This window comes from Streptomyces sp. NPDC090045, from assembly GCF_044747975.1.
In the GTDB taxonomy this organism is placed as follows: domain Bacteria; phylum Actinomycetota; class Actinomycetes; order Streptomycetales; family Streptomycetaceae; genus Streptomyces.
Map to the genome: position 1 here is coordinate 400,632 of NZ_JBIVFA010000002.1, position 55,620 is coordinate 456,251.

Consider the following 55,620-nt stretch of genomic DNA (forward strand, 5'->3'; position numbering starts at 1 on the left):
CCCGCCCCCGCTCCGGGGGCGCCCCCGAGCTGCCCCCCCCACCCCCCCCCCCCCCCCCCCCGCCCCCGGGGGGGGGCGGGGGGGGGCCGGGGGGGGCCCCCCCCCCGGGGGGGGGGGGGGCCCACGCCCGTTCTCATTCGCTCTTCGGGGCGATCCTGGCCGGCCCGGCCTCCGGGTCGGCGCGCAGTTTGTCGTGGAGCTGCCGGCTCCGCACGGTGAGCTGCTGGGGGCCGCTCAGCGGCGGCACCCCGGAGACGCTCTGGCCGGGTGCCTGCGGGGGCTCGTAGTGGTCGGCCGCGGTCACCGCGGTGTAGCCGGTCGCGGTGGCGATCACCGCGGTCAGCCCGAGGGCCCCGCGGCTCCACAGCCGTACGCGCCGCTCGCCGCCGCCCCGTACGGCCGCCGCCGGGCGCGGGTCGAGCGGCGCGGCCGGCCGCAGCGCGGTGAACAGGTCGCGCAGCAGCGCGGACTGCTTCTCGGGCGGTACTTCGGCCAGCTCGGGGATCCGGTCGGCGAGGTCGGCGTGCGCGTGCACGAGGCGGAGGCCGGCGGTGGGGGTGCTGGCCTCGGTCTCGGCGGCGGTGTCGGGCAGGTCGAGGCCGACGCCGTCGTAGAGCATGACGGTCCGGCGGTGGCGCGTGGGCAGCGCGAGCACGGCGTCGAGCAGGATGCGGTCGGCGGGATCGGCGGGGCGCGCGTCATGCCGGCGGTGGGCGCGCCGGAACCGGTGCCAGGGGGAGAGGGCGTAGTCGTACGCGACCGCGCGCACCCAGCCCACCGGATCCGGGTCGGTCGCCACCTCGGGCCACCGGGCCCAGGCGCGGGTGAACGCGCGCTCCACGGCCTTCAGGGCGAGGGTCCGGCGGCCGGTGAGCAGGTAGGTCTGCCGGGCGAGGGCGGGGGCGGCGTGGTCGTAGAGGGCGTCGAAGTCCGCGGCCGGGCCCCTTGCCGGCTCTTCTGCCGGGACCTCCGGGGAGTCCTCGGCGGGTGTGGCGGGCGCGTCCGCTGTCGCCGTGTGCGCCGTCTGCGCCGTCTGCGCCGTTTGGGGCGTCCCGGCCTCGGATGCCGTACCGGCGGGCCCGTCTGACGCGGTGTCGGCCTGCTCCGGGGCCGCCGCCGGCGCCGCCAGGGCGGTCAGGAACGCCGCGTACGCCTCGCGGTTGCGGCCGCGCGGGTCGGTGCGGCCCGTTTCCCAGGAGCGGACCGTCGTCGCGGTGACGCCCACCGCCTCCGCGACCTGCTCGTGCGTCAGATCCGCCGCTTCGCGCAGCCTGCGCCGCTCCTCGGGGGCGGGCAGGCTCCGCTCCGAGCCCGATGAGGAGGCCGTCTCGACGCTTCGTGTCATGCCACACTCCCCGCGACCCGACCGCTCTGGGCGAAAAAGTACATAAACGTATATTGAGCGACACCACGGACATTCGCCTGTTACCCGCCCATAGCGCGTGTCGTTGGCACCATGGCGGGGTGACCCAAGTGACCGAACGCGGGACCTCGTTGCCGGCGGCCCCGCGAGCCGGCGTGCGGCGCCGTTCGCCCGCCGCCGCAGCATGCGTGGCGGGCGGCGCCGTGGCGGCCGGACTCGGGCTCGGCTTCCTCGCCGTGCTCGTCATCGTGCTGTGGATCAGCTCCCCCTACCCCGACAGCGGCCCCGGCGGGGCCCTGCACCTCGCCGCCGGGCTGTGGCTGCTCGCCCACGGGACGGAACTGGTGCGGTACGAGACCCTGTCCGGCGTGCCCGCGCCCGTCGGCCTGACGCCGCTGCTCCTCGTCGCGCTGCCCGTGCTGCTCATGCGGCGGGCCGCCCGGCTGGGGAGCGCGTCCGAGGAGGAGGACGAGGAGGTGCTGCCGGCCGGCGCCGTGTTCTCGGCCGTGCTCTGCGGATACCTCTCCGTCGGGGCCCTCGCCACGGTCTACGCCGCCGGCGGCCCGATGCCGGCCGACCCGATCAGCGCGGCCTGGCACGTCCCGCTGGTCGCCGTGCTCGCCGCCCTGGGCGGGGTGTGGGGGGCCAGGGGGCGTCCGCTCGGACCGCTGCCGTCCTGGCTGCCAGGGGGCGTACGGAGAGCCGTCGTGCGCCCCCGGTACGCGCTGGCGCTGCGGGCCGGAGCGGGCGGGGCGCTGGTCCTGCTGGGCGGCGGCGCGCTGCTCGTCGGTGCCTCGCTCGCCTGGCACGGCGCCGAGGTCCAGGCCTCGTTCCTGTCGCTGACCGGGGTCTGGTCGGGCCGGTTCGCGGTCCTGCTGCTCGCCCTCGCGCTGATGCCGAACGCCACCGTCTGGGGCGCGGCCTACGCCCTCGGGCCCGGCTTCGCCCTCGGCGCCGACGCCACCGCCACGCCGCTCGGCTTCGCGGGCCAGCCCGGGCTGCCGCGGTTCCCGCTGCTGGCCGCGCTCCCGCCCGAGGGGCCCGGGACCCCGCTGACCTGGGCGGTCGCCGGAGTGCCGGTGGTTGCCGGGCTGGCGGTGGGCTGGTTCGCGGTCCGCCGGGCGCGCGAGGTCTCGTACGGGGAGACCGCGCTCACGGCGGCGCTGGGGGCGGTGGTCTGCGGGCTGGTGATGACCGGGCTCGCGGCGGCCTCGGCGGGGTCGCTGGGCTCGCGGCGGCTGTCCGACTTCGGGCCGGTGTGGTGGGCCACGGGGGCGGCGGCCTGCGCGTGGACGCTGGCGCTGGCGGTGCCGGTTGCGGTGGCGGTGCATGCGTGGCGGAACCGGCCGGCCAGGGGCTTGGCCGCGCTCGATGCGCTGTCCGCGCTGGACGTGGACGAGGTGGTGGACGACCGGTGGCACGACAGTGGCGTACGGGAGGTTCGCTGGGCCGCGATGCGGAAGGCGGCGGGCGTGCTGATTCCGGAGATCGGGGCGGTGGCGGCGGCGCCGGAGCCTCCCTTGCCTGCCGTTGCCGCTGCCGCTGAGGCTCCTGTGGCTAGGGCGCCTCGGGCGGTGACCGTGGTGTCGGGGCGCGGGCTGGATCTGACGCCGATCCTGATCGCGGCGAGACCGGTCGAGTTGCCGGTGGATCCGGCACCGCCGTTGGCTCCGCCGGTGGTGGGGGCGCGTGTCCTGGCCCGCCGCAAGCCGCCCGCCTAGCCCCGGCCCCTGGGGGCTCCGCCCCCGAACCCCCGCGCCTCAAACGCCGGCGAGGCTGGATTGTGCGGCCGGGTCGAAGCATCGGGGCTCCGCCCCGGACCCCGCGCCTCAAACGCCGGCGAGGCTGGAGTGTGCGGCGGGGCTGGATTGTGCGGCGGGGTCCGGCCCGACCCCGCGCTTCGACAGTGCCGGCGAGGCTACTGGCGGACCTTCAGGACGTCGCCCACCACGTTGTTCGGGAGGAGGGTGTTGCACTGGAGTTCCGCCGCGCTCGTGAGGGCGTCGTCGCGGCAGACGTAGAAGTCCTTGTACGCGAGCTGCAGCCCGTACGAGCTCATCGCCAGCAGGATCGCCAGTGAGGCCGTGACCAGGCCGCTGACCGCCGCCGTGCGCTGGGGGCGGGCCGCCGGGCCCAGGGCGTCCAGGCCGGTGGGGGCGCCGGGGGCGGCCGCCGCCGCGGGCTTGCCGCGGAGGGCGCTGATTCCCCAGTACAGGGCGAGCGCGCCCAGCAGCAGGCCCACCGACGGGATGCCGAAGATCCCGAAGAAGAAGCCCCACATGCCGGCCAGCAGCGCATAGCGGGCGCGGCGCTGGATCGGGTCGGTCGGGTCCCAGCGCGCCGGGCCCCGGCGGCCGTCGGAATCCCCCGGGCCCTCCCCGTTCCCGCCGTCACCACCGCTGCGCGGCTGCCAGGGCTGGTCGGGCCGGCCTTCCGGCGGAGCCGCGAAGGGGTTGTCGTCGGTGGGGGAGTCGGGCTGACGGCGGTCCGGCATCGGGTGTGTTTCTTCCCCTGTGTCATGGACGTCGTGGCGACGTCGTGGCGAGGTGAGGCCAGTTTGCGGCTTGTACGCCAGACGCTACCGCCCGGCCGTCCCCCCGTCCCTCGGGGGCCGTCCGGTGTGCCGGTATCGTTGCAGGCGGTCGGTGGCTTCGTATGGTTCCCCGTATATCGGTACCCCGAAGTTTTGTATGACCACACAAAGACGAACACCGCAATTCCCGCGAGAAAGGGCCTCCCATGGCCGCCTCCCGCCTGGTCGTGCTGGTCTCCGGCTCCGGCACCAACCTCCAGGCCCTGCTCGACGCCATCGACGCCCACCCCGGCGGATCCGAGGGCTTCGGTGCCGAAGTCGTCGCCGTGGGGGCCGACCGCAAGGGCATCGCCGGCCTGGAGCGGGCGGAGAAGGCCGGGATCCCCACCTTCGTGTGCCCGGTGAAGGACTACGCGAGCCGCGATGAGTGGGACGTCGCCCTGACGGAGGCGACCGACGCCCACGCGCCGGACCTCGTCGTGTCGGCCGGGTTCATGAAGATCGTGGGCAAGGAGTTCATCGACCGTTTCGGCGGCCGGTTCATCAACACCCACCCCGCCCTCCTCCCCGCCTTCCCCGGTGCGCACGGCGTACGGGACGCGCTCGCCTACGGCGCGAAGGTCACCGGCTGCACGGTCCACTTCGTGGACAGTGGCGTGGACACGGGTCCGATCATCGCCCAGGGTGTGGTCGAGGTCCGGGACGAGGACGACGAAGCCGCTCTCCATGAGCGCATCAAGGAAGTCGAGCGCCAGCTGCTCGTCGATGTCGTGGGGCGCCTGGCCCGGCACGGCTACCGCATTGAGGGACGAAAGGTAACAATCCAGTGACCGCCGCAGACATCGCAGCGAGCAACGACCCGACCACGAACCAGCGGCCGATCCGGCGTGCGCTCATCAGCGTCTACGACAAGACGGGACTGGAAGAGCTGGCCCGCGGGCTGCACGAGGCGGGCGTCGCGCTCGTCTCCACCGGCTCCACCGCCTCGAAGATCGCCGCCGCCGGGGTGCCCGTCACCAAGGTCGAGGAGCTGACCGGCTTCCCCGAGTGCCTGGACGGCCGCGTCAAGACCCTGCACCCGCGCGTGCACGCCGGGATCCTCGCCGACCTGCGCCTGGAGGACCACCGCAACCAGCTCGCCGAGCTGGGTGTGGAGCCCTTCGACCTCGTGGTCGTCAACCTGTACCCGTTCCTGGCCACCGTCCAGTCGGGTGCCACTCCCGACGAGTGCGTCGAGCAGATCGACATCGGCGGCCCGTCGATGGTCCGCGCCGCCGCCAAGAACCACCCGTCGGTCGCCGTCGTCACCAGCCCCGCCCGGTACGCCGACGTCATCGCCGCGGCCCAGGGCGGCGGCTTCGACCTCACCGCCCGCAAGCGGCTGGCGGCCGAGGCCTTCCAGCACACCGCCGCCTACGACGTGGCCGTGGCCTCCTGGTTCACGAACGCGTACGCGCCGGAGCCGGAGGCGGTCCTGCCGGAGTTCCTCGCGGGCGCCTGGGAGCGCAAGTCGACCCTGCGCTACGGCGAGAACCCGCACCAGGCCGCCGCGCTCTACACCGACGGGCAGCCGGGCGGGCTCGCCAACGCCGAGCAGCTGCACGGCAAGGAGATGTCCTTCAACAACTACGTGGACACCGAGGCCGCGCGCCGCGCCGCCTACGACCACGACGAGCCCTGCGTCGCGATCATCAAGCACGCCAACCCGTGCGGCATCGCGGTCGGCGCGGACGTCGCCGCCGCCCACCGCAAGGCCCACGCCTGCGACCCGCTGTCGGCCTTCGGCGGTGTCATCGCCGTCAACCGCCCGGTGACCGTCGAGCTCGCCGAGCAGGTCGCCGAGATCTTCACCGAGGTCATCGCCGCCCCCGGCTACGAGGACGGCGCGGTCGAGATCCTCGCCAAGAAGAAGAACATCCGCGTCCTGAAGGTGGACGGCACCCCGCACCAGCCGGGCGACCTCAAGCCGATCTCGGGCGGCACGCTGCTCCAGCAGTCGGACGTCTTCCAGGCCGAGGGCGACGACCCGGCCAACTGGACCCTGGCCACCGGCGACGCCCTCTCCGAGGCCGAGCTCGCCGAGCTGGCCTTCGCGTGGAAGGCCTGCCGGGCCGTCAAGTCCAACGCGATCCTGCTCGCCAAGGACGGCGCCTCGGTCGGCGTCGGCATGGGCCAGGTCAACCGCGTCGACTCGGCGAAGCTCGCCGTCGAGCGGGCGGGCGCCGAGCGCGCGCAGGGCTCGTACGCCGCGTCCGACGCCTTCTTCCCCTTCCCGGACGGGCTGGAGATCCTGACGGCCGCGGGCATCAAGGCCGTGGTCCAGCCGGGCGGTTCGGTCCGTGACGAGCTGGTCGTCGAGGCCGCGCGGAAGGCCGGCGTGACCATGTACTTCACCGGGACCCGGCACTTCTTCCACTGATCACCGACGCCCGACCGACGGCGAAGGCCGCGTCCCGCACTGCGGGACGCGGCCTTCGCCGTTGTCGGCAGGGGTCAGTAGCGGGGGCGCTTGAAGTAGGCGCTCGCGTTGCTCTTGGCCAGGCCCACGAGGATCCCGAGGCCGAGGCCCAGCGGAATGGCGGCCATCACCAGGGAGAGCACGACCACGCCGGCCGGGGTGTGCTCGCTCGTGGATGCGGCGGCGACGGCGACCACGTTGCTGACCAGGCTCAGGACGCCGACCAGCGTGACCAGGGAGCCGTAGATGATGCCGGAGGCCCGGACCCCGCCGCGGCCCTTGCCCAGCTTGGCGCCCGTCAGGATGGCCCACAGCGCGAACGCCACGGAGAGGAGAGCGCCGAGGACGACGAAGATCCCGGCGACGGCGAGCTCGTCCTCCGTGGTCGAGCTGTTCGTCTCGGACGAGAAGATCGCGGCGAACAGCACGCCACCGACGAGCCAGATCACGGCGCCCAGGGTCTGCAGGCCGCCCAGGACGAAGAGGATGACGCGGGCGGCCTTCACGCCGCCGGGCATCTCGACGGCCGGACCGCCCGGGTATCCGACGGGACCGCCCGGGTACGCCTGCGGTGCCTGCTGCGGGTAGGCGTAGCCGCCCTGCGGCGGGATGCCCTGCGGGGCCTGCTGCGGGTAGCCGTAGCCGGGCTGACCCTGTGGCGGCTGCTGTCCGTACGGATTGTGCGGGTCGCCGAAGCTCATCTTGGGATGTTCCTCCGTGGAAGTGCGGGGACGCACGGCAATGAGCGCGGAGGAATCCTGCACGGTGCGGTCCGCCCCCCGGCACTGCCCGCGGCACTCAGTCGTTTCATCGTCGTCCCGCGGCCAGGGCTTGTCCAGTTCGTTACGGTGCGGCCGGGTGACTTGTTGTGCAAGTGCAATGAACGCTGCACACCTGTGAGCACCTTGACTGGAACCGAGCCCACCTCATCCGGGAGGATGGGGGCATGACCGCCCAGATTCTCGATGGCAAGGCCACCGCCGCCGCGATCAAGTCCGAACTGACCGCCCGCGTGGCGGCCCTGAAGGCCCGGGGCATCACCCCCGGCCTCGGCACCCTCCTGGTCGGTGACGATCCGGGCAGCCGCTGGTACGTCAACGGCAAGCACAAGGACTGCGCCGAGGTCGGCATCGCCTCCATCCAGCGCGAACTGCCCGCGACGGCCTCCCAGGAGGACATCGAGGCGGTCGTGCGGGAGCTCAACGCCAACCCGGAGTGCACGGGCTACATCGTCCAACTCCCGCTCCCCAAGGGCATCGACACCAACCGGGTCCTGGAGCTGATGGATCCGCTCAAGGATGCCGACGGCCTGCACCCCATGTCGCTCGGCCGCCTCGTGCTGAACGAGCCGGGCCCGCTGCCCTGCACCCCGTACGGGATCGTCGAACTGCTGCGCCACCACGGCGTCGGCATCAACGGCGCGCACGTCGTCGTCCTCGGCCGCGGGATCACCGTGGGCCGCTCCATCGGCCTGCTGCTCACCCGCAAGTCCGAGAACGCCACCGTGACGCTCTGCCACACCGGTACGCGCGACCTCTCCGGGCTGCTGCGCCAGGCGGACGTCATCGTCGCCGCGGCCGGTGTCCCGCACCTGGTCAAGCCGGAGGACGTGAAGCCGGGCGCGGCCGTGCTCGACGTGGGCGTCAGCCGCGACCAGGACGGGAAGATCGTCGGCGACGTGCACCCCGGCGTGGCCGAGGTGGCCGCGTGGATCTCCCCGAACCCGGGCGGAGTCGGCCCGATGACCCGGGCCCAGCTGCTCGTCAACGTGGTCGAGGCGGCGGAACGGACCACCAGTGCAGGCTGAACGGGAAGGCGAGCACGCCGGGCGCGCGGCCGGTGGCGGAGGCACGGCCGCGGCGAACGGCACGCCCGTCACCGCCGGTGCGCCCGGCGCGCCCGTCACCCCGGGCGCGGCCGGCACGGTCGCCGCGCCCGCGGACGAGGCGCGCCGGTCCCGCCGCTTCCCGTCCGTCACCCGGGACACCGCCCGCCCCGAGGGCAGCGGCCGCGCCGTCCCGGGGGCCGTGTCCACCCCCGCCCGTCAGTGGCCGATGCTCAGCGTGCTCGCCGCGACCGCGGCCGGGCTGCTGGCCACCGCGCTGGGGCACCCGAAGCTCGGCTGCCTGGCGATCGGCGTGGCCCTGATCGCCGCCTCGGTGCTGCGCCGCGTGCTGCCCTCGGTGGGGATGCTCGCGGTGCGCTCCCGCTTCACGGACATGATCACGTACGGGCTGCTGGGCGTGGCGATCACCCTGCTCGCGCTGGTGATCGAGCCCAAGCCGCTGCTGGAGATCCCGTTCCTGGAGAGCGCGGTCCGCTTCACCGTGCGGTGAGTCCGGTGAGCGCGGCCAGGGCGGCCGCGACGGCCGGCTGGGTCTCCGTGCCCGCCCGGACCTGCGCGTCCAGCGTCCGCCCCGGCCCCGGCAGCTCCCGTACGGCGGCGCCGGGCGGCGGGGCGTCGCACAGCAGCCTCGGCAGGATCGACACCGCCCGTCCGGTGGCCACGAGCCACAGCCCGGCCCGCAGGTCCCCGCACTCGTGCGCGATGCGCGGGGTGAACCCGGCGTTCCGGCAGGCGTGGAGCAGCATCTCGCGGCAGCTGCTCGGGGCCGGGGCCGAGACCCAGTCGGCCTCCCGCAGCGCGGCGAGCCCGTCCCGCTCGTAGGCGGGGACCAGGGCCTGCGGCAGCGCCAGGCACAGCGGGTCCGCGAACAGCGGCACCACCGTGGTCCCGGGCGCGGGCGGGGCGCCGAGCAGCGGGTACGCGTAGGTCACCGCCAGGTCCAGGCGGCGCGCGCGGAGCTGCGGCACGGCCTCCTCCGGGTCGGCCTGCACGATGCGCGGCCGCAGCCGGGGGTGGCGTACGGCGAGTTCGGCCAGGAGCGGCGCGGCCACCGTGGCCAGCGCGCTCGGGGCGCAGCCGACGGCCAGCTCGCCGCACGGCTCCGTGTCGAGGGCCCGTACGGCTCCTTCGGCCCGTTCCAGGGCGGCCAGCACCGGCTCGCAGGCTGCCGCCAGGGTCGCGCCGGCCGGGGTGAGCCGCAGGCCGCGCCCGTCCCGTTCGACGAGGACGGCCCCGGCCTCGGCCTCCAGCGCGCGCAGCTGCTGGGAGACAGCGGACGGGGTCACCGCGTGCAGGTCGGCGACGGCGGTCACCTTCCCGTGGGCCGCCAGGTCTCGGAGGATGATCATCCGCTTCACGTCAAGCATGAGTTCATCTTAATGATCGGTGTAGGAAAGGTAGCTGGACTTCATCATTCGGTGGGGTGATGCTCGTGTCCATGAACGCGAAGCAGAAGGTCCTCCTGGTCGGAGCCAACGGCACCCTCGGCAGGGCGGTCCACGCGGCCCTGCGCGAGCGCGGCCACCAGGTCGTCACCGCCTCCCGCAAGGGCGCCGACGTCACCGTGGACATCACCGACCCGGAGTCCGTCCGGGCCATGTACGCGCAGGTGGCCGAACGGGTGGGCGAGGTCGACGCGGTGGCGTGCGCGGCCGGCAGCGTGCCGTGGCGGCCGCTGGGCGAACTGGGCACGGACGACGTCCGCAGCGGCCTCGAAGGCAAGGTCGTCAGCCAGATCGAGCTGGTCCGCCAGGGCCTCGCACACCTGCCCGCGCACGCCTCGTACACGCTGATCACCGGCGTCCTGGCCCGCGAACCCCTGCTCACCGGCGCGGTGGCCGCCCTCGCCAACGGCGCCGTCGAGGCCTTCGTACGCGCCGCGGCCATCGAACTGCCCGGCCGGCAGCGCATCAACGCCGTCAGCCCCACCGTCTTCGAGGAGTCCCTCGACGCGTACGGGGACACCTTCGCGGGATTCGACCCGGTGCCCGTCTCCCGCGCGGCGAACGCCTACGTCAAGTCGATCGAGGGCCACCAGACGGGGCGGATCTTCCTGGTCGAGTAGGCGAAACGGGGGCCGAACGAGGGTCCTGGGACCGGCTCCGCCTTCGAAACGGCGGGGTCCGTGTGCCATGCACCACAGGGACCCGGGGGTTAGCCCGCTGCCGGGTCGGATAGCCTGACCGCGGATGTCTCTTCACGTCAAGATTTACAGGGGAGCGGCGTCCTCCAGCACATGGGGCAGGGACGCCCCACCGCCAGCTGTCTAACGGAGAAGGCCATGACCCGCACTCCTGTGAATGTCACCGTCACCGGCGCCGCCGGCCAGATCGGCTACGCGCTGCTCTTCCGCATCGCTTCCGGTCACCTGCTCGGCGCGGACGTGCCGGTCAAGCTCCGTCTTCTGGAGATCCCCCAGGGCATGAAGGCCGCCGAGGGCACCGCCATGGAGCTCGACGACTGCGCCTTCCCGCTGCTCAAGGGCATCGACATCTTCGACGACCCGAACCAGGGCTTCGACGGCGCCAACGTCGCGCTGCTCGTGGGCGCCCGCCCGCGCACCAAGGGCATGGAGCGCGGTGACCTGCTCTCCGCCAACGGCGGCATCTTCAAGCCGCAGGGCGCCGCGATCAACGCGAACGCCGCGGACGACATCAAGGTCCTGGTCGTGGGCAACCCGGCCAACACCAACGCGCTCATCGCGCAGGCCGCCGCTCCGGACGTACCGGCCGAGCGCTTCACCGCGATGACCCGCCTGGACCACAACCGCGCGATCTCGCAGCTCGCCAAGAAGACCGGCGCCGACGTCACCGACATCAAGCGCCTCACCATCTGGGGCAACCACTCGGCGACCCAGTACCCGGACATCTTCCACGCGGAGATCGCCGGCAAGAACGCCGCCGAGGTCGTCAACGACGAGGTGTGGCTCGACACGACCTTCATCCCGACCGTCGCCAAGCGCGGCGCCGCGATCATCGAGGCCCGTGGCGCGTCCTCGGCCGCCTCGGCCGCCAACGCCGCCATCGACCACGTGCACACGTGGGTCAACGGCACCGCCGAGGGCGACTGGACCTCGATGGGCATCCCGTCGGACGGCTCCTACGGCGTCCCGGCCGGTCTGATCTCCTCCTTCCCCGTCACCTGCAAGGACGGCAAGTACGAGATCGTCCAGGGCCTGGACATCAACGCGTTCTCCCGCTCCCGCATCGACGCCTCCGTCCAGGAGCTGGCGGAGGAGCGCGACGCGGTCCGCGAGCTCGGCCTGATCTGATCCGTCCTTCCCGCCGAGGAGCACGATCACCTCGGCGGGGAGCGCGGACCCGAGCGCCCCGGCCCCACCGGCCGGGGCGCTTTGGCGTGTTTACGCCTGTCGCATGATGTAGGGGAAATCTAAGGTCGGTCGGTGACCGAGAGCCCGATTCCCCGTCAGTTCGCAGACGATCCGCACGATGACCTCCGCAACGGTCGTCCCCCCGTCGAACCGGCGCTCAGCGAGGCCGGCCGCTACCTGTGCGCGGGCACCTACATCGACGCCGGGTACCGCGATCGGGTGATCGAGGAGCTGTACGTCCACGAGGAGCGGATCGTCGCGCCCTCGTACGGGTTCGACGCCTCGCGCGTCCTCGCCCACGCCCTCCGCGCCCGCCGCGCCGAACTCGGCTGGGCGCTCGGCGTACTCGGCGCCTGGTTCGTGGGTTCCGTGCTCACCGGCGGCGCCCTCGTCCTGCTGCTCGTCCCGTTCCTGCTGCTGAGCCTCGCCGACTGGCTCCGGGCCCGGTCCGGCCTGCTGGCGCGCCTGCTGTCCCTCGTGGTGCGGATCTACGCCTGGTGGAACCTGGCCGTCATCGTGGTCCTGACCATCGGGATCTGGCTGGCCCTGCTCGGCGCCTTCGACGACACGGGCAGCTCGATCGGCCTCGGCGCACTGTTCTTCTCGCAGGGCATCGGAGGCGTGGGGACCGGATTCGTCATCGGCTGGGTGCCGGCGGTCTTCGCCGCGGTCGTCACCGTCGTGGGACTCCAGCGCGGGTACGTCGCCCGGACCATCGCCAACGACCTCAACCGGGACCGGTACGCCGACCGGCCGGCCGATCCCGCCGAGGCCGACGCCGGCGTACGGTTCGCCCGCGTGCGGCGGCGCATCATCGACGAACAGCACTCGCCGCTGATCATGTACGACATCAACGACCCGTTCGCCGGGGCCGGTCAGGCGTACCGCCCCTGGCAGGACTCCTTCGAACTGCGCCCCCGCGAGGACCTGCCCGAAGGCACCACACCGCAGCCCCTCACCAACGCCCGCATCCTGGAGGGGGTCGTGCCCCTGGTGGAGCGGCTGCGGGCGCCCTCGCCGCACGGGTCCCCGGAGGCGCAGGCCGCCGTACTGGACCGGATGCGCGAACTGGTCGTCGACCAGTGCGTGTTCCTGCCGGGCGGCGGGCTGGGGCACCGCGACGAAGGACCGCACGTGCGGGCGGACTTCGAGTCGCACCGGGCCCAGGCCATCGAGGAGGGCGGCGAACGCCGCCGGCACTTCCTGCGCATCCGCGTCGGCGGCTGGGACGAGAACATGGTCGTCACCCTGTTCGTACGGGTCCACACCCAGGGCGGAATGATGATGGTGGAGCTGGCACCGCACGTGCTGCTGCCCGTCCACGTCGCCTTCCACAACGCGGACGCGGACGCCCACCGTTACCTGAACAACAACCGGTTCGGGAAGGTGGCCTGGGCCCTGCGGCACACCCCCGGGTCCTTCACGGCCTCCCTCGTCACCCTGAGCCGCGGCGTCGCGAGCCGGGTGAGGATCGCGGCCGGCGGTCACGGTGGCGCCCGGCCGGAGGGGCCGCGGCTGTCGGTGCGCGTACTCGCGGCGCAGGACAACGGCTCGCTGTTCCATCTCATGGACCTCGACCGGTACTTGAAGACCATTCAGGACCGGGTCATCGCCGGTATTACCTTGGTCCTGCACGAAGCCGGCTGGCACACCGAGGCGTTCGCGCGGCGCGCCGGCATCCACATCGAGAACTACGTGGGTGCGGCGCACGACAGCGCGATCAGCTTCGGCGGCAGCGGCAATCACAACAGCACACACAGGGGGAGCCATGGCGACAGGTAGCGGAAGCGGGAGCGGGCCGGAGCCCGGGGTGTGGATCGGCGGTGGCGTCCACGGCAGCGCGGTCAGTTTCGGCGGCTCGAACAACACCAACACCGTCCACCACGGAGGTGCGGGAACGGAGGCGCCCACCGCGGCGCAGCTGCTGGACGCGGTGCTCACCCTGCGCGAGGCGCTCGTACGGGAGGCCCCCCGGGGCGACGACAGAACCGCGTTCGACGCCGAACTGGACGGGATCGCCGAGCAGCTGGAGGGCACCGAGACGATCCGGCCCGGCCTGCCCGCCCGGCTGCGCGCAGCGCTGGAGCGGTGGGCTCCGCTGGTCGAGTCGGTGAGCGCGGCCGCTGCCCTGGGCAGCCTGCTCGGCGCCCTGGGAGGCTGAGCCGTGGCTCCGGCACAGCCGCCGTCCGGCCCGCGCCGCTGGGACGCGCAGGCTCAGCGCTGGGTGGTGGACCAGGCCCCGGCGGCACCGCCGACGGGGCCGCCTGCGGGCATGCCGCCGGTTCCGCCGCAGCCGCCGGGCGCGGCGCCGGTGTACGACCCGCCCGGGCAGGGGGCTCCGCCGCCGCCCCCGCCGCCGTACGGGTCGCCGACCGCGCCACAGCCCCCGTACGGGGCGCCGACCGCGCCCCAGCCGCCGTACGCCGCCGACTCCACGTACCTGCCGCCCGTACCGCCCCCACCCGGCTACACGTCGCCCTCCGGCGGGCCGGGCGGCCGGTGGCGGACTCCGGTGACGGCCGGCATCGCGGTCGCCTCCGTCGTGATCGGCGCCGGGGCGGTGTGGTTCCTGGCCCGGGACACGGACGACGCGGACCGCGCGGGGGAGAAGAACGGGACGGTGGCCTCGGGCACGCCGTCGTGGTCAGGCGGCGGACCGTCCGCGACGGCGTCGCCCACCGCCTCCGGCTCCCCGACGGCCGGCACCGGCCCGAGCCAGGCCCCGGGCCCGAGCGCGTCGGCCACCGGGCCGGGAGCAGGGGGCCACGAGACCAAGCAGGACCCGTCCGGCTTCACCATCGCCGTACCGGCCGGCTGGGTGCGGGAGGAGCTCAAGGAGGGGGTCTTCTACCGCTCGGCAGACCGGACCGCGCTGATCCAGATCTTCCGGGTGTCGGAGCCGGATCTCAGCCCGCTCGACGCGGTCACCCAGGCCTCCGGCTACCTGCGGGCCGGCACCCGGGGGTACCAGGAGATCAGCGTGGGTCCGGTCCAGGGCGCATCCGGGGCGGCGGAGCTCGTGTACCAGTACGACAGCGAGGAGTCGCGCGGGGTGCGGCGCGGTGTCGAACGGGTCTTCTTCGCGGGGGACGGCGGCAAGTGGGCGGTGCTGACCGCCGGACCGGCCGCCGCCTGGCAGGTCACGCAGGACCACCACGCGGCGGCGCTGGCCGCGTTCCGGCCGGGCGGCTGAACCGGGCGGTCGGGCTCGCTCGCTCGGGCCGGCCCGGTCAGGACTGGTACATGCCGGGCTTGTAGTGGCCCGGCACCAGGCGGGTGGTGACGCCGATGCGGTTCCAGACGTTGATCGTCGCGATGACGGCGATCAGCTGGGCCAGTTCGCGCTCCTCGAAGTGCTTCGCGGCCTTCGCGTACACCTCGTCCGGCACGAAACCGTCCGTCAGGACCGTGACGGCCTCGGTGAACTCGATCGCCGCGAGCTCCTTCTCGGTGTAGAAGTGCCGCGACTCCTCCCAGGCGGCCAGCTGAACGATCCGGTCGACGCTCTCACCGTGCGCGATCGCGTCCTTGGTGTGCATGTCGAGGCAGAAGGCGCAGTGGTTGACCTGCGAGGCGCGGATCTTGACGAGCTCGACCAGGGCCGGGTCCAGGCCCTTGCGGGAGGCGATCTCCAGGGCCAGGACGGCCTTGTAGACCTCGGGGGCGAGCTTCGCCATCTGCATGCGCGGGGTGTGCTCGGGAGCGTGCTCGTGCGTGGGGGCGGGGGTCTGCTGGTGCTGCGTCGTGTTCGTCATGTGATCCACCCTAGGAGCGAGGCGGCCCAGGGATATGGTCCATATTCATGACGAGATCATGGGCCACTTTCGGCGCCGACCTGCATCTGGACCTCTCCGCCGGGCGCGGTCTGCGGGCCGGTCTCACGGAGGCGCTGCGCGAGGCCGCACGCAGTGGGAGGCTGGCGGCCGGGACCCGGCTGCCGTCCTCCCGCACCCTCGCCGCCGACCTGGGCATCGCGCGCAACACGGTGGCGGAGGCGTACGCCGAACTGGTGGCCGAGGGGTGGCTGACCGCCCGCCAGGGTTCCGGCACCCGGATCGCGGAACGGGCCCGTCCGCGCCGGGCCGCGGCGGCTGCCCCCGTACGGCGCCCCGCGCGCAAGGGGCCCTCGTACAGCCTGGTGCCCGGCTTCCCGGACCTGGGCGCCTTCCCGCGCGCGGCCTGGCTGTCGGCGGCCCGGCGGGCGCTGACCGACGCGCCGAACGAGGCCTTCGGGTACGGGTTCGACGGGCGCGGCCGCGTCGAGCTGCGGCGGGCGCTGGCCGGCTACCTGGCACGGGCCCGCGGGGTGTACGCGGACCCGGAGCGGATCGTGCTGTGCGCGGGCTTCCTGCACGGGCTGACCCTGCTGGCGGGGGTGCTGCGGGCGCGGCGGGTGCGGGAGGTGGCGGTGGAGGGGTACGGCCTGGACTTCCACCGGAACCTGCTGGTGCGGGCGGGGCTGCGGACGCGGCCGCTGGGGGTGGACGGGGACGGGGCCCGCACGGGGGAGCTGACCGCCGGGGCGGGCGCGGTGCTGCTGACCCCGGCGCACCAGTTCCCGACGGGCGCGGCCCTGACCCCGGCCCGCCGGGCGGCGGCGGTCGACTGGGCGCGGACCACGGGCGGGCTGATCCTGGAGGACGACTACGACGGGGAGTTCCGCTACGACCGCCAGCCGGTCGGCGCCCTCCAGGGGCTGGACCCGGACCGGGTGGTGTACCTCGGCACGGCCAGCAAGTCACTGGCGCCGGGGCTGCGGATGGGCTGGATGGTGGTCCCGCCGGAGCTGCTGGACGAGGTGCTGGCGGCCAAGGGCCCCACGGACTGGGCCTCCAGCACGCTGGAGCAGCTCACGCTGGCGGAGTTCATCACCTCGGGGGCGTACGACCGCCACGTGCGCGGGATGCGGCTGCGGTACCGGCGGCGGCGGGACGAGCTGGTGGCGGCGGTGGCGGGGCGGGTGGGCGTGTCGGGGATCGCGGCGGGGCTGCACGCCGTGCTGGACCTCCCGGCGGGGACGGAGCGGTCGGTCCTGCAGTCAGCCGCCTGGCAGGACCTGGCCCTGCACGGCCTGTCCGCGTTCCGGCACCCGGGGGCGGGGGGCGCGCCGCGGGACGCGCTGGTCGTCGGCTACGGGACTCCGTCGGACAGCGCCTGGTCCCCCACCCTGGCCGCCCTCCTCGCCACCCTCCCCTGACAGCCCGCACCACCTGCAACCGCCGAGCCCTGCCCGCCCCACGCCTCAATCGCCGGCGAGGCCGAAGTTTGCGGGCTCGGCCCCCAGAGCCGGCCCTTGATCGGCGGCCGGCTGAAGGACCGGGACTCCGCCCCAGACCCCGCGCCTCAAACGCAGGCGGGGCTGAAAGAGCGCCTCAAACGCCGGCGGGGCTGAAAGAGCGCCTCAAACGCCGGCGGGGCTGAAAGAGCGCCTCAAGCGCCGGCGGGGCTGAAAGAGCGCCTCAAGCGCCGGCGAGGCTGGAGGTTGCGGGCTCGGCCCCCAGGGTCGGCACTTTGATCGGCGGCCGGCTGAAGGACCGGGGCTCCGCCCCAGACCCCGCGCCTCAAGCGCTGGCGAGGCTGGAGGTTGCGGGGCTCGGGCCCTAGGGCCGGTACCTCGATCGGCGGCCGGCTGAAAGAGCGGGGCTCCGCCCCAGACCCGCGCCTCAATGGGGCCGGTGGCAGTGGGCTTGGTGAAGGCAGGTTGGAGGTGTGGGGCCGGTAGCGCCGCGGATCCCGCGCTTTCGGACGAGGCCTGGCAAATTCAGCCCCGCCGGCGTTTGAGGCGCGGGGTTCGGGGCGGAGCCCCGACGCGACGGGGCGCGGGGGCGGACGGGCCGGTACCACCGCCTGGGGTTCGGGGCGGAGCCCCGGGGTGGCGGGCCGGTATCACCGCGCGGGGTTCGGGGTGGAGCCCCGGAAGTGGGGGTTGGGTGGGGCCGCGGCAGCGGGAGCGGGGGCGGCTCGGGCCTGGTTACCTGGCCGGGGGCGGTGGAGGGGCGGGTTCGCCGAAGCGGGCCAGGGCCAGGGAGCCGGCCACCGCTACGGCGAAGCCGGTCACGGCCAGCCAGGTCAGGCCCTCGCGGGTGCGGTCGCCGAGCCAGACCACGCCCACCACCGCCGGGCCGACCGTCTCGCCGAGCACGAGCCCCGCCGTGGCCGCCGTCACCGAGCCGCGCGCCAGCGCCGAGGTGAGCAGCAGGAAGGCCGCCCCGCCGCCCAGCAGGAGTGCGTAGAAGGCGGGGTTGCGCAGGTCCCAGGGCGAGTCGATGAGCCGCACCGCGACCTCGACCACCCCGAAGCCCGTCCCCGCGGCCAGACCCAGGACCAGTGCCCGGGGTCCGTCCGGGAGCCGCCCCGCCACCGCCCCGACCACCAGCACCAGCCCCGCCACCACCAGCAGCCCCAGCTCCAGCGCGAGCGACCCGGTCCCCGAGCCCTCCTCCCCGGCGGCGAGCCCGAGCATCAGCAGCCCCGCGCACACCACCCACACCGCGCCCCACTCCGTCCGCGACAGCCGCATCCGCAGCAGCCGCGCCGCGACCACCGCCGTCACCGCCAGACTGGCGGCCAGCGCGGCCCCCACCGCGTAGATCGGGACATGGCGCAGCGCGATGATCTGCAGGACGAAACCGACCGCGTCGAGGCCGAGGCCGAGCAGGTACCGCCACTGCCGTACGGCGCGCAGGAACAGCGCCGCGTCCACCCCGGACCCCGATCCCGGCTCCGCGGCCCGTGCCGCGACCGCCTGGAGAACGGACGCCGTGCCGAAGCAGACCGCCGCACCGAGGGCGCAAATCATCCCAATGAGCACGAACTGACTCTAGGTCACGGATCTCACGGCGGCCGGATTCCATCGGCCGGGGCCACCGCTCTACTCTGTCGGCAGTACGCCAGGCCCCAGGGGGAGCAGCAGACATGGACAGCAGCAGCACCAACCAGCGCCGTATGCGCTCCGGCGCGGTCGCCCTCGGCGGCATGGGCCTGCTCGCGGCCACCCTCGTGGCCTGCGGCAGCAGCAACGAGCCCGACAAGCGTTGCGCGTCCCGCTCCACGCTGGAGCACCTGAACATGAAGGACTGCAAGAGCGGCGGCCGCGGCGCGTACTACTACGGCGGCTACGTCAGCAGCGGCAAGGTCTCCGGCGGCAGCTTCGACAAGTCCGCCGTCACCCGCGGCGGCATCGGCGGCCACAGCAGCTCCGGCTCCAGCGGCGGCTGAGGAAACCGGAACCCATGCAGCGGCACACCATCGAGCCCCGCCCGGGCTGGCAGAAGACCGTCGAGGAGCAGGGGCTCATCTATCCCCTCACCCGCTACCCCGACGACTCCCTGCGCCCCTACTGGGACGAGAGCGCGTACTACTCCTTCTCCCTCCCCGAGGTCGAGGCACTGGAGAACGTCGTGGAGGAGCTGCACGCCATGTGCCTGGCGGCCGCCGCGCACATCGTCGAGCACGACCGCTTCGCCGACCTCGGCATCACCGATCCCGCGCTCGCCGCACTGATCGCCGAGTCCTGGCGCCGCCGTGCCGAACAGCCCTCCCTCTACGGCCGTTTCGACCTGCGCTACGACGGCACCGGCAGCCCGGCCAAGATGCTGGAGTACAACGCCGACACGCCCACCTCCCTCGTGGAGGCGGCCAGCCCGCAGTGGTTCTGGATGGAGGAACGGTTCCCCGGAGCCGACCAGTGGAACTCCCTCCACGAGCGCCTGGTCGACGCCTGGCGCCGCCAGGCCGAGCTGCTGCCGCCCGGCCCGCTGCACTTCGCGCACTCCGAGACCGACGAGCTCGGCGAGGACCTGATGACGGTCGCCTACCTGCAGGAGACCGCCGAGCAGGCCGGCCTGGACACCCACGCCCTCTCCGTCGAGCAGATCGGCTGGGACAGCCTGTCCGGCCGGTTCGTGGACGAGAAGCTCCGCTTCATCCGCAGCTGCTTCAAGCTCTACCCGTGGGAGTGGCTGGCCACGGACGAGTTCGGCCCGCAGGTCCTCGGCACCTACGACCACGGCGGCGGCACCGGCACCACCTGCTGGATCGAGCCCCTGTGGAAGATGCTGCTCTCCAACAAGGCGCTGCTGGCGATCCTGTGGGAGCTCTTCCCGGAGCACCCGAACCTGCTGCCCGCCTACCTCGACGGCCCGCGCGAACTGGCCGGGGCCGGGTCCGCCGGCTACGTGGCCAAGCCGCTCCTCGGCCGCGAGGGCGCGGGGGTCACCCTGCACGAGGCGGGCGAGGACGGCGAGCCCTTCGTGCCGGAGGACGGCGAGCGGTACTGCTTCCAGGGCCTGGCCCCGCTGCCCGACTTCGACGGCAACCGGGTGGTGCTCGGCGCGTGGGTCGTCGAGGACGAGGCGGCGGGGCTCGGCATCCGCGAATCGGCGGGGCCGGTCACGGACGAGTACGCCCGATTCCTGCCCCACGTGATCCTCTAGCCCCTTTCCGGGCCCCGGGGGCTCAGGCCAGCACCGCCCGGAGCTGGTCCAGCCCCCAGTCCAGGTCCTCCTTGCTGATCACCAGCGGCGGGGCGAGCCGGATCGTCGATCCGTGGGTGTCCTTCACCAGCACCCGACGGTCCATCAGCCGCTCGGACACCTCCCGGCCCGTCCCGTGGCCCGGGGCGATGTCCACGCCCGCCCACAGCCCGCGGCCCCGTACGGCGGTCACCGCGCCCCCGCCGACCAGCAGGCCCAGCTCGTGGTGCAGGTGGTCGCCCAGCTCGGTGGCCCGCTGCTGGTACTCGCCGCTGCGGAGCATCGCGACGACCTCCAGGGCGACGGCGCACGCGAGGGGGTTCCCGCCGAAGGTGGACCCGTGCTGCCCGGGCCGGAACACCCCGAGCACGTCCCGGTCGGCGACGACGGCCGACACCGGCACCACGCCGCCGCCGAGCGCCTTGCCGAGGATGTAGACGTCGGGGACGACCCCCTCGTGCTCGCAGGCGAAGGTCTTTCCGGTCCGCCCCAGCCCCGACTGGATCTCGTCCGCCATGAAGAGCACGTTCCGCTCGCGGGTCAGCTCCCGTACGCCGCTCAGGTACCCGGCGGGCGGCACCAGCACCCCCGCCTCGCCCTGGATCGGCTCCAGCAGCACGGCCACGGTGTTCTCGGTGACCGCGTGGGACAGCGCGGTGAGGTCCCCGTACGGGACGATCTCGAAGCCGGGCGTGTACGGACCGAAGTGGTCGCGGGCGTCGTGGTCCGTCGAGAAGGAGACGACGGTCGTGGTCCGGCCGTGGAAGTTGTCGGCGGCGACCACGATCTTGGCGTGCCCGTCCGGAACGCCCTTGACCTCGTAGCCCCACTTGCGGGCGGTCTTCACCGCCGTCTCCACGGCCTCCGCGCCCGTGTTCATCGGCAGCACCATCTCCTTGCCGCACAGCGCGGCGAGCTCGGTACAGAAGTCGGCGAACCGGTCGTGGTGGAAGGCGCGCGAGGTGAGCGTGACCCGCTCCAGCTGGGCCCGGGCCGCGTCGATCAGACGCCGGTTGCCGTGCCCGAAGTTGAGGGCGGAGTACCCGGCGAGCATGTCGAGGTATCTGCGGCCCTCCACATCGGTCATCCACGCGCCTTCCGCGGACGCGACGACGACGGGCAGCGGGTGGTAGGTGTGCGCGCTGTGCGCGTCGGCGGAGCGGATGGCATCAGCAGTTGTCGACACGGGGTCTCCGATCGTCCGTCTTGCCCGGTGCTGCGGTGACGAGGGTGGCGTCACCCTTCTTATCGTCGCTTTCTTATCGCCGCTTTGATTCCGGAAGCAGAAACCTTCCGCGCGGCGCGCCCGCTAGGGTGGGGGGTACGCACGGCGACTGGCGCACGGAGAACGAACTCCGGGGGAGTCGTGCGCGTTCGACCGCATTCAGGGCCGCTCGCCTGGGCCTCGCGGGGTACCGATCACATCGACCCCGGAGGAGCCCGCCATGTCCGCGAGCCGCCATCCCGCCCTTTCCGCGACCGATCCCGAACTGGCGTCGTTCGTCGCGGCGGAAGAAGTGCTCCAGGCGCAGACCCTGCGCCTGATCCCCAGCGAGAACTACGTGTCCGCGGCCGTCCTGGAGGCCTCCGGCACCGTGCTGCAGAACAAGTACAGCGAGGGCTACCCCGGCCGCCGCTACTACGAGGGCCAGCAGAACATCGACCGCGTCGAGGCCCTGGCGGTCGAGCGGGCGAAGGGCCTGTTCGGCGTGGACCACGCGAACGTGCAGCCGTACTCCGGCTCGCCGGCCAACCTGGCCGTGTACCTGGCCTTCGCGAAGCCCGGCGACACCGTGATGGGCATGGCCCTGCCGATGGGCGGGCACCTCACGCACGGCTGGGGCGTCTCGGCGACGGGCTCGTGGTTCCGGGGCGTGCAGTACGGGGTCCAGGCCGACACCGGGCTCATCGACTACGACGCCGTGCGCGAGCTGGCCCTCGCCGAGCGGCCCAAGCTGATCTTCTGCGGCGGCACCGCCCTGCCGCGCACGATCGACTTCGCGGCCTTCGCGTCCATCGCCGAGGAGGCGGGCTCGATCCTGGTCGCGGACGTGGCCCACATCGCGGGCCTGATCGCGGGCGGCGCGCACCCGTCCCCGGCGGGTCACGTGGACGTCATCTCCACCACGACGCACAAGACCCTGCGCGGTCCGCGGGGCGCGATGCTGATGTGCCGCGAGGAGCACGCGAAGGCCATCGACAAGGCGGTCTTCCCGGGCCTCCAAGGCGGCCCGCACAACCAGACGACGGCCGGCATCGCGGTGGCCCTGCACGAGGCGGCCCAGCCGTCCTTCACCGCCTACGCGCACGCGGTCGTCGCCAACGCGAAGGCGCTGGCGGCGGCGCTGCTGGAGCGGGGCTTCGACCTGGTGTCGGGCGGTACGGACAACCACCTGATCCTGATCGACCTCACGGGCAAGGACGTGCCGGGCAAGGTCGCGGCGAAGGCCCTGGACCGGGCGGGGATCGTGGTGAACTACAACACGGTGCCGTTCGACCCGCGCAAGCCGTTCGATCCCTCGGGGGTGCGGATCGGTACGCCGTCGCTGACGTCGCGGGGGCTGTCGGCGGAGCACATGCCGGTGGTCGCCGACTGGATCGCCCGGTCCGTGGACGCCGCGGCCAAGGGTGACGAGCCGGCCCTGGCCGCGGTCCGCGCCGAGGTCGCCGACCTCATGGCCGCCTTCCCGGCCCCCGGCCTCCCGCTGTCCTGACCTGCGGCGCCGCTGCGGGGGCGCTGCCCCCGGACCCCCGCTCCTCAAACGCCGGAGGGGCTGGAAGTACCGGGGCTCCGCCCCGGACCCCGCTCCTCAAACGCCGGAGGGGCTGGATTTCCAGCCCGCCCGGCGTTTGAGGGCGTCCCGGGCCGGAGCCACAGGCGGCGCCCGCGGAGCCCCGCGCAGCGGTGACGGCCTGTCCCGGCCCGGGGGAAACCGGTCGCTCGGTCGGGGCTGGATCCGGACGGGCCGCTACCGCCCGGTACCCCGGCGCCGTACGGATCCGGTCGGCGCGACCCGGAAGGATCCGGCCGGCGGCGGGCCCGAGCCCGCCCCCGCACCTGAGAGAATGAAGCCATGGCTTCTGATCGTCCTCGCGCGCTCTCCGGCATCCAGCCCACCTCCGGTTCGTTCCACCTCGGGAACTACCTCGGAGCCATTCGCCAGTACGTCGCCCTGCAGGAGACGCACGACGCGTTCTACATGGTCGTCGACCTGCACGCGATCACCATGCCGCAGGATCCGAAGGACCTCCGCGCGAACACCCGTCTCTCCGCCGCGCAGCTGCTCGCCGCCGGCCTGGACCCCGAGCGCTGCACGCTCTTCATCCAGAGCCACGTGCCCGAGCACGCCCAGCTCGGCTGGGTCATGAACTGCATCACCGGTTTCGGCGAGGCCAGCCGGATGACCCAGTTCAAGGACAAGTCCGCGAAGGGCGGCGTCAACAGCGCCAGCGTCGGCCTGTTCACGTACCCGATCCTCCAGGTCGCCGACATCCTGCTCTACCAGGCGAACGCCGTCCCCGTCGGCGAGGACCAGCGCCAGCACATCGAGCTGACCCGCGACCTCGCCGAGCGTTTCAACACGCGCTACGGCCAGACCTTCACCCTGCCCGCCGCGCACATCGTCAAGGAGGTCGCGAAGATCTACGACCTCCAGGACCCGGCGATCAAGATGTCGAAGTCCGCGTCGTCCCCCAAGGGCCTGATCAACCTCCTCGACGAGCCCAAGGTCACCGAGAAGAAGATCAAGAGCGCGGTCACCGACACCGAGGCGGAGGTCCGCTTCGACACCGAGAAGAAGCCCGGCGTCAGCAACCTGCTCACGATCTACTCCACCCTCACGGGCGAGACGATCGCCGAGCTGGAGGCGAAGTACGAGGGCAAGGGCTACGGCGCGCTGAAGACCGACCTGGCCGGTGTGATGGCCGAATTCGTCACACCGTTCAAGCAGCGCACCCAGGAATACCTGGACGACCCGGAGACGCTGGACTCCATCCTGGCCAAGGGCGCGGAGAAGGCCCGTGCGGTCGCCGCCGAGACCCTCGCGCAGGCGTACGACCGGCTCGGTCTGGTGCCCGCCAAGCACTGACGAACGCAACTACGGACAGAGGGCCCTGGCAAGAACGGGGGTGCTGCCGCCACACTGGGGCGGCAGCAGTCCACAGCGACAAGCGGAGGAGAGATACGTGGGGACCGTAACGCTCGGCGTTTCGATCGCGGTCCCGGAGCCGTACGGCAGCCAGCTCCAGCAGCGGCGCGCCGGCTTCGGGGACGCTGCCGCGCACGGCATCCCCACGCACGTCACCCTCGTACCGCCGACCGAGGTGGAGGCGGAGCGGCTCCCGGCGATCCGGGCCCACCTCGCCGGGGTCGCGGCAGCCTCCCGCGCCTTCCGGATGCGGCTGGGCGGGACGGGAACCTTCCGCCCCCTCTCGCCGGTCGTCTTCGTCAAGGTCGTCGAGGGCGCCGCGGGCTGCACCCGCCTCCAGGGCGAGGTCCGCGACCCCCACGGGCCGCTCAGCCGCGAGCTGGCCTTCCCGTACCACCCCCACGTCACCGTCGCCCACGGGATCTCCGAGGAGGCGATGGACCTGGCGTTCTCGGCCCTCTCCGAGTACGCCGCCGAATGGCTGTGCGAGGGCTTCGCGCTCTACGAGCAGGGCTCGGACGGGGTCTGGCGCAAGCTGCGCGAGTACCCCTTCGGGACCGGGGCGAGCGGCGTGCCGACGCAGCCGGGCTGCCCCGCGGGCGAGGCGGCGGGCGCCACCGGGGCGACCGCACTGCCGTCCTGACGCAGCGGGCGCAGGGTCAGCCGGGCGGTGCGCCGGGCGCGGAATCTCAGCCTTCGCAGGACCAGCGTGTGGAACGGGCGACCCGCAGGGCGCGCTTCGGAAAAAGTCACAGTCGACGACCGTAGTCCCCGAAAGCGACAATCCCGGCTATTTCCGAGCGCTCATTTACGGTGACCCCATGGACTGGCTGACGAAACTCCCGGTGATCGGGCCGCTGGCGGCCCGGCTCATGCGGACGCACGCGTGGCGTTCGTACGAACGCCTCGACCGCGTGCACTGGACCCGGCTCGCCGCCGCGATCACCTTCATCAGCTTTCTGGCGCTCTTCCCGCTGATCGCCGTGGCCGCCGCGGTGGGTGCGGCGCTGCTCAGCGAGAAGCAGCTGGACCAGCTGGAGAAGAACCTCTCCGAGCAGGTCCCGGGCATCTCCGACCAGCTGAACATCGAGGGGCTCGTCGCGAACGCGGGCACCGTCGGTCTCGTCGCCGGCGCCCTCCTGCTCTTCACCGGCATCGGCTGGGTGGGCTCGATGCGGGACTGCCTGCGCGCCGTGTGGGACAAGGACGACGAGGACGACGGGAACCCCATCGTCCGCAAGGGCAAGGACGGGCTCGTCCTGCTCGGCCTGGGCGGGGTGGGGCTGGCCTCGGCCGCCGCCTCGATCTTCGGGTCCTCGGCGGTCGGGAAGTCCGCCGAGTGGCTGGGCATCCCGCGCGAGGGCGCGGGCGGCGCGCTCCTGCGCGCCGCCGCCTTCCTCGTCGGCGTCGTGGCCGCCTTCCTGGTGCTGCTCTACCTGCTGACCCTGCTGCCCGGGGTGAAACCGCCGCGCCGCCGCCTGATCGAGGCGGCGCTCATCGGCGCGGCGGGCTTCGAGCTGCTGAAGCTGCTGCTCGGCGGCTATATGCGGGAGGTCGCCGGGAAGAGCCTGTACGGGGCCTTCGGCGTGCCGATCGCCCTGCTGCTGTGGATCAACTTCTCGGCGAAGCTGTTGCTGTTCGCTTCGTCCTGGACGGCCACGCGCGATGACGAAGAAGAGCCGAAACCCCAGGTGAGGGGCGAGTCGGACTCGATCGAGTGAATCATGGGCTCGGCCCCCGCAGGTGTGGGTAGTTCCCCCGGCGAGGTTCCGTGCACGATGCAACGGGATCGATCGTTCCGGCCGCCCCTGGAGGGCCCATGTCCGCACGCCGTACGCGCAAGCTCCTCACCACCACAGCCGTCGCCGTCCTTCTCTCCGTGGCCGGGGCCGGCCTCGCCGCCCCCGCGAGCGCCACCGCCCCCGCCGCGGTCCAGAGCGCGGTGCAGCAGGTCAAGGCGGCGCCCCTGTTCAACGCGGGAGGGAAGTGGGAGCTGTACCAGACCAACGCCACGGTGCACGTGAACCTGCGGCAGGACGCGGGCGGGACCCTCTTCGGAACCGTCTCGTCCGGGAGCACCGTCGGCACCCTCCGGGAGGGCTGGGTGGACGGGAACAAGATCTACTTCCTCGTCGACTGGTCGCACGGCCCCGTGGGGCGCTACGACGGCACCCGGGGGGCGGACGGGCGCCTTTCCGGGACCACCTTCGACATGACCAGGCCGTCCAGCCACGCCAACTGGTCCACCCTGCGCCAGTTCTGACCGGAGGGTCCGGGCCGGGCCCGTACGGGCCCGGCCCGGCCTACACCAGGTCCTCGCCCCGGCTGCGGCGGCCGCGGGGCCAGCGGCGGTTGACCACGAAGGCGCCGCCCGCCAGTACGGCCAGCACGCCGCCCGCGACGGCCAGCGCGGTGCCCACGCCGCCCGAGCCCTTCCCGGCCGCAGACGGGTTGTTCTCGTGCGACTGGGCCGGGGAGCCGTGCGAGGAGGTGTCGGCGCTCTTCGGCGGCACCAGCTCACCCACCGGCTTGACCTTGCCGGCCGCCGCGAAGCCCCAGTCGAACAGCGCCGCGGTCTCCTCGTAGACGGAGTTCGCCCCGCCGGCGTCCGGGTTCATCACCGTGACCAGCAGCTTCTTGGAGCCCTGCTGGGCGGCGCCGGTGAAGGTGGAGCCGGCCATGGTGGTGTTGCCGTTCTTCACCCCGGCGATGCCCTTGTAGGGGGAGAGCCCGCCGGCACCCGTCATCAGCCGGTTGGTGTTCTGGATCTCGAAGTACTCGCGCGGCTTGCCGGCCTCCTGCCGGCCGGGGAACTTCGCGTTCGCCGTGCCGCAGTACTCCCGGAAGTCCTGCTTCTGCAGCCCGGAGCGGGCGATCAGCGTGAGGTCGTACGCGCTCGACACCTGCTCCGGGGCGTCGTACCCGTCGGGGGACACCACGTGCGTGTCGAGGGCCTGCAGCTCCTCGGCGTGCGCCTGCATGTCCTTGACGGTCTTGTCGATGCCGCCGTTCATGGCCGAAAGTACGTGCACGGCGTCGTTCCCCGAGCGCAGGAACACCCCCAGCCACAGGTCGTGGACGGAGTACTCCAGGTCCTCCTTGACCCCGACCAGGCTGCTGCCCGGGCCCACCCCGTCCATGTCCTGCTCGGTGACCTTGTGGACCTGCTCCTTGGGCAGGCCCGGCAGCACGGTGTCCGCGAAGAGCATCTTCATCGTGGAGGCCGGGGGAAGCCGCCAGTGGGCGTTGTGCGCCGCCAGGACCTCGCCGGACTCGGCGTCCGCCACGATCCAGGACCGCCCGGTGAGGTTCGTGGGCAGGGCGGGCGCACCGGGCAGCAGGTTCACCTGGGTGCCCGGCTGGCTGAGCAGGGATCCGCCGACCGTCGACATCGACACGGGCGGCGCGGGCGCCTGCGGGGCCTTGGCGGGCCCGCCCTTTCCGTCGGCCGGCGGGGTCGGTGCGGCGTGGGCGGGAGCCACCAGCAGGGCGGGCGCCAGCAACGCGGCGGAAAGGACCGTCAGCGCGGTCATTTTGGCAGACACGCAGGTGAAAGTACCTCCCGATGAGCTGTCCGGCGTCGCGGACCGGCCAATTCGGTGCAACCTCCGCCGGGACAGCCCACCCCGGCGCGTCCGTCCTGGGGACGAATCCGATACTGAAGGCATGAAACTCAGCCGTGCCGCCTCCTGGTTCCTGCTCTCCTTCGGAGTGTGGAGCTGGTTCATCTGGGTGTCTTTCGTCCGGAACCTGTGGAAGAACGGCAGTGGCCAGGCCTTCGATGCGGCGGGCGATCCCACTTCCTACTTCTGGGTGCACCTGACGCTCGCGGTGACGTCCTTTCTCCTGGGGACGGCGGTCGGTGTGATCGGGTTGCGCGGGGTCCGAGCCCTGCGGCGTGCATCACGTACGGACACGGGGACGGGCACGGAGACGGGCACGGGCACGGGCGGCGGCAGAGGAGCCTCGGCATGACGATCCTCGTCTTCGCGCTCGTCGCGCTCGCGGTCTGCGCCCTGCTGGTGCTGGTGCACCGCTGGCTCTGGATCCGCCTGGTCCGCGACACCACGGCGCCCGGCGCCCTCACCCGCCGCATCGGCACGGCCTTGACCATCGCCCTGCCCCTCCTCTCTGTGGCCGCCCTGACCACGGGTCGCGCCGGAGCCCCCTTCTGGCTGCAGCAGACGGTGGCCTGGCCGGGATACCTCTGGCTCGCGGTGCTCCTGTACCTGACCCTGACGATGCTGGTCGCGGAGCCGATCCGCGCGCTGTTGCTCCGCCGTCTGGCCCACCGGGTCCCCTCCGGGGCGGTCGCCGGACCTCCCGCGCCGCAGACCGCGCCCCGGGCCGCCGCCCCCCAGCCGGCCCCCGAGCCGGACCGCGAACCGGCCCCGGCGTCCGTCGCGGCCGCCACCGCCGACCCCGCCGAGCCCGCCGCCGCGGGCCTGGAGCTCACCCGCCGCCGGTTCGTCGCGCGGGCCGTCGGCGGGGCCGCCGCCGCCGTGGCCCTCGGCACCGTCGCGACCGGGACGCACGGGGTGCTGCGCGGGCCGAGCGTCCGGCGGGTGCAGGTGCCGCTGGCCAAACTGCCGCGTGCGGCGCACGGTTTCCGCATCGCCGTCGTCAGCGACGTCCACCTCGGCCCGGTGCTCGGCCGCGCCCACGCCCAGCGCATCGTCGACACCGTCAACCGCACCCAGCCCGACCTCATCGCCATCGTCGGCGACCTCGTCGACGGCAGCGTCCCCGACCTCGGGCCCTCCGCGGAGCCGCTGCGCGGGCTCTCCGCCCGTCACGGCTCGTACTTCGTGACCGGGAACCACGAGTACTTCTCCGGCGCACAGCAGTGGATCGACCACGTCCGCGAACTCGGGCTGACCCCGCTGGAGAACGCCCGCCGCGCGCTGCCCCACTTCGACCTCGCCGGCGTCAACGACATCCAGGGGGAACTGGAGGGGAGCGGCCCCGACTTCCAGGCAGCCCTCGGCGACCGCGACCGGACCCGGGCCGCCGTGCTCCTCGCCCACCAGCCCGTCGTCATCCACGACGCCGTCCGCCACGGCGTCGACCTCCAGCTCTCCGGCCACACCCACGGCGGCCAGCTCTGGCCCGGCAACTACCTCGCCGAGCTCGCCAACCCCACCGTCGCCGGGCTGGAGCGCTACGGAGACACCCAGCTCTACGTGTCCCGCGGGGCCGGCGCCTGGGGACCCCCGGTCCGTGTGGGCGCGCCGTCCGACATCACGGTCGTGGAACTCGCCTCATATCACGCCTGACTCGCCCCAACTGCCTCTGGGCTCCCGGGAATCGACCTTCCGGTGGCTGATATTCCGTGATGGGATGACCGTTAATCGGACAGCGCATCGCTGTCACCGGGACAAGGGGCGGGGTTCACGGGATGCGGTCTGTCCGCTGGAAGATCATCGCGGCCGGGCTGGTCCTCGGCGTGGCCGGCGCCGGCGTCTGGCAGCTGCTGCCCGAGGACGCCGGCGGCCACGGCGCCATCCGGGTCGGGACGAGCGACGCGGTCTCCTCCCTCGACCCCGCCGGGGCGTACGACGTCGGCTCCTGGGCCCTGTTCAGCAACGTCTACCAGTCGCTGCTCACCATCAAGCCCGGTTCCGACGCCCCCGTGCCGGACGCCGCCTCCTCCTGCGCCTTCGTCGGCCAGAAGCTCACCACCTACCAGTGCGAGCTGCGCCCCGACCTGAAGTTCGCCGGCGGCCGCGCGATCACCGCCGTGGACGTCAAGCACTCGTTCGACCGCATCAAGGCGATCAACTCCGACCAGGGGCCGGCCCCGCTCTTCAACACCCTTGAGTCGGTCGAGGCCGAGGGCCGCACGGTCACCTTCCACCTCTCCGCCCGTGACGCCACCTTCCCCTTCAAGATCGCGACGGGTGCCGCCTCGATCGTCGACAAGGAGAAGTACCCGGCGAAGTCCCTGCGCGACGACGGGAAGGCCGACGGCTCCGGCCCGTACGCGCTGGGCGCGTACAAGGCCGGTACGAGCGCCGAGCTCAAGCCCAACACCTCGTACAAGGGGCAGGGCAGGCCCGCCCGCAACCCCGTCACGGTGAAGTACTTCAAGGACTCCGCGGACCTCGACCAGGCGTGGAACGCCCGCCGGATCGAAGTGGCCCACCGGGAGATGTCGCCGGCCGTGCTCGCCGGCCTCAACCCGGGCATGAAGGACGTCCGCTACAGGGCCTCCGGCGGCAGCGAGACCCGCTCCATGGTCTTCAACGTCCGCCCCGGCTCCGCCGCCGCCCCGCTCGCCGTCCGCCAGGCCGTCGCCGCCCTGCTCGACCGCTCCAAGGTGGCGAGCGACGTCTACCTGGGCACCGTCACCCCGCTGTACTCCCTGGTCCCGGCGGGCATCGCGGGCCACAGCACGCCGTTCTTCGACGCCTACCCGACACCCAGCGCGGCCACCGCCAAGAAGCTCCTCAAGGACGCCGGGATCAACGGTTCCGTCGCCCTCAACCTGGGGGTGAACGTCCGCGGGGCGAACATCTCCGAGGCCGAGGAGCTCAAGCGGCAGCTGGAGGGCACCGGGCTCTTCCAGGTGACGATCAAGCCGGTCGAGAAGTGGGCCGACTTCCAGAAGGCTTACGCGGCGGGCGAGTTCGACGTCTACACGATCGGGTGGGTCGCCGACTTCCCGGACGCGGACAACTTCCTCGCCCCGCTCGTCGGCGCCGACTCGTCCATGAACAACGGCTTCTCCGACAAGCACGTCGACGAGCTGATCACCCGCACCCAGTCCCACTCGGAGCGGGCCGACGCGGCCGCCGAGTTCCGCGACCTCCAGAAGGCCGTCGCCCAGCAGGCCCCGCTGGTGCCGATCTGGCAGAAGAAGGACTACGTGATGTCCCGCGACGCCGTCACCGGCGCCCAGAACCTGTCGGACGGCACCGGAGTCTGGCGCCTGTGGGAACTCGACTGGCTCTGAGCCGGCGTCCCGGACCTACGCGGGGTCCGGGTCCGAGGCCTTGCGCCGGGCCCCCGCCGTGGCCGTCTGGGCCATGCCCGGCAGGAAGTCCGCGAAGAGCTCGTGCACTTCCCGCACCAGCGGCCGCAGCACCCGGAACCGGGCCAGCACGATGCCCCGCGTCGTCAGCTGCGCGCCGCGCTCGGCGAGCCGCCGCGTCTTCTCGCTGTTCTCGGAGCGGTCGAAGACCCAGTACAGGACCAGGCCCATCTGCGAGAGCCACATGAGCTCCGGCAGTACGTCGGCCAGCTCGGCCGGAACCTTGGTCTTCGCCCCTGCCAGCACCTCGCGGTGGATGTCGATCGCCGCCTGCCGCGCCGTTTCGGATTCCGGCGAGAACGGGCTGAGCGGACTCTCGGGGTCGGCCGCGTTCTTGAAGAACTGCGAGGCGAACTCGTGGTAGGGGGCCGCGATGTCCATCCAGCTGGTCAGTACGCCCGCGAGCCGCTTCTGCAGATCGGTCTCGTTGTCCAGGATGGGCCGGACCGCCGCCTGGTGGGCGGCGCCGATCCGGTCGTAGAACCCCTGGACCAGGTGTTCCTTCGATTCGAAGTAGTAGTAGGCGTTGCCGACCGAGACACCGGCCTCCTTCGCGATACCCCGCATCGTCGTCTTGTCGAAGCCGCGCTCCTGGAAGAGACGGAGCGCGGTTTCGAGGATGAGCGTGCGGGTCTGCTCGCTCTTGGGAGCCTTCTGATCAGTCACGGTGTATGAGCCTATCGGGGGACGGAGCACTGGTCGTCACAGGCCGGTCCCTCCGCACCCTCGGGCCCGCCCTCGGTCCGTACCGCCTGCCGCCAGGCGGAGGCGGTGTACATGGCGGCCCGGGCGAAGGGCCGGCCGGCCGCGGTGGCCAGCCAGTTGGCCTTCGGCCGGTGTTCCGCCAGCGCCCACAGGCACACGATGAAGGCGTCGGTCCCGGTCCACACCTGCCCCGAGTCCCCGATCACGGTGATCTCCTTCAGCGTCGACGCGTGGTCGAGCTGCGGGTAGCGGCGCTGCGCCTCCCAGGAGGCCGCGGGGACCAGGGCGAGCGGGACCAGCCGGCGCTGCGCGAGCAGCCAGTGCCGGATGTGCACGCAGAGCGGACAGTTCGCGTCGTACAGGACGGTCAGTTTCCGCACCGCTCCCGCGGGGGCCACGGTTCAGGCCCCGACCGGCGCGGTCCACCCCTGCGGGGGGACGGGCGGGGTCTGCTGGCGCTCCATGATGCCCCGGCGGCGCATCTTGTTCAGGACCCAGACGTTTCCGAGGTGCATGACCCCGAGGACCAGCAGGACGACGCCGAGCTTGACCGAGAGGGCCTCGAAGAGGCCGCGGGCGCTGTCGATCTCTTCGCTCGACCTCAGGTAGAGGGTCACGAAGCCGATGTTCACGAGGTAGAAGCCGACCACGAGCAGCTGGTTGACGGCGTCCGCGAGCTTCTCGTTCCCCTGGAGGACGTCGCCGATGAAGACGCGGCCGTTGCGGCTGAGCGTGCGGGCCACCCAGACGGTGAGTCCGATGCTGATGAGCAGGTAGATGACGTACGTGACCACGGTGAGGTCCATTGCCCCAGCCCCCTTGAACGCGTTCAAATGCTTACGTCGTTGACTGTAGGGCCTTTTTTGAACAAGTTCAAGCGAACGGTCGAGGGCTTCCGGGCTCGGCCGGACGGCCCAATCGCCTCACCCGGTCGTGGAGATGCCTGGCGACAGCAGCAACCACCATGCGTTACACATAGCCACGCACAGTAACCGTCCCTGGATCACGTGCAGTCGAAAGTGAGGCGGCCCATGTCGGTCGAAGCAGCACCGGGCACCCGGACCGGAACGGCACAGCGGCATCAGGAGCAGGAACAGCACAGCCTGAGCACGGCGGCGGCGCGCAACCTCGCGACGACGACCAAGTCCGAACCGCAGATGCAGGGCATCAGCTCCCGCTGGCTCCTGCGCACCCTGCCCTGGGTGCACACGCCCGGCGGCGTCTACCGGGTGAACCGGCGGCTCTCGTACACGCTGGGAGACGGCCGCGTCACCTTCGTCAAGAACGGCTCCAAGGTCCACGTCATCCCGGCCGAGCTGACCGAGCTGCCGCTCCTGCGCGGCTTCGACGATCCGCTGGCGCTCGGCGCCCTGGCCGAGAAGTTCGTGCAGAAGGAGTACCAGCCCGGCCAGGTCATCGTGCACTCCGGCAAGAAGGCCGACCACGTCTTCCTCATCGCCCACGGCAAGGTCGAGAAGATCTGCCCGGGCAAGTACGGGGACGAGAACGTCGTCGGCCGCCTCGGCGACGGGGACACCTTCGGCGGCCACACCCTGGCCCGCGCCAAGGGCACCACCTGGGAGTACACCGCCCGCGCGGCGACCGCCGTCACGATCCTCGCGCTCCCGGAGGCGGCGTACCGCGCGGTCGCCGACCAGTACACCCACCTGCGCGCCCACGTCGCGAGCCTGAACGGCAGCCGCAACGGCTTCCGGACCAACCGGGCCGGCGAGAAGGCCATCGAACTGAGCGCCGGCCACCACGGAGAGCACGTACTGCCCGGCGCCTTCGCGGACTACGAGCTCAAGCCGCGCGAGTACGAGCTGAGCGTGGCCCAGACCGTGCTGAGGGTGCACACGCGCGTCGCCGACCTCTACAACCAGCCGATGAACCAGACCCACCAGCAACTGCGGCTCACCGTGCACGAGCTGCGGGAGCGGCAGGAGCACGAGCTCGTCAACAACCCGGAGTTCGGGCTGCTCCACAACGCCGACTTCGACCAGCGCATCCAGACCCACTGCGGTCCGCCGACCCCGGACGACCTCGACGACCTGCTCTCCATGCGGCGCGGCACCCAGTACCTGTTCGCCCACCCGAAGGCCATCGCCGCCTTCGGCAAGGAGTGCAACAAGCGGGGCATCGGTCTCGACAGCGTCGAGGTCGACGGCCACCACATCCCCGCCTGGAGAGGGGTGCCGATCCTGCCCTGCGGGAAGATCCCGCTCACCGAGCAGCACACCTCCTCGATCATCGCGGTGCGCACGGGCGAGGACAACGAAGGCGTGATCGGCCTCTACCAGACCGGCCTGCCGGACGAGTTCGAGCCGGGGCTCAACGTCCGCTTCATGGGCATCGACGAGCGCGCGATCATCTCGTACCTCGTCACGGCCTACTACTCGGCGGCCGTCCTGGTCCCGGACGCCGTCGGCGTCCTGGAGAACGTCGAGGTCCGTCCGCGTGCGTGAGGGCGGGGGCGCCCGCCGGCCGGGGCCCTGCCCCGCCCGGTCGGATCCGTCAGAAGCTCAGTGAACGGGCGTAGTTCACCTGGGACATCACCCACTGGTAGGTGCCCGCGTTCGTCGCCGGGATCATCGTGGAGTGGTGGCGGCCGCCGCTGGTCACGGTGATCTGGATGTAGCCGGTGGTGGTCTTCTCCTTCATCAGGAGGAAGAGCAGGCCGAGCAGGCAGAAGATGAAGAAGACGATCGCGAGCACGATCGCGTGGGGCGGGATCTTCTCCTCGGTGCGCGAGAAGTCGGTCGCGTTCCACATCGCGCCCTTGAGCGGCATCGGGCCCGACGGGGTGATGATCTGGTCCCCGGCGATGGTGATGTCACCGAGGGACAGGCCGGCGCCGCCGGCCGGGGCGGCGGCGGGGTAGCCGGGGACCGGCAGGCCCGCGCCGCCGATCGTCGGCTGGTACGCCGGGGCCGCCGGGTAGGGCTGGGGGTAGCCGTAACTGGCCTCGCCCGGGCCCCACTTGTAGTCGTCCTGACCGGGGACGCCGGGCTGACCGCCCTGGCCGGAAGGGTCGTTGGCGTACGGGTTCGGCTGCTGCTCGCTCATATGGCCGATCCTTCCACAACGACCCCGTTCCCCGTGTGCCGGTCAGAGAGCTGTAGTTGGCGCCGTTGTACTGCTGGACGGTGACGGGGACTCCGGCGAGGCGGCGCGAAACGGGCGAGGCCCCGCCCCCACGGACAAGATCCGGGGGGTGGGGCCTCGTCGGCCACCGGCCTCAGCCGAGACCGGCGGACGGAGTCCGGCGCAGCCTCTCGAAGCCGGGGAGGCCCGCCAGGGCCGAGCCGCGCGAGAGAGGCGTTGAGAAGGCTAGAAGCGGCGCGTGATCAGGGCGCGCTTGACTTCCTGGATCGCCTTCGTGACCTCGATGCCGCGCGGGCAGGCGTCGGTGCAGTTGAAGGTCGTGCGGCAGCGCCACACGCCGTCCTTGTCGTTCAGGATCTCCAGCCGCTGCTCGCCGGCCTCGTCACGCGAGTCGAAGATGAAGCGGTGCGCGTTGACGATCGCCGCCGGGCCGAAGTACTGGCCGTCGTTCCAGAACACCGGGCACGAGGACGTGCACGCGGCGCACAGGATGCACTTGGTGGTGTCGTCGAAGCGCTCGCGGTCCTCGGCGGACTGCAGGCGCTCGCGCGTCGGCTCGTTGCCCTTGGTGACCAGGAACGGCATGACGTCGCGGTACGCCTGGAAGAAGGGCTCCATGTCGACGACAAGGTCCTTCATCACCGTGAGGCCCTTGATGGCCTCGACGGTGATCGGCTTCTCCGGGTTGATGTCCTTGATCAGCGTCTTGCAGGCGAGCCTGTTCTTGCCGTTGATCCGCATCGCGTCGGAGCCGCAGATGCCGTGCGCGCACGAGCGGCGGAAGGTCAGCGTGCCGTCGAGGTCCCACTTGATCTTGTGGAGACCGTCGAGCACGCGCTCCTTCGGGTCGATCTCGACCTGGAAGTCCTGCCAGGTCGACTCCTCCGAGATCTCCGGGTTGAAGCGGCGGATCCGGAAGGTGACCGTGATGAACGGCGAGGCGGCGGCCGCCGCCTCCATCTTGTCCAGGGTGGGGGTGGCCATCAGTACTTACGCTCCATCGGCTGGTAGCGGGTGACGACGACGGGCTTGTAGTCCAGCCGGACGGAGTCCTTGCCGTCGTCGCCGACCTCGCGGTACGCCATGGTGTGGCGCATGAAGTTGACGTCGTCGCGGTTCGGGTAGTCCTCGCGGTAGTGACCGCCGCGGGACTCCTTGCGCGCCAGCGCGGACACGGCCATGACCTCGGCCAGGTCGAGCAGGTTGCCCAGCTCGATGGCCTCCAGCAGGTCCGTGTTGAAGCGCTTGCCCTTGTCCTGGACGGACACGTTCTTGTAGCGCTCGCGCAGCTCCGCGATCTTCTCGACCGCGGTCTTGATGGTCTGCTCCGTACGGAACACCATCACGCACGCGTCCATCGTCTCCTGGAGCTCCAGACGCAGCTCGGCGACCCGCTCGTTGCCGGTCGAGTTGCGCAGGTGCTCGACGAGGTCGGCCACCTGCTGCGCCGGGTTCTCCGGGAGCTCGACGTAGTCGTTCTCCTGGGAGTACTTGGCGGCGGCGATGCCGGAGCGCTTGCCGAAGACGTTGATGTCCAGCAGCGAGTTGGTGCCCAGGCGGTTCGCGCCGTGCACCGACACGCACGCGACCTCGCCGGCCGCGTACAGGCCCGGGACGACGGTGGTGTTGTCCGACAGGACCTCACCCTCGACGTTGGTCGGGATGCCGCCCATGGCGTAGTGCGCGGTGGGCTGGATCGGGATCGGGTCCGTGTACGGCTCGATGCCCAGGTAGGTGCGCGCGAACTCGGTGATGTCCGGGAGCTTCGCGTCGAGCTGCTCCGGCGGCAGGTGCGTCAGGTCCAGGTACACGTGGTCACCGGCCGGACCGCAGCCGCGGCCCTCACGGATCTCGGTGTAGATGGAGCGCGAGACGACGTCACGGGACGCGAGGTCCTTCATGACCGGCGCGTACTTCTCCATGAAGCGCTCGCCGTCCTTGTTGCGGAGGATGCCGCCCTCACCGCGGGCGCCCTCCGTCAGCAGGATGCCCATGCGCCAGATGCCCGTCGGGTGGAACTGGAAGAACTCCATGTCCTCCAGCGGCAGGCCGCGGCGGTAGCAGGCCGCCTGGCCGTCACCCGTGAGGGTGTGCGCGTTGGAGGTCACCTTGAAGAACTTGCCGGTGCCGCCGGAGGCGTAGATGACGGCCTTGGCCTGGAACACGTGGATCTCGCCGGTGGCGAGCTCGTACGCGACCACACCGGCCGACTTCTTGACGCCGTCCTCCTCGACCAGGAGCTGGTCCAGGACGTAGAACTCGTTGAAGAACTCCACGCCCTCCTTGACGCAGTTCTGGTACAGCGTCTGGAGGATCATGTGACCGGTGCGGTCCGCGGCGTAGCAGGACCGGCGGACCGGGGCCTCGCCGTGGTTGCGCGAGTGGCCGCCGAAGCGGCGCTGGTCGATGGTGCCGTCCGGGGTGCGGTTGAACGGCAGGCCCATCTTCTCCAGGTCGAGGACCGCGTCGATGGCCTCCTTCGCCAGGATCTCGGCGGCGTCCTGGTCGACCAGGTAGTCACCGCCCTTGACCGTGTCGAAGGTGTGCCACTCCCAGTTGTCCTCTTCCACGTTGGCCAGCGCGGCGGCCATGCCGCCCTGCGCGGCGCCCGTGTGGGAGCGGGTCGGGTAGAGCTTCGTCAGCACCGCGGTGCGGCTGCGCTTCGTCGACTCGATGGCGGCGCGCATGCCGGCGCCACCTGCGCCGACGATGACGGTGTCGTACTTGTGGATCTTCATTGGTTTCGCCTCAGCCCCGTTGCCTAGCGGATGTTCGGGTCGAAGGTGAAGATCACCAGCGTGCCCAGAAGGATGGTGAACACCGTGGCGGTGTAGAGCAGGCCCTTCAGCCACAGCCGCGTGTTGGCGCGCTCCGCGTAGTCGTTGATGACCGTACGCAGACCGTTGGCGCCGTGCAGCATGGCCAGCCACAGCATCAGCAGGTCCCAGACCTGCCAGAACGGGGAAGCCCACCGGCCGGCCACGAAGGCGAAGCCGATCTTGGAGACGCCGCCGTCGAGCACCAGCTGGATCAGCAGGTGGCCGATGACCAGGACGACGAGCACGATGCCCGAGAGGCGCATGAAGAGCCACGCGACCATCTCGAAGTTGCCGCGGGTCGAGCGCGGGGTCTTGCCCGTGCGCTTGCGCGGTGCCTCGATGTAAGGCGCCGGGTTGTCGACGTCGTAGAGGGACACGCCCTCAACGCCGCCGGCGCCCTTGGTCATGTCGACGGAAGAAGTGTCAGAAGACATGCGTGTCACTTCCCGAACAGTTCAAGGTAGGCGTGGCCCAGTACGGGGTACAGGGCCCCGACCATCAGCACGATCCAGATGCCCACGACGGACCAGAGCATCTGCTTCTGGTAGCGGGGGCCCTTGGACCAGAAGTCCACGGCGATGACACGGAGACCGTTGAGCGCGTGGAACAGGATTGCGGCGACGAGGCCGTACTCCAGCAGCGCGACGATCGGAGTCTTGTAGGTAGCCACGACATCGTCGTACGCCTCGGGGGAGACGCGAACGAGTGCGGTGTCGAGGACGTGTACGAACAGGAAGAAGAAAATGAGGACGCCGGTGACTCGATGAGCCACCCAGGACCACATTCCTTCCCGGCCGCGGTACAACGTTCCAGCCGGCACGGAAAACCCTCCGGAAGCGGGGCGGGGGCCAGCCGGCTTCTTTGTCGGTCGGGCCCGGCCGGGTACGGTCCTCCGGCCCCGGACATCGTAGCGACGCTTTGTCGGTTCCCTTGCGCGGGGGCCATCGGTGTGATCAAACAGGCACGTACGGACTATCCCACAGGGGCGAATCGCCCTATTTCCGTGGCAGTCGGCCCATCCGTCGAGGTCAGCCAGCGTGTCAGATCCCAGAGCCGGGCCTGTGCGAGGCGGCGCAGCTCGTCCGCGGAGATCGAGCGCTCCTCGTCCACCTCGTGCGTCATCCTGCGGCGGATCGCCTCCAGCAGCTGGTCCGCCTGCTCCTCGGGCGGATGCCCTGCGAGGCAGATCACGAAGGCGTGCCCGAATTTCCGTTCGTACTCCGCGTGCGCCGCGTCGAGGGCCAGCAGGGCGGCGTACGGCGCGCCGTGGTCCAGCTCCGCCGAGCTCTCCGCGGCCAGCGCCTCGGTCAGGTCGGCCTGCGAGAGGTCGTACGAGGCCTCGTCCGCGGCGGCGAGCAGGGCGCCCGGATCCGGGTAGGGGCGGTGGGTGGCCACCCGGTGCGCCCAGCGGCGGCTCCCGCAGCACTGCAGCAGGACGGCGTGGGCGGTCTCGGGGGACAGGGCGTTGAACCGCGCCAGCCCTGAGCCGTGAGAAGGATCAGAGCAGCCGCGGGCCTGTGCCGGAAGATGGCTGGACAGCGGGGGGCTCCTCGGGGCGCGGCGCGGGTGTACCGCCACGCTAGCGATGCAAGGCAGGGTGTGTCGTACCCATCAGGGGTTTTCACTCGGAAGTGAGCCGAAAGGATGACGTGAGCGCCGCAGCCAGGCCCGGGAACCGGTCCGGGAGGGGGAGGGCGACCGAGGCCGCCACCCCCCACAGGAGAGGCCCCGGCCGCCATCCGTCACGGACTCGTGCGACAAGCCCGTATCCATGTCAGCGCCTCAAGTGCGTTTTGTGTCACACCTCGCTCCGCACAGGATTGGTTGCACGTTGTATCACTCGTGGACGCGAGGTACTTGAAAGCCGTAACGTGCTGATTTGCGCCACACGTACAGGACAGTGAACGGGTTGGGGACTTTGCTGGGGGACGACGCGGAGCTGACCGCCGCGGTGCTCGCGGCACAGGACGGCGACGAGGACGCGTTCCGTGCTGTGTACCGCGCCGTGCACCCACGCCTGCTCGGATACGTACGCACGCTCGTCGGGGACGGCGACGCGGAGGACGTGACCTCCGAGGCCTGGCTGCAGATCGCCCGCGACCTCGACTCCTTCACCGGCGACGCGGACCGCTTCCGCGGCTGGGCCGCCCGCATCGCCCGCAACCGGGCCCTCGACCACATCCGCATGCGCGGCCGCCGTCCCGCCATCGGCGGCGACGACACCGAACTGACCGCGTGGGCCGCCGACTGCGACACCGCGGGCGCGGCGATGGAGTCCCTCTCCACCGGCCGGACCATGGCCCTCATCGCGAAGCTGCCGCAGGACCAGGCCGAGGCCGTCGTCCTGCGGGTGGTGGTCGGACTGGACGCCAAGAGCGCGGCCGAGACCCTCGGCAAGCGGCCCGGCGCCGTACGGACCGCGGCGCACCGGGGCCTGAAGAAGCTGGCCGAGCTGCTCGGCGAAGAGGGTTCCGAGGGCGGTTTCGGGCCGGACCAGGGCACCGGCGCAGAGCCGGCCGCGGCGGTCGGCCATAATGCCGGTGGCCAGCCGTGGGACGGCGGGGGCGGGAGGGATCTCGACGCCGTACCCGCACAGCGTGGCCGAGGCGGGGGCTTCGTAGAGCAAACCGGTGTGACGCATTCACGTTGGCGGACGCAGAAGGACATGTGATGGCCGACGAGCGCAACAGGTGGCTGGACCAGGCCGCGGCGGACCGACTGCTGCGAGGCGAACCGGCGGAACCTGTGGGCCCGGCCGGCGCCGAACCGCGCGCCCGCGTCGAGGCCGCCCGGCTGCGCGCCGCCCTCGACGCCCTGGAAGCCCTGGGCGCCGGCGGGGCGCTGCCGCCCGCGGGAACGGAACTGCCCGGCGAGGCCGCGGCCGTGGCCGCCTTCCGTACGGCGCGGACCGCCGCCGGCCGCTCCGCGGACCGGTCGGAGCCGGCCGCGACGGCCGGATCCGGCGAGCCCGTGGTCGATCTCGGCCGTCTGGTCCCCTCCTTCGCCCCTGCACCCGTACCCCGGCGCGGCCGGACCGTGAGCTTCGGCCTGGCGGCCGCTCTGGCGAGCGTCGCCGTCGGCGGCCTCGCCGCGGCGGCGGGCGCCGGGCTGCTGGACCGCGACCGGCACGACACCGCGGGACCCGGACCGGCGATGTCCGTCACTGCCGGCGAGAACGCGGACCCGGGCTTCGACAGCGGAGCCCCCACGCTCACCCCGAAGCTGCGGCCCACCCCGCTGCCGGACGGCTCGAATTCGATGCTCACCCCGGGCCCGTCGCATCCGCCGGGCACGGACGGACGTACGTCGCCCGGCTCCGGAACCGGCGGGGACACCTCGGCCGGCACCTCGGCGACCGGCGGCTCGGGCAAGGACACCCGGGGCGACCTGAGCGGGGGAGCCGGCGGCACGGGCGACAAGGGCGGGGACCGGGACACCTTCGGCAACGGGGACACCGGCAAGGACCGCGAGCAGCGCGAGCGGGAGAACCTGATCAAGGCGCGGGACCTCTGCCAGGACTACCGGTCGGGCCGCCTCGACGACGACCGCCGCGAGCGGCTCTCACGCCTGGCCGACGGGCTCACCCGGATCCCGGACTACTGCAAGTCGCTGCTGGAGCGGGACTCCGGCGGCAAGCGCAGCGACGTCCCGCTGGGGGACGGCGTGCTCAAGGCCCCGACCCTGGCCCCGGCGGTTCCGCGGCCCTCGACGGGCCTGCGCGCCGGTCTCTGACACATGCGCTGACCCGCCTGTAACACTTTTCGAATCGGCGGCGCAGTACATATCGAGCCGACTGGTCATCGGCCGCGCATGAGCCGGGGTTCCCCCCGTACCCCTGGGCTCTGCGCAACCGGCGCGGGCGGGGCACGTTCCCCCGGCCCTGCCCGCGCCCTTTACTTCGACCTCAGGAGGCCGGCGCCCGGCCGCCAACGACAAGGCCTTCGACCGGATCCCGGGCGAAGGCCTTCCGCGTGGGCCCGTGGGGCCGCGCGCATCACCAGTACACGACGACCTTGTCGCCGACGTTGACCTGGCCGAAGAGGGCCGACAGCTTGCCCTTGTCCCGGACGTTCACGCAGCCGTGCGAGGCGCCGTTGTAGCCGCGGGCCGCGAAGTCGGCCGAGTAGTGCACGGCCTGGCCGCCGCTGAAGAACATCGAGTACGGCATGGCCGTGTGGTAGAGCGTGGACGTCCACTCCTTCTCCTTGCGGTCCACCTTGAAGACGCCCTCGCGGGTCGGAGTGTTCTCCGAACCGAAGCGCACGTCCATGGTGGAGATGACCTTGCCGTCGATCATCCAGGCGAGGGTGCGGCTCTCCTTGCTGATGCACATGACCCGGCCCTCCATGCAGCGCGGGTCCGGCGCGTCGACCTCGTTGACGGTCGGCGGGCGCAGCTCGTCGTCGGTGGGCTTCTTGCTGGCGCCCTGGATCTTCTTCCAGGTCGCGTCGTCGACCGAACCGGTCCCGTTCAGACCGTTCTTCGACTGGAAGGACTTGACCGCGGCCGTGGTCTTCGAACCGTAGAAACCGGTCGGCGCCACCGACATCAGCTTGAGCTGCCGCAGGCGTGCCTGGAGCTCGCGCACCTGCTCGCTCTCGTCGCCGTTGGCCATGATCTGCTTCACCGAGGGCGAAGGAGAGGACGACGGGGAAGCCGAGGCGGAGGGCGACGCGGAGGCCGACGGCGAGGCCTCGGCGGGCTTGTTGTCGGTGGTCGGTGAGGCTTCGGGGGAGGCGCCCGCCGTGGGCGAGGACGAAACCGGAGAAGCGGAGCCGGCGGACTCCGACTTCTGCGGCCCGCAGGCGGTCGCGGCGAGCGCGACGGCGGTGGCAACCCCGAGCGTGCGGATTATGAATCTCTGGCGCTGCATTGCAGTCCCCCGGTTTCTACGGTCGTGTATCTAGGTGATGCCTGGCCCGCGTGGAGAGTTGCACCGCGCCACCGGATGTTGCGCCATTGTGACCAGCAGCCGTCCGCCGCCTTAAGAAGCGATGCGCGGGCAAGGTTGTACCAGCCCCGGGCCCGGCAGCTCCACGGAGGTCTTCGTCACATGGCACGCACCGAGAGCGGACTCCCGATCGAACCCGTCTACGGGCCCGGCGACCTGACGGGGTGGGACCCCGCGGCCGCCCTGGGCGAACCGGGCGATTTCCCCTACACCAGGGGGATTTATCCGAACATGTACACCGGCCGGCCATGGACCATGCGGCAGTACGCCGGATTCGGCACGGCTGCCGAGTCCAACGCCCGCTACCGGCAGCTCATCGCCGGCGGCGGCACCGGACTCTCCGTCGCCTTCGACCTCCCCACCCAGATGGGGCACGACTCCGACGCCCCGCTCGCGCACGGAGAGGTCGGCAAGGTCGGCGTCGCCGTCGACTCGGTCGACGACATGCGGACGCTGTTCGACGGGATCCCGCTGGACCGGGTCTCCACCTCCATGACCATCAACGCGCCCGCCGCGCTGCTCCTGCTGCTCTACCAGCTGGTCGCGGAGGAACAGGGCATTCCGGGCGGGCAGCTGACGGGGACTATTCAGAACGATGTGCTCAAGGAGTACATTGCGCGCGGAACGTACATCTTTCCGCCCGGGCCCTCGCTCCGGCTGACGGCCGACACCTTCCGCTACTGCCGCACCGAGATCCCCCGGTGGAACACCATCTCCATCTCCGGCTACCACATGGCCGAAGCGGGGGCCTCGCCCGCGCAGGAGGTGGCCTTCACCCTCGCCGACGGCATCGCGTACGTCCGTACGGCCCTGGCGGCCGGGATGGCGGTCGACGAGTTCGCGCCCCGGCTCTCCTTCTTCTTCGTCTCCCGCACCACCCTGCTGGAGGAGGTCGCGAAGTTCCGCGCGGCCCGGCGGATCTGGGCCCGCGTCATGCGCGAGGAGTTCGGGGCGCGGGATCCGAAGTCGCTGATGCTGCGCTTCCACACCCAGACGGCCGGGGTCCAGCTGACCGCGCAGCAGCCCGAGCTGAACCTCGTACGGGTGGCCGTGCAGGCGCTCGCCGCCGTCCTCGGCGGCACGCAGTCCCTGCACACCAACTCCTTCGACGAGGCCATCGCGCTGCCGACGGAGAAGTCCGCCCGCCTCGCGCTGCGCACCCAGCAGGTCCTCGCGTACGAGACGGACGTGCCGCACACCGTGGACCCCTTCGCCGGGTCGTACGCCGTGGAGCGGATGACGGACGAGCTGGAGGAGGCGGCGCTCGCGCTGATGCGGCGGGTCGAGGACCAGGGCGGGGCGGTGGCCGCGATCGAGAACGGCTTCCAGAAGGGCGAGATCGAACGCAACGCCTACCGGATCGCGCAGGAGACCGAGAGCGGGGAGCGGGTGGTCGTCGGCGTCAACCGGTTCGCGCTCGACCGGGAGGAACCGTACGAACCGCTGCGCGTGGACCCGGCCATCGAGGCGCGGCAGTGCGCGGCGCTGGCGCGGCTGCGGGCGGAGCGGGACGCGGCGGCGGTCTCGGCGGCGCTCGGGGCCCTGCGGGAGGCGGCCGCGGGAACGGAGAACGTGCTGTATCCGATGAAGGAGGCGCTGCGGGCGAGGGCCACGGTGGGGGAGGTGTGCGGGGCGCTGCGGGAGGTGTGGGGGACGTACGAGCCGACGGATTCCACATGGTGAAACCAATTGGACTGTCAGGTGTGTCCTCATGGGACACTCCTGCACATGCTGGGTGTCACCGATCTGCCGACGTACCTCGCCGGCCTCGTACTGATCATTCTCCTGCCGGGTCCGAACTCGCTGTACGTGCTCTCCGTGGCCGCACGGCGCGGGGTGCGGACCGGATACAAGGCCGCCGCCGGGGTGTTCACCGGCGACGCCGTGCTGATGCTGCTCACCGCCGTGGGCGCCGGGGCACTGCTGCGGGCGAGCCCGCTGGTGTTCACGGTGGTCAAGTTCCTCGGCGCCGGGTACCTGGCCTGGCTGGCCGTGGGGATGATGCGGGGCGCCTGGGCGCTGTGGCGCACGCGCCGGGAGCGGGAGGAGGCGCCGGCCGACGCCCCCGCCGAACCGGGCGGCAACGAGCGGCCCTACCGGCGGGCGCTGCTCATCAGCCTCCTCAACCCGAAGGCCATCCTCTTCCTGATGTCCTTCTTCGTGCAGTTCGTGGACCCGTCCTACGCCTACCCGGCGCTCTCGTTCCTGCTCCTCGGCGCTCTGCTGCAGACCGGCAGCTTCGCGTACCTGACGCTGCTGATCTTCGGCGGCACCCGGCTCTCGGAGGCGTTCCGCCGGCGCAAGCGGTTGTCGGCCGGCGCCACCTCCGCGGCGGGCGTGCTCTTCCTCGGCTTCGCGGCCAAGCTCGCTGTCAGCTGACGGCGCGGCGCAGCCGGCTCAGCCGCCGTACGGCCCGGCGCACCGCGCGGCTGCGCGGCAGGAACGCGAGCTGCGCCGGGATGCCGCCCGGCAGCCCCAGGGCCGTCAGCCGGCGGCGGGTGAAGTACCGCCAGGTGCGGGTGGTCAGGTGCCGGGCCAGGTAGGCCTCGGCCGCCGGCCGGCGCGCGGCCAGGATCTGCGGCTGCATGGTGAACCCGACGGCGGTCAGCAGCGCCGCCGCCTCCCCCCGGACCAGATCGGGGGTCGGGGGCGTCCAGGTGCGCACCGCCTCCGCGTCGGCGAGGTCCGGGAGCAGGGCGTCCACCAGGGCCAGCGGGACCCGGTTGCTGTTCGGGTACGGGGCCAGGCGGGCCAGCACCGCGTCCGTGCCGGTCCGGGCCACCGGGAGCCCGTACAGGGTGGCGGCGGTCAGCAGGCCGGTGGAGAAGCAGCCGACGACCAGGGCCGGCCGCAGCCGCTGGTAGAGGGTTTCGGCCAGTATCGGGGCGGCGATCACGGTCAGCCGGGCGCCGAGCCGCTCGGCCTCCTCCTCGGCCCGGCGGGAGTACGCGGCCGGGGCGCCGGGATGCGGTTTGAACACCAGCTCGTCGTGGCCCAGGGCGTGCGCGCCCCGGACCATCGACACGTGCAGCTCCTCCTCCTCGGCCAGGGACATGAGGTCGAGCGCCGAGAGGTACTGGCCCAGCAGGAGCGCCGGCGGCTCGGCCCCGTCGACCCCCGCCGTGGCCTCGGCGACCGGAGTGGCCGCGGTGGCATCGGCGAGCTCGGCGAGGACCTTCAGGACGGACTCCGTCGGCACCAGTTCGTCCCGCGCCCCGAACTCCGTCAGCAGCAGCGGCTTCAGGCCCGGTACGAGGTCCAGGTGGAGCACCCGCCGCACCCGCATCCCGAGCTGCGGGTCGAGGCGGAAGCGGGTGGGTCCGTAGCTCATCAGCCCGTCGGCGTAGACGTCGACCGCGGCGCCGGGGAAGAGCCGGCACAGGGTCTGGGCCGGCGGCACCTGCAGGGACTCCACGACCAGCTCGACGCGGTCCTCGCCGAGACCCCACAGGGAGCGCAGCTGCCGTTCCCAGATCGGGACGTCCTCCGCGCGCGGGGCCCAGGTGCTCGGGTGCTGCGGCTCGATGACCCGGTTCCAGTCGAGCACCTCGTCGAAGCGGGTGCGCAGGGCGGCGAAGCCCGGCATGTCCGCGACCCCCGGGGTCACCTCGGCGGTGACGGCGTGATTGCTGGTCAGCAGGATCCGGCGGCCGGCCGGCGGGAAGCAGCCCGCGTCGATGCCCGCCGCGAGCGTGGCCGCACCGTAGAGGGTGGAGGCCAGGAAGATCTGGGTGGGCATCAGGCGGCCGCTCCCGACGGGGTGCGGCGGCCGCCGCGCACGCGCCGCAGCAGGGTGGAGCGTTCGATGTCCATCGAGTCCAGGACCTGGTCCAGTACGTCCTGGGGCATGCGGCCCATCGCGGCCGCACTCATGGAACGGAGTTTCTTGGCCACGGCCGGTTCGAACCTTTCGATGGATCCGAAATGGTGCGCGATAATCGCGCAATATGTTCGGACGGCTTTCGGGAGCAGCAGACCGGATTCCCGGTCGGCGGCGACGTCCGCCAGGACTTGATCAAATGCACGGATGAAATCGAGCTGCCGTTCGTCCCCGATCTGCGTCAGGGACGTGGCGACTCCGCGCCGGTAGAAGACACCGGGCAGGCCCACCGCGGCGAAGGACTCCGCCTCCCGGTGCAGCCGCCAGATCCACGGCCGGTCCTCCGCCGTCCGCAGTCCGTCCGTAAAGTGCAGGACCCCGCGCTCCAGCAGCCGCCGGTGGTACATGCCGGCCCAGGCGTACGGATAGTCCACCGAGGTGGCCCGGTCGACGGGCAGGATCGCGGTGCGCGGATCGGCGACGACCGACTGCGGGCCGTAGGGGACGCGCTGCACGCTCCGCGACCTGCCCGTGCACCGGACATGGTCGGTGCGGACGAAATCGCAGTTCAGCGCCTCTATGGCGGCCAGTGTGCGGGCCAGGTGGCCGGGGGCCAGCCAGTCGTCCCCGTCCAGGAAGGCGAGGTATTCGCCGCGGGCCGCGTCCAGGCCGGTGTTCCGTGCGGTGGCCAAGCCGCCGTTCCGCTCGTGTCTGAGGTGCACCGCCCCGGGCAGCTCGCTCGCCGCCCGCTCCAGGAGGCCGGGCGTCCCGTCCGTCGAGCAGTCGTCGACGAGCAGGAACTCGAAATCCTCCCGTGCGTTGAGTTCGAGACTCTTCAGGGCATCCGGTGCGTATGTCTGCACGTTGTAGAACGGCACGACAACAGAGAGCTTGGGCACCCGCGAGACATTAGGGCGCCGCCCGGCATTCACTGTGGCCCGGATGCGGATTCCACGTGAACGGCGCGGGGCGGGCGAGTTAACCCGTGCGCTTTCGTATTGAGTCGACGCGTTGTTAACCCGCTGTTGTGCGTTCGTTGGGCCGATCACCGAAATTGCGGAATAGCTTCTGCCGCGTGCCAGAACGCAAACGCGTCGCCGTACTCGCCGATTCCGATACGCGATGGAAATGGGGCGCACTCACCGCCCGCCGTCTCGTGCCCGACCACCAGCTCACCGGATACCTGCTGCGCGGCCGTGCCACACCCACCGCGCGCCAGCTCGGTGAAGTGGGGGTACGGGCCGACCGGCTGACCGAGGTGACCTGCGCGGAGTTTTTCGCCGAGATCGAGCGGGAGCGCTACGACGTGGTCGTCCTCGCCCTCGTCGGAGGGGCCGTCCAGGCCGTCCTGCACGGGGCCCGCGCCCTGTGGCCGACCCCGGCGAAGCGCCCCGTACTCGTCACCGGATACGTCGGTGTCGTCTACGAGAAGCTCGCCGACGGGCTGCTGCTGCGGCACGGGGCCGACCTCGTCCTCGCCAACTCCCGCCACGACGCGGAGCGGTTCCGCGCCGTGTACGAGGGGGTCGGCGCGGACGCCGGAGCCGTCACCGAGACCGCGCTGCCCTTCCTGGGCGGGGCGCCGTACGAGCAGGCCGGCAGCAGGGCCCACACGGTGGTCTTCGCCGTCCAGCCCTCCGTGCCCGACAGCCGCGCCGACCGCGCCTACCTGCTGGAACGGGCCGCCGGGCACGCGCGGCTGCACCCCGAGCGGGAGGTGCTGATCAAACTGCGCAGCAAGCCCGGGGAGCACACCACGCACTTGGAGGAGCAGCCGTACCAGCGGCTCGCGGAGAAGATCCCGGGCGGACTGCCCGCCAACTGCCGTCTGGTGTACGGGAACATGGGCGAGGTGCTGGACGGCACCGACCTGCTGGTCACCGTCTCCTCCACGGCCGCCCTGGAATCCCTGCACCGCTCCATCCCGACGGCGATCCTCACCGACCTCGGCATCCGCGAGGCCCTCGGCAACCACCACTTCCTGGGCTCCGGCTGCCTGGCCTCGTGGGACCAGCTCGACTCCGGCCTCCTCCCGGAGGGCGACCCGCTCTGGCTGGCCGCCCAGGGCGTCCACCCGGGCCCGGCCGCAGCCACGCCGGCCGCAGCCACGCCGGCCGCAGCCACGCCGGCCGCAGCCACGCCGGCCGCAGCCACGCCGGCCGCCACCGAACCGGCCCGGGCCGCGCGTGCGTCCGCCGAGCCCGCCGCAGGCGCACCGCACGACGCCTACGCCGTCGCCCGGGCCAAGGTCGCCGGGCTGGTGGCCGCCGCCCGGCTGCCCGCCCCCGCGCCGTACTACACGCTGACCACCGCCCCCCGGTACCTGCCCGGGATCCTCGCCCGGCACCACCTCGCCCCCGACGGCACCCCGCTGCCCGGCGCGGCCCGACCGGCCGCCGGGGAGTCCCGGCTGCGCCGCCGGCTCCGCGCCCACCTGCGCGAGGCCGCCCGCGGCGCCTACCGGCACGGCGTGCAGCGCGTCGCCCCGGTGATCCGCAGGCTGGGGGAGCTGTGAGCCCCCGCGTCCTCGCCGTGATCCCGGCCCGCGGCGGCTCCAAGGGGGTTCCGGGCAAGAACCTCGCCGAGGTCGCCGGCACCCCGCTCGTCGCCCGCGCCGTCCGGGCCTGCCGCTCCGCGCCGACCGTCACCGACGTGGTGGTCTCCACGGACTCCGGCGCGATCGCCGAGGCCGCCCGCGCCGCCGGAGCCGACGTGATCGCCCGTCCGACCGCGATCTCCGGCGACACCGCGAGCAGCGAGGCCGCCCTCCTGCACGCGCTCGCCGCCTTCGAGGAACTGCACTCCGTCAGCGTGGACGTGGTCCTCCTCGTCCAGTGCACGAGCCCCTTCCTCACCGCCTCCGACGTCGAGTCGGTCGCCGTGGCCGTCGCCTCCGGGGCGGCCGACTCGGCCCTGACCGTGGCCCCCTTCCACGGGTTCCTCTGGCGCTCCGGAGCCGACGGCTCCGGAGCCGGGGTCAACCACGACCAGGCGTACCGCCCCCGGCGCCAGGACCGGCCGCAGGACCTGCTGGAGACCGGCGCCGCCTACGCGATGGACGCCGACGGCTTCCGCGCCGCCCGCCACCGCTTCTTCGGCCGCACCCTGCCCGTCGCCACCGACCCCTCCCGGGTCCTGGAGATCGACGACCCGCACGACCTGGAACGCGCCCGCCTGCTCGCCCCCCTGCTCGACCCACACCCCGCACCACATCCGCACCCCGAGCCCCACCCCGAGCCCCACCCCGAGCTCCACCCCGACCCGCAGCCCACACCCCGCACACCCCCGCACCGAAGGACGCCCCCTGCCATGACCTCCACCCCCGACCCCCGCCTCCGTACCTTCGGAGCGCGCACCGCGGGCCCCGGCCGCCCCGTCTACGTCGTCGGCGAGATCGGCATCAACCACAACGGCGACCTCGGCAACGCCTTCGCCCTCATCGACGCCGCCGCCGAAGCCGGCTGTGACGCCGTGAAGTTCCAGAAGCGCACCCCGGAGATCTGCACCCCGCGCGACCAGTGGGACATCGAACGCGACACCCCCTGGGGCCGGATGACCTACATCGACTACCGCCACAAGGTCGAGTTCGGCGAGGACGAGTACCGCGCCATCGACGAGCACTGCGCCAAGCGCGGCATCGACTGGTTCGCCTCCCCGTGGGACACCGAGGCGGTCGCCTTCCTGGAGAAGTTCGACGTGCCCGCCCACAAGGTGGCCTCCGCCTCCCTCACCGACGACGAGCTGCTGCGCGCCCTGCGCGCCACCGGCCGCACCGTCGTGCTGTCCACCGGGATGTCCACCCCGCAGCAGATCCGCCACGCGGTGGAGGTGCTCGGCAGCGCCAACATCCTGCTCTGCCACGCCACTTCCACCTACCCGGCGAAGGCCGAGGAGCTCAACCTGCGGGTCATCGACACCCTGCGGGACGAGTACCCGAACGTCCCGATCGGCTACTCCGGCCACGAGACGGGCCTGCAGACCACCCTCGCCGCCGTCGCCCTCGGCGCCACCTTCGTCGAGCGCCACATCACCCTCGACCGCGCGATGTGGGGCTCCGACCAGGCCGCCTCCGTCGAGCCCGGCGGCCTGACCCGCCTGGTCCGCGACATCCGCACCATCGAGACCGCTCTCGGCGACGGGGTCAAGCGGGTCTACGAGTCCGAGCTCGGCCCCATGAAGAAGCTCCGCCGCGTCCGGGGCGAGCTGGCAGCCGTCTGACCCCCGGTCCGGCGCGTACGAGTTCCGCCCCCTGACAAGGAGTACGTGGTGACCCCCTCCGCCTCCACCCTGGCGTTCGTCGAGAGCCCGGTCCAACTCCTCAACGTGCTGGAGTGGGCGTACGCGCGCAGCGCCCCGGCGGGCCCCGGCCCGCAGCAGCCGCAGCTGGACGGGGTCCCGCGCCAGCGGGGGCCCCGCGCCGGCGGGGCGGAACCCGGCCCGGACCAGGCCGGCGCCGAGGGGGGCGGCGGGGCCGGCGGCGGACCCGCACCGGAGGGCGCGGGGTCCTCGCTGAGGATCGTCGTCCTGCCGCCGACCGACCCCATGTCCCGCGGCCAGCTGCGCCGGATGGCCGCGCTGGCCCGGGACGAGGGGTACGAGGTGTGCTGGCAGGAGGCGCGCGGCAGCCGGTTCGCGCCGCTGAAGGCGCTGGCCGCGCTGGCGCGCGACGTCCGCGCGGCGCGCACGGTCGTCATCGGCGACCCCTTCTCGCGCTACGTCCAGCTGCTGCTCACCCTCGTGCGCGCCGACGAGCTCGTCGTGGTCGACGACGGCACCGCCACCATGGAGTTCGTCGCCCAGACCGCCCGCGGCGAACGCCTCGTACGCTGGCACCGGGTCGGCGGCGGGGGACTGCCCGGCCGGGTCCGCGAGCTGGCGTACGCGCCCGTCTCGGCGACCGCGCGCCGCCGCTTCACCCCGGTCCGGGGCCGCGGCCACCGCGTCGAGGTGTTCAGCTCGATGCCCGTCACCGCCCACGGCGCCATGACCCTGCGGGTCAACGACTTCGCCTGGACCCGCGCCCGCTTCGGCCCGCCCCGCCTGACCAAGGGCACCGACCTGGTCGGCACCTCGCTGGTGGAGACCGGTGTGGTGGACCCGGCCCGCTACCTGGAAGCGGTGCGCGCCCTCACCCTGGAGCACGGCGCCACCCGCTACTTCGCGCACCGGCGCGAGTCCCCGGAGAAGCTGCGCGCGCTGAGCCAGGCGACCGGGCTGGAGATCGTCCGCCCGGACCTGCCGCTGGAGCTGATCGCGCGGCGCGGTCCGGTCGGCAGGACGATCGTCAGCTTTCCGTCCACGGTCGTCCACACGCTGCCGTACGCCCTGAGCGGTACCGGTGTGACCGTCGCCGTATGCGATGTGGACCCCGCCTGGCTCACCGGGTCCGCGTCCGCGCGCGCCCGCAGCTTCCTCGCCGGGGTCACCGACACCGCCCGTGATGTGCGCAGACTCCCTGCCCAGGCGGCTCCCACGGCCGGATGAGCGCGCGAGTTTACCCCCGGGGACACCCGGTCATGCGCCAGAGGCCGTGTTTCTTTCCCCTAACGGCATGAACTTTTGTGGATCCCCGGCCAGTTGACCCGTCCGTGCGCCTACCCTTCAACGGGTGAACCAGTTGATGTCCCGCGAGTCCCAGACCGCCCAGCCCGCCGCGTCCGACCGGCCCGAGCTGCCCGGCACACTTCCGGACCACCTGCGTACCGAACTGATCGCCTTCCGCCGGGACTTGCACATGCACCCGGAGCTCGGACACCAGGAATTCCGTACCACCGCGGCGATCAAGGCCCGGCTGGAGAAAGCCGGCCTGCGACCACGGGTGCTGAAGTCCGGCACGGGCCTGATCTGTGACGTCGGCACCTGGGACGGGGGCCGGCCGATGCTGGCCCTGCGCGCGGACATCGACGCCCTGCCCATCCCGGATGCCAAGACGCACGTCTCGTACCGCTCGACCTTCCCGGACCGCGCCCACGCCTGCGGCCACGACGTGCACACCGCGGTCGTCCTCGGCGCAGGCCTGGTGCTCGCCGAGCTCGACCGGCAGGGGCTGCTGCCCCGCCCCGTACGGCTGCTCTTCCAGCCCGCCGAGGAGGTGCTCCCGGGCGGGGCCACCGACGCCATCGACTCCGGGGTGCTGGACGGCGTGGGCAGGATCGTCGCCGTGCACTGCGACCCCCGGGTCGACGCGGGGCGGATCGGGCTGCGGGCCGGCCCCATCACCTCGGCCTGCGACCGGCTGGAGGTCACCCTCACCGGCTCCGGCGGGCACACCGCACGGCCGCACCTGACCACCGACCTGGTGACGGCCGCCGCCCGGGTGGCCGTCGACGCCCCGGCCCTGCTGGCCCGCCGGATGGACGCCCGCTCGGGCATGTCGGTCACCTGGGGCCGGATCGAGGCCGGGCACGCCTGCAACGTCATCCCGATGCACGCCGAGCTGTCCGGAACCGTCCGGTGCCTGGACCTGAACGCCTGGCACGAGGCGCCGGACATGCTCTACGCGGCGATCGACGAGATCGCGACCATGCACGGGGCCAAGTTCGAGATCAACCACGTGCGCGGAGTGCCGCCGGTGGTCAACGATCCGGTGATCACCGAATTGCTGCGCGAGGCGATGACGGCCCGCCGCGGCACCGAGTCGGTCGAGGACACCGAGCAGAGCCTGGGCGGGGAGGACTTCTCCTGGTACCTGGAGCACGTCCCCGGCGCCATGGCCCGCCTCGGGGTCCGCGCACCGGGCGACACCGCCAAGCACGATCTGCACCGCGGGGACTTCGACGTGGACGAGGACGCGATCGCGGTCGGCGTGGAGTTCTTCACGGCCGCGGCGCTGCTGGACGGGCGTCGGTCCGTGCCCGTCAGGTAACGGCCGGGGCGAACTTCCTTACAACATCAACGGATCTTCCGTCTGGCGTGTCCGGCCCTTGGTACGCAAGGGCTGGGCGCGTGAGGAGTCACCAATCGGTCACTGTCCGGTTCACGACGATCCGATAACGACTCATGAACGGGCCTTTAACTGACATCTACGCGCGTTACGATCGCCGCGAAACCAGCGCCGGTCGTGGCGCTTCGGTCAGGTTTTGAAGGAGCCTCCCCTTGCGCCGGATCACCAGGATCGCCACCGTGGGCATCGCGTCCGCGGCGCTGGCCCTCTCGGCCACCGCCTGTGGCGGTAAGAAGTCCTCTGACGCCTCCTCCTCCCCCTCGGAGTCGGGTCAGAAGTCCGCTGCCATCGCGTACGACATCGGTGGCCGCGGCGACCAGTCGTTCAACGATGCCGCCTACGCCGGCCTGAAGAAGGCCGAAACCGATCTGAAGATCAAGGGCGCCGAGGCGGAGCCCACCGACGGTGAGGGCGAGGCCGACAAGGTCCAGCGCCTCACCGAGCTTGCCCGCAAGGGCAACAACCCGGTCATCGGCGTCGGTTTCGCCTATGCCCCGGCCATCAAGAAGGTCGCGCCGAAGTTCCCGGACACCACGTTCGCGATCATCGACGACACCTCGGTGACCGGCCCGAACATCGCCAACCTCGTCTTCAACGAGGAGCAGGGCTCCTACCTGGCCGGCGTCGCCGCCGCCAAGGTGTCCAAGACCGGCACGGTCGGCTTCATCGGCGGTGTCGAGGTTCCGCTGATCAAGAAGTTCGAGGCGGGCTTCACCCAGGGCGTCAAGGACACCAACCCGAACGCCAAGGTGCTCTCCCAGTACCTGACCCAGCCGCCGAACTTCGACGGTTTCGCCAAGCCCGACCTCGGCAAGGCCGCCGCGCAGGGTCAGATCGACGCGGGCGCGGACGTCGTCTACGCCGCCGCCGGTCTCGCGGGTTCCGGTGCCATCGAGGCCGCTTCGGCCAAGGGCAAGTGGGCCATCGGCGTCGACTCCGACCAGTACAACCAGGCCGGTCTGGCGAAGTACAAGGACTCCATCCTGACCTCGGTCACGAAGGACGTCGAGGACTCCGTCTTCAACGTGATCAAGTCCGTCCAGGACGGCAAGCCGACCATCGGTGAGATCCGCTACGGCCTGGACAAGGACGGCGTCGGCCTGGCCGACTCCAACCCGAAGTACAAGGCGATGGCCGACGTCATCGCCGCGGTGGAGAAGGCCAAGGCCGACATCATCGCCAAGAAGATCGAAGTCAAGACCGCCCCGTAAGGCCGTCGCTGACATGTAGTCCTGGTCTCCGGGGTCCGGGAAGCGGTCTCGATCGCTCCCGGGCCCCGAGCCACGTTCTGTGATCACTATTCTGTGACCACGTGGCCCCATGGCCGCGAGTTTTCACTTCCGACAGTGCTACGCGCGTAGAAGCATCGTGGACGCGATACTTTCACTCCCCGCCCTGTCCCCCCTGCCTTCCGCTCCTTCCGCGCCAAGGAGAGTGCGTCATCAACGCGTCCAGCCCGCCCCCCGCCGTAGAACTGCACGGCATCACCAAGCGCTTCCCCGGCGTCGTCGCCAACAAGGACATCGCGATCACCGTCCGCAAGGGCACGGTCCATGCCTTGATCGGCGAGAACGGCGCCGGCAAGTCGACTCTGATGAAGATCCTCTACGGCATGCAGAAGCCGGACGAGGGCACCATCGCCATCGACGGGCAGCAGGTCTCCTTCAGCACCCCCGGCGACGCCATCGCCCTCGGCATCGGCATGGTGCACCAGCACTTCATGCTCGCCGACAACCTCACCGTCCTGGAGAACGTGGTTCTCGGCGGCGAGAAGCTCTACGGCATCGGCGCCAAGGCCCGTAAGAAGATCAAGGAGATCTCGGACGCGTACGGCCTCGGCGTGCGCCCCGACGCCCTGGTCGAGGACCTCGGTGTCGCCGACCGGCAGCGCGTGGAGATCCTCAAGGTCCTCTACCGCGGTGCGAAGATCCTCATCCTCGACGAGCCGACCGCCGTGCTCGTGCCGCAGGAGGTGGACGCCCTCTTCGACAACCTGCGCGAGCTCAAGGCCGAGGGCCTGACCGTCATCTTCATCTCGCACAAGCTGGGCGAGGTGCTGAAGGTCGCCGACGACATCACCGTCATCCGGCG

General features: G+C 72.1%; 52 protein-coding genes, 1 pseudogene and 1 riboswitch (1 of these 54 cut by a window edge). Of the genes and pseudogenes, 33 read left to right on the top strand and 20 right to left on the bottom strand.

Annotation, left to right across the window (positions count from 1 at the left end):
• Positions 1-133 precede the first annotated feature (133 nt).
• Positions 134-1,345, bottom strand: a complete 1,212-nt coding sequence (locus ACIPYQ_RS06835; protein ID WP_401246869.1) for a helix-turn-helix domain-containing protein — start codon at positions 1,343-1,345, stop codon at positions 134-136.
• Between the two features lie 119 nt (positions 1,346-1,464).
• Here ACIPYQ_RS06835 and ACIPYQ_RS06840 point away from each other — a divergent pair, with 119 nt between their 5' ends.
• Positions 1,465-3,084 carry a DUF6350 family protein gene (locus ACIPYQ_RS06840; RefSeq protein ID WP_401246872.1) on the top strand — a complete coding sequence of 540 codons (1,620 nt, stop codon included), beginning with the start codon at positions 1,465-1,467 and terminating at the stop codon, positions 3,082-3,084.
• 197 nt (positions 3,085-3,281) lie between these two features.
• Here the strand turns inward: ACIPYQ_RS06840 and ACIPYQ_RS06845 are convergent, their stop codons facing one another.
• Positions 3,282-3,857 carry a hypothetical protein gene (locus ACIPYQ_RS06845; RefSeq protein WP_361771249.1) on the bottom strand — a complete coding sequence of 192 codons (576 nt, stop codon included), beginning with the start codon at positions 3,855-3,857 and terminating at the stop codon, positions 3,282-3,284.
• 245 nt (positions 3,858-4,102) lie between these two features.
• On the opposite strand from ACIPYQ_RS06845, the gene purN reads away from it, so the two are divergent.
• The gene (gene purN / locus ACIPYQ_RS06850) at positions 4,103-4,726 is read left to right on the top strand and encodes a phosphoribosylglycinamide formyltransferase (protein ID WP_401246875.1); all 624 of its coding nucleotides are present in this window, start codon (positions 4,103-4,105) and stop codon (positions 4,724-4,726) included.
• Positions 4,723-6,315 (top strand): bifunctional phosphoribosylaminoimidazolecarboxamide formyltransferase/IMP cyclohydrolase, encoded by a 1,593-nt coding sequence (gene purH, locus ACIPYQ_RS06855; RefSeq protein ID WP_401246878.1) that lies wholly within the window; start codon positions 4,723-4,725, stop codon positions 6,313-6,315. Before purN ends, purH begins: the two co-directional genes overlap by 4 nt.
• Positions 6,316-6,389: 74 nt before the next feature.
• Here purH and ACIPYQ_RS06860 read toward each other — a convergent pair whose 3' ends face one another.
• Positions 6,390-7,055 carry a hypothetical protein gene (locus ACIPYQ_RS06860; RefSeq protein WP_401246881.1) on the bottom strand — a complete coding sequence of 222 codons (666 nt, stop codon included), beginning with the start codon at positions 7,053-7,055 and terminating at the stop codon, positions 6,390-6,392.
• A gap of 245 nt (positions 7,056-7,300) precedes the next feature.
• Here ACIPYQ_RS06860 and ACIPYQ_RS06865 point away from each other — a divergent pair, with 245 nt between their 5' ends.
• Both ACIPYQ_RS06865 and ACIPYQ_RS06870 read left to right on the top strand, forming a co-directional pair.
• Positions 7,301-8,161, top strand: a complete 861-nt coding sequence (locus tag ACIPYQ_RS06865; RefSeq protein ID WP_401246884.1) for a bifunctional methylenetetrahydrofolate dehydrogenase/methenyltetrahydrofolate cyclohydrolase — start codon at positions 7,301-7,303, stop codon at positions 8,159-8,161.
• The gene (locus ACIPYQ_RS06870; RefSeq protein ID WP_401246887.1) at positions 8,151-8,690 is read left to right on the top strand and encodes a DUF3017 domain-containing protein; all 540 of its coding nucleotides are present in this window, start codon (positions 8,151-8,153) and stop codon (positions 8,688-8,690) included. Before ACIPYQ_RS06865 ends, ACIPYQ_RS06870 begins: the two co-directional genes overlap by 11 nt.
• On the opposite strand, the gene ACIPYQ_RS06875 is transcribed toward ACIPYQ_RS06870, so the two are convergent.
• Positions 8,677-9,567, bottom strand: coding sequence for a LysR family transcriptional regulator (locus ACIPYQ_RS06875; RefSeq protein WP_401246890.1), 891 nt, complete (start codon positions 9,565-9,567; stop codon positions 8,677-8,679). The genes ACIPYQ_RS06870 and ACIPYQ_RS06875 overlap by 14 nt on opposite strands.
• Before the next feature lie 71 nt (positions 9,568-9,638).
• Between ACIPYQ_RS06875 and ACIPYQ_RS06880 the strand changes: the two genes are divergently transcribed.
• From ACIPYQ_RS06880 to ACIPYQ_RS06900, 5 genes are all read left to right on the top strand, one after another.
• Positions 9,639-10,265 carry a short chain dehydrogenase gene (locus ACIPYQ_RS06880; protein ID WP_401246893.1) on the top strand — a complete coding sequence of 209 codons (627 nt, stop codon included), beginning with the start codon at positions 9,639-9,641 and terminating at the stop codon, positions 10,263-10,265.
• A gap of 216 nt (positions 10,266-10,481) precedes the next feature.
• On the top strand, positions 10,482-11,471 hold the full coding sequence (locus tag ACIPYQ_RS06885; protein WP_401246896.1) for a malate dehydrogenase: 990 nt from the start codon (positions 10,482-10,484) through the stop codon (positions 11,469-11,471).
• A gap of 132 nt (positions 11,472-11,603) precedes the next feature.
• On the top strand, positions 11,604-13,313 hold the full coding sequence (locus ACIPYQ_RS06890) for a hypothetical protein (protein WP_401246899.1): 1,710 nt from the start codon (positions 11,604-11,606) through the stop codon (positions 13,311-13,313).
• Positions 13,300-13,692 (top strand): hypothetical protein, encoded by a 393-nt coding sequence (locus ACIPYQ_RS06895; RefSeq protein WP_401246902.1) that lies wholly within the window; start codon positions 13,300-13,302, stop codon positions 13,690-13,692. Before ACIPYQ_RS06890 ends, ACIPYQ_RS06895 begins: the two co-directional genes overlap by 14 nt.
• 3 nt (positions 13,693-13,695) lie before the next feature.
• Entirely contained in the window at positions 13,696-14,724 is a 1,029-nt protein-coding gene (locus ACIPYQ_RS06900) for a hypothetical protein (protein ID WP_401246905.1), read from the top strand.
• A 37-nt stretch (positions 14,725-14,761) separates the two neighbouring features.
• Here the strand turns inward: ACIPYQ_RS06900 and ACIPYQ_RS06905 are convergent, their stop codons facing one another.
• Entirely contained in the window at positions 14,762-15,286 is a 525-nt protein-coding gene (locus ACIPYQ_RS06905; protein ID WP_401246908.1) for a carboxymuconolactone decarboxylase family protein, read from the bottom strand.
• A 47-nt stretch (positions 15,287-15,333) separates the two neighbouring features.
• On the opposite strand from ACIPYQ_RS06905, the gene ACIPYQ_RS06910 reads away from it, so the two are divergent.
• Entirely contained in the window at positions 15,334-16,728 is a 1,395-nt protein-coding gene (locus ACIPYQ_RS06910) for a PLP-dependent aminotransferase family protein (protein WP_401246911.1), read from the top strand.
• 774 nt (positions 16,729-17,502) lie between these two features.
• Here ACIPYQ_RS06910 and ACIPYQ_RS06915 read toward each other — a convergent pair.
• A complete protein-coding gene (locus ACIPYQ_RS06915) occupies positions 17,503-18,330 on the bottom strand; it encodes a hypothetical protein (RefSeq protein ID WP_401247683.1) in 828 nt (275 codons plus the stop codon).
• Between the two features lie 116 nt (positions 18,331-18,446).
• Here ACIPYQ_RS06915 and ACIPYQ_RS06920 point away from each other — a divergent pair, with 116 nt between their 5' ends.
• Together ACIPYQ_RS06920 and ACIPYQ_RS06925 are read left to right on the top strand one after the other, a co-directional pair.
• Positions 18,447-18,749, top strand: a complete 303-nt coding sequence (locus ACIPYQ_RS06920) for a hypothetical protein (protein ID WP_361757855.1) — start codon at positions 18,447-18,449, stop codon at positions 18,747-18,749.
• A gap of 14 nt (positions 18,750-18,763) precedes the next feature.
• Positions 18,764-19,966 (top strand): glutathionylspermidine synthase family protein, encoded by a 1,203-nt coding sequence (locus ACIPYQ_RS06925; RefSeq protein ID WP_401246914.1) that lies wholly within the window; start codon positions 18,764-18,766, stop codon positions 19,964-19,966.
• Between the two features lie 22 nt (positions 19,967-19,988).
• Here the strand turns inward: ACIPYQ_RS06925 and rocD are convergent, their stop codons facing one another.
• Positions 19,989-21,191 carry an ornithine--oxo-acid transaminase gene (gene rocD / locus ACIPYQ_RS06930; RefSeq protein WP_401246917.1) on the bottom strand — a complete coding sequence of 401 codons (1,203 nt, stop codon included), beginning with the start codon at positions 21,189-21,191 and terminating at the stop codon, positions 19,989-19,991.
• A 134-nt stretch (positions 21,192-21,325) separates the two neighbouring features.
• Positions 21,326-21,416: riboswitch (ZMP/ZTP riboswitch) on the top strand.
• Positions 21,417-21,450: 34 nt separating this feature from the next.
• Here rocD and glyA point away from each other — a divergent pair.
• The 5 genes from glyA to ACIPYQ_RS06955 all read left to right on the top strand — a co-directional run bounded on the left by glyA (position 21,451) and on the right by ACIPYQ_RS06955 (position 26,416).
• The gene (glyA, locus tag ACIPYQ_RS06935) at positions 21,451-22,719 is read left to right on the top strand and encodes a serine hydroxymethyltransferase (protein ID WP_401246920.1); all 1,269 of its coding nucleotides are present in this window, start codon (positions 21,451-21,453) and stop codon (positions 22,717-22,719) included.
• 360 nt (positions 22,720-23,079) lie between these two features.
• A complete protein-coding gene (gene trpS / locus ACIPYQ_RS06940; protein WP_401246923.1) occupies positions 23,080-24,093 on the top strand; it encodes a tryptophan--tRNA ligase in 1,014 nt (337 codons plus the stop codon).
• A gap of 97 nt (positions 24,094-24,190) precedes the next feature.
• Entirely contained in the window at positions 24,191-24,796 is a 606-nt protein-coding gene (locus ACIPYQ_RS06945; RefSeq protein ID WP_401246926.1) for a 2'-5' RNA ligase family protein, read from the top strand.
• A 178-nt stretch (positions 24,797-24,974) separates the two neighbouring features.
• On the top strand, positions 24,975-25,874 hold the full coding sequence (locus tag ACIPYQ_RS06950) for a YihY/virulence factor BrkB family protein (RefSeq protein ID WP_401246928.1): 900 nt from the start codon (positions 24,975-24,977) through the stop codon (positions 25,872-25,874).
• Positions 25,875-25,972: 98 nt separating this feature from the next.
• Positions 25,973-26,416 carry a hypothetical protein gene (locus ACIPYQ_RS06955; RefSeq protein WP_361757834.1) on the top strand — a complete coding sequence of 148 codons (444 nt, stop codon included), beginning with the start codon at positions 25,973-25,975 and terminating at the stop codon, positions 26,414-26,416.
• 40 nt (positions 26,417-26,456) lie between these two features.
• Here ACIPYQ_RS06955 and ACIPYQ_RS06960 read toward each other — a convergent pair whose 3' ends face one another.
• On the bottom strand, positions 26,457-27,677 hold the full coding sequence (locus tag ACIPYQ_RS06960) for a D-alanyl-D-alanine carboxypeptidase family protein (RefSeq protein WP_401247685.1): 1,221 nt from the start codon (positions 27,675-27,677) through the stop codon (positions 26,457-26,459).
• A gap of 142 nt (positions 27,678-27,819) precedes the next feature.
• On the opposite strand from ACIPYQ_RS06960, the gene ACIPYQ_RS06965 reads away from it, so the two are divergent.
• The 3 genes from ACIPYQ_RS06965 (at position 27,820) to ACIPYQ_RS06975 (ending at position 31,108) form a co-directional block, all read left to right on the top strand.
• Positions 27,820-28,128: an SCO4848 family membrane protein gene (locus ACIPYQ_RS06965; protein WP_401246932.1), complete on the top strand. Its 309-nt coding sequence runs from the start codon at positions 27,820-27,822 to the stop codon at positions 28,126-28,128.
• Complete coding sequence (locus tag ACIPYQ_RS06970) at positions 28,125-29,429, top strand: metallophosphoesterase (protein WP_401246935.1); 1,305 nt, start codon at positions 28,125-28,127, stop codon at positions 29,427-29,429. The genes ACIPYQ_RS06965 and ACIPYQ_RS06970 overlap by 4 nt, the downstream gene beginning before the upstream one ends.
• A gap of 122 nt (positions 29,430-29,551) precedes the next feature.
• Positions 29,552-31,108 (top strand): ABC transporter substrate-binding protein, encoded by a 1,557-nt coding sequence (locus tag ACIPYQ_RS06975; protein WP_401246937.1) that lies wholly within the window; start codon positions 29,552-29,554, stop codon positions 31,106-31,108.
• Positions 31,109-31,123: 15 nt separating this feature from the next.
• Here ACIPYQ_RS06975 and ACIPYQ_RS06980 read toward each other — a convergent pair whose 3' ends face one another.
• The 3 genes from ACIPYQ_RS06980 to ACIPYQ_RS06990 are packed head-to-tail and all read right to left on the bottom strand — an operon-like array spanning position 31,124 to position 32,697.
• Entirely contained in the window at positions 31,124-31,852 is a 729-nt protein-coding gene (locus ACIPYQ_RS06980; RefSeq protein WP_361757819.1) for a TetR family transcriptional regulator, read from the bottom strand.
• Positions 31,853-31,863: 11 nt separating this feature from the next.
• On the bottom strand, positions 31,864-32,271 hold the full coding sequence (locus ACIPYQ_RS06985) for a DCC1-like thiol-disulfide oxidoreductase family protein (protein ID WP_361757817.1): 408 nt from the start codon (positions 32,269-32,271) through the stop codon (positions 31,864-31,866).
• Positions 32,272-32,292: 21 nt separating this feature from the next.
• A complete protein-coding gene (locus ACIPYQ_RS06990) occupies positions 32,293-32,697 on the bottom strand; it encodes a hypothetical protein (protein WP_361757814.1) in 405 nt (134 codons plus the stop codon).
• 225 nt (positions 32,698-32,922) lie between these two features.
• Here ACIPYQ_RS06990 and ACIPYQ_RS06995 point away from each other — a divergent pair, with 225 nt between their 5' ends.
• The gene (locus tag ACIPYQ_RS06995; protein WP_401246942.1) at positions 32,923-34,356 is read left to right on the top strand and encodes a family 2B encapsulin nanocompartment shell protein; all 1,434 of its coding nucleotides are present in this window, start codon (positions 32,923-32,925) and stop codon (positions 34,354-34,356) included.
• A 49-nt stretch (positions 34,357-34,405) separates the two neighbouring features.
• Here the strand turns inward: ACIPYQ_RS06995 and ACIPYQ_RS07000 are convergent, their stop codons facing one another.
• The 6 genes from ACIPYQ_RS07000 to ACIPYQ_RS07025 form a co-directional block, all read right to left on the bottom strand.
• Positions 34,406-34,957: a hypothetical protein gene (locus ACIPYQ_RS07000; protein WP_401246945.1), complete on the bottom strand. Its 552-nt coding sequence runs from the start codon at positions 34,955-34,957 to the stop codon at positions 34,406-34,408.
• A 264-nt stretch (positions 34,958-35,221) separates the two neighbouring features.
• Complete coding sequence (locus ACIPYQ_RS07005; RefSeq protein WP_189733159.1) at positions 35,222-35,980, bottom strand: succinate dehydrogenase iron-sulfur subunit; 759 nt, start codon at positions 35,978-35,980, stop codon at positions 35,222-35,224.
• Positions 35,980-37,734 (bottom strand): succinate dehydrogenase flavoprotein subunit, encoded by a 1,755-nt coding sequence (gene sdhA, locus ACIPYQ_RS07010; protein ID WP_401246947.1) that lies wholly within the window; start codon positions 37,732-37,734, stop codon positions 35,980-35,982. The genes ACIPYQ_RS07005 and sdhA overlap by 1 nt, the downstream gene beginning before the upstream one ends.
• A 23-nt stretch (positions 37,735-37,757) precedes the next feature.
• A complete protein-coding gene (locus ACIPYQ_RS07015) occupies positions 37,758-38,249 on the bottom strand; it encodes a succinate dehydrogenase hydrophobic membrane anchor subunit (protein ID WP_383565338.1) in 492 nt (163 codons plus the stop codon).
• A gap of 5 nt (positions 38,250-38,254) precedes the next feature.
• Complete coding sequence (gene sdhC / locus ACIPYQ_RS07020; RefSeq protein WP_109784027.1) at positions 38,255-38,635, bottom strand: succinate dehydrogenase, cytochrome b556 subunit; 381 nt, start codon at positions 38,633-38,635, stop codon at positions 38,255-38,257.
• A gap of 152 nt (positions 38,636-38,787) precedes the next feature.
• The gene (locus ACIPYQ_RS07025) at positions 38,788-39,393 is read right to left on the bottom strand and encodes a 2-oxo-4-hydroxy-4-carboxy-5-ureidoimidazoline decarboxylase (protein ID WP_401246951.1); all 606 of its coding nucleotides are present in this window, start codon (positions 39,391-39,393) and stop codon (positions 38,788-38,790) included.
• 340 nt (positions 39,394-39,733) lie between these two features.
• On the opposite strand from ACIPYQ_RS07025, the gene ACIPYQ_RS07030 reads away from it, so the two are divergent.
• Both ACIPYQ_RS07030 and ACIPYQ_RS07035 read left to right on the top strand, forming a co-directional pair.
• Entirely contained in the window at positions 39,734-40,486 is a 753-nt protein-coding gene (locus ACIPYQ_RS07030; protein ID WP_362233733.1) for an RNA polymerase sigma factor, read from the top strand.
• A complete protein-coding gene (locus ACIPYQ_RS07035) occupies positions 40,486-41,547 on the top strand; it encodes a hypothetical protein (protein ID WP_401246954.1) in 1,062 nt (353 codons plus the stop codon). The genes ACIPYQ_RS07030 and ACIPYQ_RS07035 overlap by 1 nt, the downstream gene beginning before the upstream one ends.
• Positions 41,548-41,809: 262 nt before the next feature.
• Here the strand turns inward: ACIPYQ_RS07035 and ACIPYQ_RS07040 are convergent, their stop codons facing one another.
• Positions 41,810-42,442 (bottom strand): peptidoglycan-binding protein, encoded by a 633-nt coding sequence (locus tag ACIPYQ_RS07040; protein ID WP_401246957.1) that lies wholly within the window; start codon positions 42,440-42,442, stop codon positions 41,810-41,812.
• Positions 42,443-42,868: 426 nt separating this feature from the next.
• On the opposite strand from ACIPYQ_RS07040, the gene ACIPYQ_RS07045 reads away from it, so the two are divergent.
• Together ACIPYQ_RS07045 and leuE are read left to right on the top strand one after the other, a co-directional pair.
• Positions 42,869-44,449 carry a methylmalonyl-CoA mutase gene (locus ACIPYQ_RS07045; protein ID WP_401246960.1) on the top strand — a complete coding sequence of 527 codons (1,581 nt, stop codon included), beginning with the start codon at positions 42,869-42,871 and terminating at the stop codon, positions 44,447-44,449.
• Positions 44,450-44,494: 45 nt separating this feature from the next.
• Positions 44,495-45,145 carry a leucine efflux protein LeuE gene (gene leuE, locus ACIPYQ_RS07050; protein ID WP_401246963.1) on the top strand — a complete coding sequence of 217 codons (651 nt, stop codon included), beginning with the start codon at positions 44,495-44,497 and terminating at the stop codon, positions 45,143-45,145.
• On the opposite strand, the gene ACIPYQ_RS07055 is transcribed toward leuE, so the two are convergent.
• Positions 45,138-46,505, bottom strand: coding sequence for a polysialyltransferase family glycosyltransferase (locus ACIPYQ_RS07055; protein WP_401246965.1), 1,368 nt, complete (start codon positions 46,503-46,505; stop codon positions 45,138-45,140). The genes leuE and ACIPYQ_RS07055 overlap by 8 nt on opposite strands.
• Positions 46,505-47,485 carry a glycosyltransferase family 2 protein gene (locus tag ACIPYQ_RS07060; protein ID WP_361757786.1) on the bottom strand — a complete coding sequence of 327 codons (981 nt, stop codon included), beginning with the start codon at positions 47,483-47,485 and terminating at the stop codon, positions 46,505-46,507. The genes ACIPYQ_RS07055 and ACIPYQ_RS07060 overlap by 1 nt, the downstream gene beginning before the upstream one ends.
• Positions 47,486-47,661: 176 nt before the next feature.
• On the opposite strand from ACIPYQ_RS07060, the gene ACIPYQ_RS07065 reads away from it, so the two are divergent.
• From ACIPYQ_RS07065 to ACIPYQ_RS07095, 7 genes and pseudogenes are all read left to right on the top strand, one after another.
• The gene (locus tag ACIPYQ_RS07065; RefSeq protein ID WP_401246968.1) at positions 47,662-49,101 is read left to right on the top strand and encodes a DUF6716 putative glycosyltransferase; all 1,440 of its coding nucleotides are present in this window, start codon (positions 47,662-47,664) and stop codon (positions 49,099-49,101) included.
• 17 nt (positions 49,102-49,118) lie between these two features.
• Positions 49,119-49,469 (top strand): annotated as a pseudogene (locus ACIPYQ_RS07070) (cytidylyltransferase domain-containing protein); the annotation flags it as partial.
• 426 nt (positions 49,470-49,895) lie between these two features.
• Entirely contained in the window at positions 49,896-50,804 is a 909-nt protein-coding gene (locus tag ACIPYQ_RS07075; protein ID WP_327419382.1) for an N-acetylneuraminate synthase family protein, read from the top strand.
• Between the two features lie 48 nt (positions 50,805-50,852).
• Positions 50,853-52,070: a hypothetical protein gene (locus tag ACIPYQ_RS07080; protein ID WP_401246971.1), complete on the top strand. Its 1,218-nt coding sequence runs from the start codon at positions 50,853-50,855 to the stop codon at positions 52,068-52,070.
• Between the two features lie 136 nt (positions 52,071-52,206).
• The gene (locus ACIPYQ_RS07085) at positions 52,207-53,451 is read left to right on the top strand and encodes an amidohydrolase (RefSeq protein WP_362233736.1); all 1,245 of its coding nucleotides are present in this window, start codon (positions 52,207-52,209) and stop codon (positions 53,449-53,451) included.
• A gap of 230 nt (positions 53,452-53,681) precedes the next feature.
• Positions 53,682-54,740 (top strand): BMP family ABC transporter substrate-binding protein, encoded by a 1,059-nt coding sequence (locus ACIPYQ_RS07090; protein WP_361757777.1) that lies wholly within the window; start codon positions 53,682-53,684, stop codon positions 54,738-54,740.
• Positions 54,741-54,970: 230 nt separating this feature from the next.
• Positions 54,971-55,620 carry the 5' end (the start) of an ABC transporter ATP-binding protein gene (locus ACIPYQ_RS07095; protein ID WP_401247690.1) on the top strand. It continues 1,009 nt past the right edge of the window, so the window shows 650 of its 1,659 coding nt (coding positions 1-650); it begins with the start codon at positions 54,971-54,973; its stop codon lies off the right edge, out of view.

Bases quoted from the DNA above. Each gene is read 5' to 3' on its own strand.
- ACIPYQ_RS06835 (WP_401246869.1), bottom strand. From the start codon at position 1,345: ATGACACGAAGCGTCGAGACGGCCTCCTCATCGGGCTCGGAGCGGAGC.
- ACIPYQ_RS06845 (WP_361771249.1), bottom strand. From the start codon at position 3,857: ATGCCGGACCGCCGTCAGCCCGACTCCCCCACCGACGACAACCCCTTC.
- purN (WP_401246875.1), top strand. From the start codon at position 4,103: ATGGCCGCCTCCCGCCTGGTCGTGCTGGTCTCCGGCTCCGGCACCAAC.
- ACIPYQ_RS06860 (WP_401246881.1), bottom strand. From the start codon at position 7,055: ATGAGCTTCGGCGACCCGCACAATCCGTACGGACAGCAGCCGCCACAG.
- ACIPYQ_RS06865 (WP_401246884.1), top strand. From the start codon at position 7,301: ATGACCGCCCAGATTCTCGATGGCAAGGCCACCGCCGCCGCGATCAAG.
- ACIPYQ_RS06875 (WP_401246890.1), bottom strand. From the start codon at position 9,567: ATGCTTGACGTGAAGCGGATGATCATCCTCCGAGACCTGGCGGCCCAC.
- ACIPYQ_RS06880 (WP_401246893.1), top strand. From the start codon at position 9,639: ATGAACGCGAAGCAGAAGGTCCTCCTGGTCGGAGCCAACGGCACCCTC.
- ACIPYQ_RS06885 (WP_401246896.1), top strand. From the start codon at position 10,482: ATGACCCGCACTCCTGTGAATGTCACCGTCACCGGCGCCGCCGGCCAG.
- ACIPYQ_RS06895 (WP_401246902.1), top strand. From the start codon at position 13,300: ATGGCGACAGGTAGCGGAAGCGGGAGCGGGCCGGAGCCCGGGGTGTGG.
- ACIPYQ_RS06905 (WP_401246908.1), bottom strand. From the start codon at position 15,286: ATGACGAACACGACGCAGCACCAGCAGACCCCCGCCCCCACGCACGAG.
- ACIPYQ_RS06910 (WP_401246911.1), top strand. From the start codon at position 15,334: ATGACGAGATCATGGGCCACTTTCGGCGCCGACCTGCATCTGGACCTC.
- ACIPYQ_RS06915 (WP_401247683.1), bottom strand. From the start codon at position 18,330: ATGATTTGCGCCCTCGGTGCGGCGGTCTGCTTCGGCACGGCGTCCGTT.
- ACIPYQ_RS06920 (WP_361757855.1), top strand. From the start codon at position 18,447: ATGGACAGCAGCAGCACCAACCAGCGCCGTATGCGCTCCGGCGCGGTC.
- ACIPYQ_RS06925 (WP_401246914.1), top strand. From the start codon at position 18,764: ATGCAGCGGCACACCATCGAGCCCCGCCCGGGCTGGCAGAAGACCGTC.
- glyA (WP_401246920.1), top strand. From the start codon at position 21,451: ATGTCCGCGAGCCGCCATCCCGCCCTTTCCGCGACCGATCCCGAACTG.
- trpS (WP_401246923.1), top strand. From the start codon at position 23,080: ATGGCTTCTGATCGTCCTCGCGCGCTCTCCGGCATCCAGCCCACCTCC.
- ACIPYQ_RS06950 (WP_401246928.1), top strand. From the start codon at position 24,975: ATGGACTGGCTGACGAAACTCCCGGTGATCGGGCCGCTGGCGGCCCGG.
- ACIPYQ_RS06955 (WP_361757834.1), top strand. From the start codon at position 25,973: ATGTCCGCACGCCGTACGCGCAAGCTCCTCACCACCACAGCCGTCGCC.
- ACIPYQ_RS06965 (WP_401246932.1), top strand. From the start codon at position 27,820: ATGAAACTCAGCCGTGCCGCCTCCTGGTTCCTGCTCTCCTTCGGAGTG.
- ACIPYQ_RS06970 (WP_401246935.1), top strand. From the start codon at position 28,125: ATGACGATCCTCGTCTTCGCGCTCGTCGCGCTCGCGGTCTGCGCCCTG.
- ACIPYQ_RS06975 (WP_401246937.1), top strand. From the start codon at position 29,552: ATGCGGTCTGTCCGCTGGAAGATCATCGCGGCCGGGCTGGTCCTCGGC.
- ACIPYQ_RS06990 (WP_361757814.1), bottom strand. From the start codon at position 32,697: ATGGACCTCACCGTGGTCACGTACGTCATCTACCTGCTCATCAGCATC.
- ACIPYQ_RS06995 (WP_401246942.1), top strand. From the start codon at position 32,923: ATGTCGGTCGAAGCAGCACCGGGCACCCGGACCGGAACGGCACAGCGG.
- ACIPYQ_RS07000 (WP_401246945.1), bottom strand. From the start codon at position 34,957: ATGAGCGAGCAGCAGCCGAACCCGTACGCCAACGACCCTTCCGGCCAG.
- ACIPYQ_RS07005 (WP_189733159.1), bottom strand. From the start codon at position 35,980: ATGGCCACCCCCACCCTGGACAAGATGGAGGCGGCGGCCGCCGCCTCG.
- sdhA (WP_401246947.1), bottom strand. From the start codon at position 37,734: ATGAAGATCCACAAGTACGACACCGTCATCGTCGGCGCAGGTGGCGCC.
- ACIPYQ_RS07015 (WP_383565338.1), bottom strand. From the start codon at position 38,249: ATGTCTTCTGACACTTCTTCCGTCGACATGACCAAGGGCGCCGGCGGC.
- ACIPYQ_RS07035 (WP_401246954.1), top strand. From the start codon at position 40,486: ATGGCCGACGAGCGCAACAGGTGGCTGGACCAGGCCGCGGCGGACCGA.
- ACIPYQ_RS07045 (WP_401246960.1), top strand. From the start codon at position 42,869: ATGGCACGCACCGAGAGCGGACTCCCGATCGAACCCGTCTACGGGCCC.
- leuE (WP_401246963.1), top strand. From the start codon at position 44,495: ATGCTGGGTGTCACCGATCTGCCGACGTACCTCGCCGGCCTCGTACTG.
- ACIPYQ_RS07055 (WP_401246965.1), bottom strand. From the start codon at position 46,505: ATGCCCACCCAGATCTTCCTGGCCTCCACCCTCTACGGTGCGGCCACG.
- ACIPYQ_RS07075 (WP_327419382.1), top strand. From the start codon at position 49,896: ATGACCTCCACCCCCGACCCCCGCCTCCGTACCTTCGGAGCGCGCACC.
- ACIPYQ_RS07085 (WP_362233736.1), top strand. From the start codon at position 52,207: ATGTCCCGCGAGTCCCAGACCGCCCAGCCCGCCGCGTCCGACCGGCCC.